The 57,671-nt window shown below is 59.2% G+C and carries 48 protein-coding genes (1 of these 48 running past the window's edge); 34 read left to right on the plus strand and 14 right to left on the minus strand.

The features are described from left to right. On the plus strand, positions 1 to 318 hold a 318-nt coding region (locus CFB10_RS24150; RefSeq protein ID WP_210190111.1), incomplete at its 5' end, for a hypothetical protein. A 152-nt stretch (positions 319 to 470) separates the two neighbouring features. Here CFB10_RS24150 and hutC read toward each other — a convergent pair. Together hutC and CFB10_RS21035 are read right to left on the minus strand one after the other, a co-directional pair. Next, entirely contained in the window at positions 471 to 1,196 is a 726-nt protein-coding gene (gene hutC, locus CFB10_RS21030; protein WP_020009240.1) for a histidine utilization repressor, read from the minus strand. Positions 1,197 to 1,247: 51 nt separating this feature from the next. Further along, positions 1,248 to 2,594: a formimidoylglutamate deiminase gene (locus CFB10_RS21035; RefSeq protein WP_026363411.1), complete on the minus strand. Its 1,347-nt coding sequence runs from the start codon at positions 2,592 to 2,594 to the stop codon at positions 1,248 to 1,250. Between the two features lie 114 nt (positions 2,595 to 2,708). Here CFB10_RS21035 and hutI point away from each other — a divergent pair, with 114 nt between their 5' ends. The 5 genes from hutI (at position 2,709) to CFB10_RS21060 (ending at position 8,628) form a co-directional block, all read left to right on the plus strand. Continuing rightward, the gene (hutI, locus tag CFB10_RS21040; protein WP_020009238.1) at positions 2,709 to 3,968 is read left to right on the plus strand and encodes an imidazolonepropionase; all 1,260 of its coding nucleotides are present in this window, start codon (positions 2,709 to 2,711) and stop codon (positions 3,966 to 3,968) included. Next, positions 3,965 to 5,509 carry a histidine ammonia-lyase gene (gene hutH, locus CFB10_RS21045; protein WP_020009237.1) on the plus strand — a complete coding sequence of 515 codons (1,545 nt, stop codon included), beginning with the start codon at positions 3,965 to 3,967 and terminating at the stop codon, positions 5,507 to 5,509. Before hutI ends, hutH begins: the two co-directional genes overlap by 4 nt. 1 nt (position 5,510) lies before the next feature. After that, positions 5,511 to 6,311: an N-formylglutamate deformylase gene (gene hutG / locus CFB10_RS21050; RefSeq protein WP_020009236.1), complete on the plus strand. Its 801-nt coding sequence runs from the start codon at positions 5,511 to 5,513 to the stop codon at positions 6,309 to 6,311. Between the two features lie 11 nt (positions 6,312 to 6,322). Then, positions 6,323 to 7,996: a urocanate hydratase gene (hutU, locus tag CFB10_RS21055; protein ID WP_020009235.1), complete on the plus strand. Its 1,674-nt coding sequence runs from the start codon at positions 6,323 to 6,325 to the stop codon at positions 7,994 to 7,996. A gap of 62 nt (positions 7,997 to 8,058) precedes the next feature. Beyond that, positions 8,059 to 8,628 (plus strand): HutD family protein, encoded by a 570-nt coding sequence (locus CFB10_RS21060; protein WP_020009234.1) that lies wholly within the window; start codon positions 8,059 to 8,061, stop codon positions 8,626 to 8,628. Positions 8,629 to 8,686: 58 nt separating this feature from the next. Here CFB10_RS21060 and CFB10_RS21065 read toward each other — a convergent pair whose 3' ends face one another. The 4 genes from CFB10_RS21065 to CFB10_RS21080 form a co-directional block, all read right to left on the minus strand. Further along, positions 8,687 to 10,165: a M81 family metallopeptidase gene (locus tag CFB10_RS21065; protein ID WP_020009233.1), complete on the minus strand. Its 1,479-nt coding sequence runs from the start codon at positions 10,163 to 10,165 to the stop codon at positions 8,687 to 8,689. Positions 10,166 to 10,236: 71 nt separating this feature from the next. Continuing rightward, positions 10,237 to 11,325 (minus strand): D-TA family PLP-dependent enzyme, encoded by a 1,089-nt coding sequence (locus CFB10_RS21070; protein ID WP_026363410.1) that lies wholly within the window; start codon positions 11,323 to 11,325, stop codon positions 10,237 to 10,239. Between the two features lie 31 nt (positions 11,326 to 11,356). Continuing rightward, positions 11,357 to 11,752: a RidA family protein gene (locus CFB10_RS21075; RefSeq protein ID WP_020009231.1), complete on the minus strand. Its 396-nt coding sequence runs from the start codon at positions 11,750 to 11,752 to the stop codon at positions 11,357 to 11,359. A 385-nt stretch (positions 11,753 to 12,137) separates the two neighbouring features. After that, positions 12,138 to 13,523, minus strand: coding sequence for an FAD/NAD(P)-binding protein (locus CFB10_RS21080; RefSeq protein WP_026363409.1), 1,386 nt, complete (start codon positions 13,521 to 13,523; stop codon positions 12,138 to 12,140). Between the two features lie 434 nt (positions 13,524 to 13,957). Here CFB10_RS21080 and repA point away from each other — a divergent pair, with 434 nt between their 5' ends. The 6 genes from repA to CFB10_RS21110 all read left to right on the plus strand — a co-directional run bounded on the left by repA (position 13,958) and on the right by CFB10_RS21110 (position 19,915). Further along, complete coding sequence (repA, locus tag CFB10_RS21085; protein WP_026363408.1) at positions 13,958 to 15,172, plus strand: plasmid partitioning protein RepA; 1,215 nt, start codon at positions 13,958 to 13,960, stop codon at positions 15,170 to 15,172. Further along, complete coding sequence (gene repB, locus CFB10_RS21090; RefSeq protein WP_020009228.1) at positions 15,169 to 16,179, plus strand: plasmid partitioning protein RepB; 1,011 nt, start codon at positions 15,169 to 15,171, stop codon at positions 16,177 to 16,179. The genes repA and repB overlap by 4 nt, the downstream gene beginning before the upstream one ends. A 188-nt stretch (positions 16,180 to 16,367) precedes the next feature. Next, positions 16,368 to 17,645, plus strand: a complete 1,278-nt coding sequence (gene repC / locus CFB10_RS21095) for a plasmid replication protein RepC (protein ID WP_081629436.1) — start codon at positions 16,368 to 16,370, stop codon at positions 17,643 to 17,645. A gap of 456 nt (positions 17,646 to 18,101) precedes the next feature. Beyond that, entirely contained in the window at positions 18,102 to 18,314 is a 213-nt protein-coding gene (locus CFB10_RS21100; protein ID WP_026363407.1) for a hypothetical protein, read from the plus strand. 65 nt (positions 18,315 to 18,379) lie between these two features. Continuing rightward, a complete protein-coding gene (locus CFB10_RS21105) occupies positions 18,380 to 18,664 on the plus strand; it encodes a hypothetical protein (RefSeq protein ID WP_026363406.1) in 285 nt (94 codons plus the stop codon). Between the two features lie 51 nt (positions 18,665 to 18,715). Then, a complete protein-coding gene (locus tag CFB10_RS21110) occupies positions 18,716 to 19,915 on the plus strand; it encodes a low temperature requirement protein A (RefSeq protein WP_020009224.1) in 1,200 nt (399 codons plus the stop codon). Between the two features lie 7 nt (positions 19,916 to 19,922). On the opposite strand, the gene CFB10_RS21115 is transcribed toward CFB10_RS21110, so the two are convergent. Further along, positions 19,923 to 21,392 (minus strand): glycosyl transferase family protein, encoded by a 1,470-nt coding sequence (locus tag CFB10_RS21115; protein ID WP_026363405.1) that lies wholly within the window; start codon positions 21,390 to 21,392, stop codon positions 19,923 to 19,925. Between the two features lie 147 nt (positions 21,393 to 21,539). Here CFB10_RS21115 and CFB10_RS21120 point away from each other — a divergent pair, with 147 nt between their 5' ends. Together CFB10_RS21120 and soxR are read left to right on the plus strand one after the other, a co-directional pair. Continuing rightward, positions 21,540 to 23,648, plus strand: coding sequence for a TonB-dependent siderophore receptor (locus CFB10_RS21120; protein WP_026363404.1), 2,109 nt, complete (start codon positions 21,540 to 21,542; stop codon positions 23,646 to 23,648). Between the two features lie 158 nt (positions 23,649 to 23,806). Continuing rightward, on the plus strand, positions 23,807 to 24,262 hold the full coding sequence (gene soxR / locus CFB10_RS21125; protein WP_020009221.1) for a redox-sensitive transcriptional activator SoxR: 456 nt from the start codon (positions 23,807 to 23,809) through the stop codon (positions 24,260 to 24,262). 30 nt (positions 24,263 to 24,292) lie between these two features. Here the strand turns inward: soxR and amyA are convergent, their stop codons facing one another. From amyA to CFB10_RS21155, 6 genes are all read right to left on the minus strand, one after another. Then, positions 24,293 to 25,780, minus strand: coding sequence for an alpha-amylase (gene amyA / locus CFB10_RS21130; protein ID WP_026363403.1), 1,488 nt, complete (start codon positions 25,778 to 25,780; stop codon positions 24,293 to 24,295). Positions 25,781 to 25,891: 111 nt separating this feature from the next. Then, positions 25,892 to 27,625 carry a biotin carboxylase N-terminal domain-containing protein gene (locus CFB10_RS21135; RefSeq protein ID WP_020009219.1) on the minus strand — a complete coding sequence of 578 codons (1,734 nt, stop codon included), beginning with the start codon at positions 27,623 to 27,625 and terminating at the stop codon, positions 25,892 to 25,894. 17 nt (positions 27,626 to 27,642) lie between these two features. Continuing rightward, positions 27,643 to 29,238: a 5-oxoprolinase/urea amidolyase family protein gene (locus tag CFB10_RS21140; protein ID WP_026363402.1), complete on the minus strand. Its 1,596-nt coding sequence runs from the start codon at positions 29,236 to 29,238 to the stop codon at positions 27,643 to 27,645. 7 nt (positions 29,239 to 29,245) lie between these two features. Next, positions 29,246 to 30,055 (minus strand): putative hydro-lyase, encoded by an 810-nt coding sequence (locus CFB10_RS21145; RefSeq protein WP_020009217.1) that lies wholly within the window; start codon positions 30,053 to 30,055, stop codon positions 29,246 to 29,248. 11 nt (positions 30,056 to 30,066) lie between these two features. Then, positions 30,067 to 30,834, minus strand: coding sequence for a LamB/YcsF family protein (locus CFB10_RS21150; RefSeq protein WP_020009216.1), 768 nt, complete (start codon positions 30,832 to 30,834; stop codon positions 30,067 to 30,069). A gap of 19 nt (positions 30,835 to 30,853) precedes the next feature. Beyond that, positions 30,854 to 32,095: an NRAMP family divalent metal transporter gene (locus CFB10_RS21155; protein WP_026363401.1), complete on the minus strand. Its 1,242-nt coding sequence runs from the start codon at positions 32,093 to 32,095 to the stop codon at positions 30,854 to 30,856. 266 nt (positions 32,096 to 32,361) lie between these two features. Here CFB10_RS21155 and CFB10_RS21160 point away from each other — a divergent pair, with 266 nt between their 5' ends. The 19 genes from CFB10_RS21160 (at position 32,362) to glpK (ending at position 55,819) form a co-directional block, all read left to right on the plus strand. Next, positions 32,362 to 33,027 carry a GntR family transcriptional regulator gene (locus CFB10_RS21160; RefSeq protein WP_020009214.1) on the plus strand — a complete coding sequence of 222 codons (666 nt, stop codon included), beginning with the start codon at positions 32,362 to 32,364 and terminating at the stop codon, positions 33,025 to 33,027. Between the two features lie 102 nt (positions 33,028 to 33,129). Then, complete coding sequence (locus CFB10_RS21165) at positions 33,130 to 33,717, plus strand: ANTAR domain-containing response regulator (protein WP_034500932.1); 588 nt, start codon at positions 33,130 to 33,132, stop codon at positions 33,715 to 33,717. Positions 33,718 to 33,752: 35 nt separating this feature from the next. Then, positions 33,753 to 35,048, plus strand: a complete 1,296-nt coding sequence (locus CFB10_RS21170; RefSeq protein ID WP_020009212.1) for a CmpA/NrtA family ABC transporter substrate-binding protein — start codon at positions 33,753 to 33,755, stop codon at positions 35,046 to 35,048. A gap of 379 nt (positions 35,049 to 35,427) precedes the next feature. Next, positions 35,428 to 36,720 carry a CmpA/NrtA family ABC transporter substrate-binding protein gene (locus CFB10_RS21175; RefSeq protein ID WP_020009211.1) on the plus strand — a complete coding sequence of 431 codons (1,293 nt, stop codon included), beginning with the start codon at positions 35,428 to 35,430 and terminating at the stop codon, positions 36,718 to 36,720. A gap of 113 nt (positions 36,721 to 36,833) precedes the next feature. Continuing rightward, positions 36,834 to 37,727: a nitrate ABC transporter permease gene (ntrB, locus tag CFB10_RS21180; RefSeq protein ID WP_020009210.1), complete on the plus strand. Its 894-nt coding sequence runs from the start codon at positions 36,834 to 36,836 to the stop codon at positions 37,725 to 37,727. Positions 37,728 to 37,741: 14 nt separating this feature from the next. After that, positions 37,742 to 38,539 (plus strand): ABC transporter ATP-binding protein, encoded by a 798-nt coding sequence (locus CFB10_RS21185; RefSeq protein ID WP_020009209.1) that lies wholly within the window; start codon positions 37,742 to 37,744, stop codon positions 38,537 to 38,539. Between the two features lie 5 nt (positions 38,540 to 38,544). Continuing rightward, on the plus strand, positions 38,545 to 40,992 hold the full coding sequence (nirB, locus tag CFB10_RS21190; protein WP_020009208.1) for a nitrite reductase large subunit NirB: 2,448 nt from the start codon (positions 38,545 to 38,547) through the stop codon (positions 40,990 to 40,992). 5 nt (positions 40,993 to 40,997) lie between these two features. Continuing rightward, the gene (nirD, locus tag CFB10_RS21195) at positions 40,998 to 41,333 is read left to right on the plus strand and encodes a nitrite reductase small subunit NirD (protein ID WP_003519747.1); all 336 of its coding nucleotides are present in this window, start codon (positions 40,998 to 41,000) and stop codon (positions 41,331 to 41,333) included. 214 nt (positions 41,334 to 41,547) lie between these two features. Next, positions 41,548 to 44,196 (plus strand): nitrate reductase, encoded by a 2,649-nt coding sequence (locus tag CFB10_RS21200; RefSeq protein WP_020009207.1) that lies wholly within the window; start codon positions 41,548 to 41,550, stop codon positions 44,194 to 44,196. Then, positions 44,168 to 45,646 (plus strand): siroheme synthase CysG, encoded by a 1,479-nt coding sequence (gene cysG, locus CFB10_RS21205; RefSeq protein ID WP_020009206.1) that lies wholly within the window; start codon positions 44,168 to 44,170, stop codon positions 45,644 to 45,646. The genes CFB10_RS21200 and cysG overlap by 29 nt, the downstream gene beginning before the upstream one ends. Before the next feature lie 119 nt (positions 45,647 to 45,765). Next, positions 45,766 to 46,539, plus strand: a complete 774-nt coding sequence (locus CFB10_RS21210; RefSeq protein WP_003505873.1) for a DeoR/GlpR family DNA-binding transcription regulator — start codon at positions 45,766 to 45,768, stop codon at positions 46,537 to 46,539. A 107-nt stretch (positions 46,540 to 46,646) separates the two neighbouring features. Then, the gene (locus tag CFB10_RS21215; protein WP_020009205.1) at positions 46,647 to 48,170 is read left to right on the plus strand and encodes a glycerol-3-phosphate dehydrogenase; all 1,524 of its coding nucleotides are present in this window, start codon (positions 46,647 to 46,649) and stop codon (positions 48,168 to 48,170) included. A gap of 37 nt (positions 48,171 to 48,207) precedes the next feature. After that, positions 48,208 to 49,278 carry an ABC transporter ATP-binding protein gene (locus CFB10_RS21220; protein WP_020009204.1) on the plus strand — a complete coding sequence of 357 codons (1,071 nt, stop codon included), beginning with the start codon at positions 48,208 to 48,210 and terminating at the stop codon, positions 49,276 to 49,278. Positions 49,279 to 49,291: 13 nt separating this feature from the next. Beyond that, a complete protein-coding gene (locus tag CFB10_RS21225) occupies positions 49,292 to 50,362 on the plus strand; it encodes an ABC transporter ATP-binding protein (RefSeq protein ID WP_020009203.1) in 1,071 nt (356 codons plus the stop codon). A 2-nt stretch (positions 50,363 to 50,364) separates the two neighbouring features. Further along, positions 50,365 to 51,231 carry a carbohydrate ABC transporter permease gene (locus CFB10_RS21230; protein WP_020009202.1) on the plus strand — a complete coding sequence of 289 codons (867 nt, stop codon included), beginning with the start codon at positions 50,365 to 50,367 and terminating at the stop codon, positions 51,229 to 51,231. A 3-nt stretch (positions 51,232 to 51,234) separates the two neighbouring features. Continuing rightward, positions 51,235 to 52,158, plus strand: a complete 924-nt coding sequence (locus tag CFB10_RS21235) for a carbohydrate ABC transporter permease (protein ID WP_003505890.1) — start codon at positions 51,235 to 51,237, stop codon at positions 52,156 to 52,158. A gap of 2 nt (positions 52,159 to 52,160) precedes the next feature. Beyond that, positions 52,161 to 52,454 carry a DUF2160 domain-containing protein gene (locus CFB10_RS21240; protein ID WP_020009200.1) on the plus strand — a complete coding sequence of 98 codons (294 nt, stop codon included), beginning with the start codon at positions 52,161 to 52,163 and terminating at the stop codon, positions 52,452 to 52,454. Between the two features lie 74 nt (positions 52,455 to 52,528). Next, positions 52,529 to 54,250, plus strand: coding sequence for an ABC transporter substrate-binding protein (locus CFB10_RS21245; protein WP_020009199.1), 1,722 nt, complete (start codon positions 52,529 to 52,531; stop codon positions 54,248 to 54,250). 69 nt (positions 54,251 to 54,319) lie between these two features. Beyond that, positions 54,320 to 55,819: a glycerol kinase GlpK gene (gene glpK, locus CFB10_RS21250; protein ID WP_020009198.1), complete on the plus strand. Its 1,500-nt coding sequence runs from the start codon at positions 54,320 to 54,322 to the stop codon at positions 55,817 to 55,819. 55 nt (positions 55,820 to 55,874) lie between these two features. Here the strand turns inward: glpK and CFB10_RS21255 are convergent, their stop codons facing one another. Continuing rightward, positions 55,875 to 56,735 carry a LysR family transcriptional regulator gene (locus tag CFB10_RS21255; protein WP_020009197.1) on the minus strand — a complete coding sequence of 287 codons (861 nt, stop codon included), beginning with the start codon at positions 56,733 to 56,735 and terminating at the stop codon, positions 55,875 to 55,877. Positions 56,736 to 56,833: 98 nt separating this feature from the next. Between CFB10_RS21255 and CFB10_RS21260 the strand changes: the two genes are divergently transcribed. Further along, positions 56,834 to 57,671, plus strand: partial view of a bile acid:sodium symporter family protein gene (locus CFB10_RS21260; protein ID WP_020009196.1) — the 5' portion only. It continues 182 nt past the right edge of the window; only the first 838 of its 1,020 coding nucleotides appear in the window; the start codon lies at positions 56,834 to 56,836; its stop codon lies beyond the right edge, outside the window.

The raw sequence follows: 57,671 nt of genomic DNA on the forward strand, positions 1-57,671 counted from the left end.
CTTGTTCAAAACGTGACCGTCAAAGTCTATTCACTAGGGTCCAAATCTCTCCAGACCCCGCAAGCTTCGCCGCCCACGTTTCTCTTTCTTCTCATATTCAATTGTCAAAAAACAGACCGCATCAAACAGTCACAAAATCAAACCCCAAAAGCATCAAGCCATTGGAAACAAACAAGCATTCAGCTCATCATCCTGATTTCTTTAGAACGAAAGTCGTCGTCGCCAGCAGCGCCGCCGCCCTCGTTCAGTGAGCGGACTTATAAATCCACACCCTCAAACAAGTCAACACAGCAATATCAAAAAAATCAAGAAATGTGACAGATTACTGATTCTAAAAGAGAATTTGAGATTTATCGTACAGATTAACGGATTTTAACGACTTTCGGCCATGCGAACGGAAAGCAGGACAAGTCTCTCCCTGTATAGGGTTTCCATTTCGCGATTAAAGGATGCGGGCGACCTTGCGGATATCAGTCGGAAGACGGGCTGAAACGGGCCACAAGGGCATGCGCATTGCCGGGATAGGTGAAGCGCACATAGGTCACGGCGCCGGAATTGCTCCAGGTACGACGTTCGACCACCAGGCAGGCCTGCCTGTCGGAGATGCCGAGCAGGCGTGCGATCTCTTTCGACGGCGCCTCGGCGCTGATCCGATGTTCGGCAGTGCTCCACGGGACATGGCCGAGCAGCCAGGGCCCCGGCGCAATTTCGGTAAAGTCGGTTTCAGCCGCTTCCGGCACCGCCGTCAGACTGATGAGACGCTGCTCGACACAGAATTCGCGCGCACCGGCGAAATGGATGCAGAGAATCTCGAGCAATGACGTGCCGACGGAAACGTCGAGGCGCTCACGATCCCCGCTTTTGGCGCTGCGCCCTTTGCGCTCCAGGATCTTGAAGCCATATTCGAGGCCAAGGGATTCGACTTCCGCCCCGATGTCATGAATTTGCAGGACTGCAGACTGGATCTGCGGCTGGCGAACGAAACTGCCGGATTTCTTGCGGCGCTCAATCAAGCCGGCCTTGGCGAGCTGGCCCATGACCTTGTTCACCGTCATGCGCGAACAGTGATACTGATCGGCGAGGTCTACCTCGAAAGGCAGCCGGTGGCCCGGCGGCCATTCTCCTGAAACGATCCGGCCCTCGATGTCGCTGAGGATGCGCTGGTGCAGGGTTTGCCCGGCCGATGCTTTCGTCACGTCCGCAATGCCTTTCCCTACTGGCTTTTTCCCGTTTCTACCGAGCCCATATCAGCTATCGAGAAGTTCGGCCATGACCTTGTTGAAGCGATCGGATATTTCACGGCGGTGGATATGCCGGCCGGCTTGCACGCGCTTTTTGCCGCGCATCCAAACGGAATCGACGCCAACACCACCGGCAAATATCCATTGATCGAGAATCTGGGATATCGGAAGATAAGAAACGGCGGAAACATCAAGAGCGACAAAATCCGCACTTTTCCCGCTTTCCAGACCATTTGGCGACGCCAGAGCCCTGCCGCCGCCTTCGAGCGCCTGCCGGAAGAGTTTTTCTCCCGTGGAATGGCCGGCATCGGCAATGACATTACGCGCCCGACGCGAGAGGCGCTGTGAATATTCGAGGGTTCGCAGTTCTTCCGGCACGGAAATCAGAATGTTGGAATCGGATCCGACGCCGTAATGGCCGTTTTCACCGAGAAAAGCCGGAGCCGGGAAGATGCCGTCGCCAAGATTGGCTTCGGTGATCGGGCAGAGACCGGCAACGGCGCCGCGTTTCGCCATATGCCGCGTTTCGTTTTCCGTCATATGTGTCGCATGGATAAGGCACCAGCGATCATCGACCGGCGCGTTTTCAAGCAGCCATTCCACCGGTCTCGCACCGGAAAAGGCAAGTGAATCGTCCACTTCCTTCGTTTGTTCCGCCACATGAATATGGATTGGCCCACCCTTTGCCAGCGGCTCGATGGCTGCCAGCTCGTCGCCGGTTACGGCACGCAGGCTGTGTGGCGCGATGCCGAGGGCCGCACCCGGCAATTTGTCCAGCACGGCCTGTGCGCCCTGCATCAGCTTTCCATAACTGTCGAGCGAATGGATGAAGCGTTTCTGTCCATCGATCGGAGCCTGGCCGCCAAAACCGGAATGGGCATAAAAGACCGGCAGCAAGGTGAGGCCGATGCCCGTCTGCGACGCGGCCGCGCCGATGCGTTCGGCCATTTCGGCGATATTGCCGTAATGCGAACCATCCCTGTCATTATGCAGATAGTGAAATTCGCCGACCCGGCCGAAACCGGCCTCCAGCATTTCCATATAGAGCTGGGCGGCAACGGCCTCGATATGGTCAGGCGTCATGGAGAGTGCGAATTTATACATGACAGTGCGCCAGCTCCAGAAACTGTCGTCACCCGGGCCGCGGATTTCGGCAAGCCCCGCCATGGCCCGCTGAAAGGCGTGGCTGTGGAGATTGGGCATGGCTGGAACGATGACGGCGTGACGCTCATCCTGCGGCTGCGGGGAAACACCGGTTTCGACGGATGAAATAATGCCGTCATCGCAGATGATGCGAACATCCTTCGCCCATCCGTCCCCCAGAAGCGCTGCGCCCGCGTGAATTGCCGTCATGCCACCCTCTCCTTTGGTTCTGTCCGGCAAGGCCATTTCAAACACGAAAATGCAGCTTGCCAAGCCAATTATTATGTATATACATTTAACTCACAAAGGAAAGGCGAAAAGCAAATGCCAGGGAACAAATCTGCAAACGGAACGGCGACGGGCAACGCCACGGCTTTGTGGCGCAACGCCCGGCTGGCAACCTTCAATGCCGACATGGATGGCATCGGCGCCGTCGAAAACGCCGCGATTGCCGTGCGTAACGGCCGCATCGCCTTTGCCGGTCCTGAAAACGACCTGCCCGCCGATATGGCGACAGCCGATGAGACCACCGATTGCGGCGGCCGCTGGATCACCCCTGCCCTGATCGACTGCCATACACATCTTGTCTTCGGCGGCAATCGGGCCATGGAATTCGAGATGCGTTTGAATGGTGCGACCTATGAGGAGATCGCCAAAGCGGGCGGCGGCATCGTTTCTTCGGTGCGCGATACGCGTGCGCTTTCGGAAGAGGTTCTGGTGGCGCAGGCGCTTCCGCGCCTCCACACCCTTCTTTCCGAAGGCGTTTCCACAGTCGAAATCAAATCCGGTTACGGTCTCGACATCGAAACCGAACTGAAGATGCTGCGCGTCGCGCGCAGGCTTGAAAAATTGCGGCCTGTGCGCATCGTCACCAGCTATCTCGCCGCCCATGCCACACCTGCAGACTATAAGGGCCGTAACGCCGATTATATTAGCGACGTTGTTCTGCCGGGGCTGGAAAAAGCCCATGCGGAAGGACTGGCGGATGCGGTTGACGGCTTCTGCGAAGGCATCGCCTTTTCCGTCGAGGAGATCGATCGGGTTTTCAAGGTTGCAAAACAGTATGGCCTTCCGGTCAAGCTGCATGCCGAGCAGCTTTCCAACCTTGGCGGTTCCGAGCTTGCGGCATCCTATAATGCGCTTTCGGCCGATCACCTCGAATATCTTGATGAGGCCGGCGCGAAGGCGCTGGCGGAAGCGGGAACCGTGGCCGTGCTTCTTCCCGGCGCCTTTTATGCGCTGCGCGAAAAGCAGCTGCCGCCGGTACAGGCGCTGCGCGATGCCGGAGCCGACATTGCGCTCGCAACAGACTGCAACCCCGGAACATCGCCGCTCACCTCCCTGCTGCTGACGATGAATATGGGCGCCACGCTTTTCCGCATGACCGTGGAAGAGTGCCTGACGGCGACGACACGCAATGCGGCAAAGGCGCTCGGCCTGCTTGCGGAAACCGGCACGCTGGAGGCCGGAAAATCGGCTGATTTCGCCATCTGGGACATCGAGCGCCCGGCCGAGCTTGTCTATCGCATCGGTTTTAATCCGCTCCACGCCCGTATTTTCAAGGGACAGAAGGTTTCCTCATGACCATAAAAGCCATCACCCTTCATCCAGGCGCCGTGACGCTTGCCGAGCTTTCCACCATCTACTGGGAAAACGGCACGGCAAAGCTCGATCGCAGCTTCGATGCCGGCATTGAAAAGGCAGCGGCTCGCATCGCGGAGATTGCTGCCGGCAATGCGCCGGTCTACGGCATCAATACCGGTTTCGGCAAACTTGCTTCCATCAAGATCGACGCGGCCGATGTGGCGACGCTGCAGCGCAATCTCATCCTGTCGCATTGCTGCGGGGTCGGCGCAGCGCTTCCTGAAAATATCGTGCGGCTGATCATGGCGCTGAAGCTGGTTTCGCTCGGCCGCGGCGCATCCGGCGTGCGGCTGGAACTGGTGCGGCTGATTGAAGCCATGCTTGAGAAGGGTGTCATTCCCGTCATTCCCGAAAAGGGTTCTGTCGGCGCTTCCGGCGATCTCGCGCCGCTTGCCCATATGGCAGCGGTGATGATGGGCGAAGGCGAGGCCTTTTATGAGGGAGCGCTTCTGCCCGCCGGCCAAGCGCTTGCGAAAGCCGGATTGACCCCTGTTGTGCTTGCCGCCAAGGAAGGGCTTGCACTTATCAACGGCACACAGACCTCGACGGCGCTGGCGCTCGCCGGTCTTTTCCGCGCCCATCGCGCGGCACAGGCGGCGCTTGTCACCGGCGCGCTTTCCACCGATGCCGCTATGGGGTCGTCTGCCCCTTTCCATCCCGATATTCACAGCCTGCGCGGCCATAAGGGCCAGATCGACGCGGGAGCGGCGCTTCGTAATCTGCTGGAAGGTTCGGAAATCCGGGTCAGCCATATCGAGGGTGACGAGCGGGTGCAGGACCCCTATTGCATTCGCTGCCAGCCGCAGGTGGATGGCGCCTGCCTCGATCTTCTGCGGCAGGTGGCCCGCACGCTGGAAATCGAAGCCAATGCCGTGACCGACAATCCGCTGGTGCTTTCAGACAATTCCGTCGTCTCCGGCGGCAATTTCCACGCCGAACCTGTGGCATTTGCCGCCGATCAGACGGCGCTCGCCATTTGCGAAATCGGCGCGATCGCCCAGCGTCGCGTGGCGCTTCTGGTCGATCCGGCCCTGTCTTATGGGCTGCCGGCCTTTCTTTCCAAGAAGCCTGGGCTGAATTCGGGCCTGATGATCGCCGAAGTCACCTCCGCCGCGCTGATGAGTGAGAACAAGCAGATGGCGCATCCGGCCTCTGTCGATTCGACGCCGACCTCCGCCAATCAGGAAGACCATGTGTCCATGGCCTGCCACGGCGCGCGACGCCTGCTGCCAATGACGGACAATCTTTTTGCCATCCTTGGCATTGAAGCGCTTTCGGCCATTCAGGGTGTGGAGTTGCGCGGTCCGCTGAAAACCAGCCCCGAATTGCAGAAGGTGATTGCCGCGCTGCGCGCCACGATCCCATCGCTGGAAGAAGACCGTTATATGGCGCCGGACCTGAAGGCGGCGGCGGAACTGATCGCTTCCGGCGCTCTGATCTCGACGATCTCGGGCGGCATTCTGCCGAAGCTGGAGGTTTGAGATGCGTGTCTTTGACATCAATGAAGGTTCATCGCCGATCATTCTCGGGCTACCCCACACCGGCACGAATGTGCCGGCGGATATATGGCAACGCCTGAACGACAATGGCAAATTGCTGGCCGATACCGACTGGCATATTCACGATCTCTATGCGGATCTGATCCCGGAAGCGACGACAGTGCGTGCCGCCTTTCATCGGTACGTGATCGACGCCAACCGCGACCCGGCCGGGGTGAGCCTTTATCCGGGCCAGAACACAACAGGGCTTGTTCCGGAGACCGATTTCGACGGGAAGCCGATCTGGAATGAAGGGCAGGAGCCCGCTCAGGACGATATCGCATACCGTCTGGAAACCTTTCATGCGCCCTATCACGCAGCTCTCGCGGCGGAAATCGAGCGGGTGAAGGCCATCCACGGCATCGCCATTCTCTATGATTGCCATTCGATCCGTTCGCATATTCCCTTCCTGTTTGAAGGCAAGCTGCCGGATTTCAATATCGGCACGGATATGGGCACAACTTGCGACCCGGCGATCGAAAAAATCGCTGTCGAAGCGACCGCCGCTGCAGAGGGTTACGACAGCATTCTGAACGGTCGTTTCAAGGGCGGCTGGACGACGCGCCATTACGGAAAACCGCAGAACCGCGTGCACGCCATCCAGATGGAGCTGGCGCAGTCCACCCATCTTCAAAGCGAGACGCCGCCTTTCGCCTATGACGCGGGCAAGGCCGACCGGCTTCGCTCCCATCTCAAAACCATTCTCACGCGCATGGAAAAATTTGCGCTCGACACGAAACGATAAGGGGAAAACACATGAACAATCCACGCCATAATATTCGTGAAGTCCGCGCACCACAGGGCAATGAACTCAATGCCAAAAGCTGGATGACGGAAGCGCCGCTGCGCATGCTGATGAACAATCTCGACCCCGATGTCGCCGAGCGCCCGCATGAGCTGGTGGTTTATGGCGGTATCGGGCGCGCTGCCCGTACCTGGGACGATTTCGACCGCATCGTTGCGACGCTGAAAGATCTGAACGAGGATGAAACCCTCATCGTGCAGTCGGGCAAGCCGGTCGGTGTATTCCGCACCCACAAGGATGCGCCGCGCGTCCTGATCGCCAATTCCAACCTCGTGCCGCACTGGGCGAACTGGGATCACTTCAACGAACTGGATAAGAAGGGCCTTGCCATGTACGGCCAGATGACGGCCGGTTCGTGGATCTATATCGGTACGCAGGGCATTGTGCAGGGCACCTATGAGACCTTCGTCGAGGCCGGTCGTCAGCACTATGACGGCAACCTGAAGGGCAAATGGATCCTGACCGGCGGTCTCGGCGGCATGGGAGGCGCACAGCCGCTCGCCGCCGTCATGGCGGGCGCCTGCTGCCTTGCCGTCGAATGCGATGAAACCCGCGTCGATTTCCGCCTGCGTACCCGTTATGTCGATGCGAAGGCGCATACGCTCGATGAGGCGCTGGCGCTGATCGACCAATGGACCAAGGCGGGCGAGGCGAAATCCGTCGGCCTGATCGGCAATGCGGCGGAAATCTTTCCGGAACTGGTCCGTCGCGGCGTCCGCCCCGATATTGTTACCGACCAGACCTCGGCGCATGATCCCGTCCATGGTTACCTTCCGGCCGGATGGACGGTTGCCGAATGGCGCGCCAAGCAGGAAAGCGACCCGAAGGCCGTTGCCGCCGCAGCGCGCGCCTCGATGAAGGTGCATGTTCAGGCCATGGTCGATTTCTGGAACGCTGGCGTTCCGACACTCGATTACGGCAACAATATCCGCCAGGTCGCCAAGGATGAGGGGCTGGAAAACGCTTTCGCCTTCCCGGGCTTCGTGCCGGCCTATATCCGCCCGCTGTTTTGCCGCGGCATCGGCCCGTTCCGCTGGGCGGCCCTGTCGGGTGATCCGGAAGACATCTACAAGACCGACGCCAAGGTGAAGGAACTGCTGCCTGACAACAAGCACCTGCACAATTGGCTGGACATGGCGCGCGAGCGCATCGCATTCCAGGGCCTGCCGGCGCGTATTTGCTGGGTCGGCCTTGGCGACCGCCATCGTCTTGGGCTTGCCTTCAATGAAATGGTGAAGAACGGCGAGCTGAAGGCGCCTGTTGTCATTGGCCGCGACCATCTGGATTCCGGCTCCGTCGCCTCGCCCAACCGCGAAACCGAAGCCATGAAGGACGGCTCGGACGCCGTTTCCGACTGGCCGCTCCTCAATGCGCTGCTCAACACCGCATCCGGCGCGACCTGGGTTTCGCTGCATCACGGCGGCGGTGTCGGCATGGGCTTCTCGCAGCATTCCGGCATGGTCATCTGCGCGGATGGCACCGACGATGCGGCCCGCCGACTGGAGCGCGTGCTCTGGAACGACCCGGCGACCGGCGTGATGCGCCATGCCGATGCCGGTTACGACATCGCCGTGGAATGCGCCAGAGAACAGGGCCTGCGCCTGCCCGGCATCCTCGGCAATTGATCCTGCCACGGCCGGAAATGGGGAACACCTTTTCCGGCCGCTTCTCTTAGAAGTGAACGACCATGACCCTGCTGCGCGCGAGCGACTACAAGCGAATGCCCTGGAAAAACGGCGGCGGCGAGACCGTGGAAATCGCCATCTTTCCGCCCGGCTCTTCCGTCGATGATTTCGACTGGCGTATCAGCATGGCGACGGTCGCAAGCGATGGGCCGTTTTCGATCTTTCCCGGTATAGACCGCACCCTCGCCATTCTTGAGGGAAACGGCATGGCTCTGGAAATTGCGGCCGCCGATCCGCTGCTGCTGACCATGGAGAGCGCGCCCCTGCCCTTTCCGGCCGATGTTCCCGTCAATGCGACCCTACCCGACGGCGCGATCACCGATCTGAACGTCATGACCCGTCGTTCGACCTTTCGCCATGTCGTCATGAGGCGCTCGGGTCTGTTTGCGGGGAAAGCAGACGGAAACACGACGCTTGTCCTGGCGCTCGATCCGCTGATGGTTTCGACCGGTGACAGCAAGGACCGGCTGGGGAAGCTGGATGGTCTGCTGATCGACGGCGGTTTACAGTTCACCATTGAATCAGATCAAAACGAAAGCGCGTTTTTCCTGATCACGCTTGAGCGTCTCTGAAGCCTTTCCAGAAAAAGGCGTCACAGTTCCGTCCCGATAATGCTCAAACCGCTGCCGCTCAATCCAGACCCAGCGGATCGGCCACCCGTGGCCAAAGCTCGAGGCTCGCCTTGCGATAGGGCGTTTTTGCCGGGTCGGTCGGATAGGACGTCGGGGCCGCGATATAAACGATCTCGGAGGCGACCGGCGCAAACCCCGCATGAAAATGGTTGGTCGACTTGACCAGCAGCACGTCTTTTTTCGCGAAATCGATGCCTAGATTGCAAAAGATATCCGGCTCATAAGTCTGCGTCCGGCTGGTGATGAGGATGATATCGATCTCCGTGCCCAGCGGCCGCACGACAGCGGCGCGGCCGAGCGTGACGCGGCTGTTGCGGAAACTCTGCCAGCCGGCCTCAGCCGTGCGCATTACCTTTATGCGGAAATCGAGCGGCTCGCCGCCCTCAGGGCTGGATTTGCCGCCGATGCGCAGATCGATCTCGGCACCCTCCCCCGCCGCGTGACAGAAAGACACAGCGATCGGGTCCCAGATCGTCGCGACAGCGAAATTGTCCATGCCGCGCCCCACCATGCGCCGCAGAATATGGGTTGCATCACCGGCGACACCGCCGCCCGGATTGTCCCAGATGTCCGATACGACGACCGGCTTCTCCTGATTGTCGCTGCGAATGGCGAGAACCCGGTCGAGACCCGTTTCCGTATCCAGCATCGGCATGGCAGTCAGCTTGCGCATGGCATAGAGTTCGCGGCCGAGCTTTTCGGCCAGCGCGTCACCCTTTGCCCTGTCATTATCGGTGACGACCACGATGCGCGTTCCCATATCCGGTACGTCACCGGCCATGAAACCATGGATGACCGAAATTGACAGGATCCCGTCCCTGCCCTCCATCGCCTTCAACCGGTCGACATAAGAACGCATCGGCTCACGGCTGGTGGGATAAATGGTGATCATGCGGCAATCGAAAGTCGAGATGACCGGTTTGATCTCTCCCCGAAGCGTGCGCAGCGCCATTTCCACCACATGTTCGCCGCGCTCTTCGAAATCCGTATGCGGAAACTCCAGAAACGTCGCCATGATGTCGAGATTTTTGACCCGGAGCGCCGTCAGGTGACTGTGGGGATCGAATTCCGCCGCGATCAGGACATCCGGTCCAACCATCGCGCGGATGCGGGAGAGGAAATCGCCTTCCGGATCGTCATAACCCTGCGCCACCATGGCTCCATGAAGGCCAAGGACCACGGCATTGACGGGCATGGCGGCGGCGAGTTCGGCAAGAATAGTATCCCGCAGCGCTTCATAGGTCTGGCGCTGGATAAGGCCCGCCGGTTCTGCCCAGCAGGAGGTTCCCTCGATCACCGTGAGCCCTTCCGCCTTGCCGCGACGACGCAGGATCGGTACGGGCGAGGAGCAGAGCGTCGGCGTTTCGGGATGCTCGCCCGGCCCGGCATAAAAAGCCGCGCGAAAAGCGTCCATATCCGTCGGCACGGGTGAAAACGTGTTGGTTTCAGTGGCGAGCGACGCCGTGAAGATGCGCATTTTTCCAGATTCTCGTTGCCGGTCTCTGCATTATCGCAGCTCCCGATTCCAATTTAATTAGCCGGGTAACCTTACCAGACGGTGCCGCGCGCTGCGACCTTCTCAACGCGCGTTACGACGCCGTTTCGATGAAAAACCATCCTGTCGAAAAGATTGCTGACGACGCACGTATGGTTAGGCACGACCTTGACCACATCACCTATTTCAGGCCGCCCGGAGGCGCAGCCGGACAGATCGACGACAGCGTGTTCTTCCGAAAGCGAGATGATTTTTGCGCCTTCATAACCTTCGATCAGCCCATAGTCGCTGAAACCCAGGAGATCTGAGGTCAAGGCCTTGGATCCGCTGTCCAGCACGGCCCGATCCGCCGTAGGTCTCGAAACCACGGTGGCGAGAACATGCATGGCGAGATCGCCGGCCGTGCAATGTCCCGCGCGCAGCATCGCCCGATCATTATAGACATAGGTGCCGGCCCGATGTTCGGTCGCGGAAGGAACGAGATGGGCGGAGTAAAAATCGGGCGAACCGCCACTGGAACGCACCGGGCAATCGATACCCCTTGGCGCAAGCGACGCCATGGTCTCGCGAAGGAATTTCTCTACCGTCTCGGCCCCGCCAGGCGCCGGATAGGTCAGAACGCCCTTGAATGTCAGACCGGGGGCCGCAACAATCTTTTCCGCAAGCGCCAATGCCGCTTGCGGCGTCTGCACGCCGCAGCGCTTGCCGCCCGTATCGCATTCGACAAGCACGGCAAGCGGCCTTGCCGCATCGAATGTATCGGCGAGACCGGCAATCGTGACCGCGCTGTCGGCAACCACGCTTAGCCCGTCGATGCGCGCATTCAGCGCTTTCAGCTGCGAAAGCTTTGCCGCGCCGAGAATATTGTAGGTGATAAGGATGTCGTCAAAACCAGCATCCGCGAAAACTTCCGCCTCGCTGACTTTCTGGCAATTAATACCGATCGCACCGGCCTGAAGCTGCTGTTTTGCGACGGCCGGTATCTTGTGCGTCTTGATATGCGGACGGAACGCCTTGCCGTGTTCATCCAGATAGGACTGCGCCCTGAGGATATTGGCACTGAGCCTGTCCTCGTCGATGACAGGCATTGGCGTCGAAATCGCATTGAGTGGTGTGCCCGCATCAGGCCAGGGATAGGTCATCATCTACTCTCAAAAATAGGCAAATTGGGCTTCAAGCCAGCGGCTTATAGGCGATAACGTCCATTTCCACCTTAGCATCGACCATTAGCGGTGATTGCACGGTCGAGCGCGCGGGCGGATGATCGATGAAATATTTCTGGAAAACGGCGTTGAAGCTCGAAAAATCCCGCGCATCATCCAGCCAGACATTGACCTTGACCACATCGGCAAGCGTACAATCCGCCAGCGCCAGAACATCCCTGATATTCGCAACAACCTGCTCGGTCTGCGCCACAATCCCGCCGGTCACGACCTCGCCATCAACAGTTGGCACCTGTCCCGAAACATAAACGAAATCACCGGCGCGAACGGCCTTGGCAAATGGCCGACGCTGCCCGCCAGCCTGACTGTCCGCCGTCTCATACCTTACCAGTTTCTGTTTTTGCATGGGCCCTCGCAAATTATTTTCATAATTTCGGAAATTTTCAGGATTTATAGCTTCTTTTATGATGAACTTCCATAAGCTATGTAAATTATTTAGCAATCCCGGATATTGCCCCGCAAAGACGGCTTTGGTCTTTTACCCCAGTTGACTGCGGGAATGCGCGCCTTGAAGGCAAAAAGCGGTACTTCACAAAAGAACTTTGCTTGCTATCGTACAGACAACCCACGCGGCATTCATCAGCCGTCTCGAATCCGCGAATTCGCGCTTCCAATAAATAGTCAGCATATTATTCAAAGAAAAAGTTTGCCGCGGCTAACATCAAAATAAAGAGACGTCGAGAATGTCTTTTCTAACGGCACCTCCTGCGACTGCCGATTCTTTGGCCGCATCAGCCCTGCGCAGTAACCCGATCGTTCGCGGTCACTCTGTGTGTGATCTCCTGCGCAATCTTCTGCGCCTGCACACGAATATCCGGAACAGCGGTTATCTCCCAGAACCGGCCCGCCGTCAGCGCACCCGCGGCAAAAAGACCGGGCCAGCTTCGTCCATCCGTCCGCAGCAAATGGGAGTGGTCGTCAACTTCGACCCCCAGCCCGAAGGGATCAAGCAAAACAACACCGTCGTCGCGCATGGTCTCAAGAAGGCGTGAATGACCGATGCCAGCTCGCTCCATGCCGGTGCAATTGATGACCCAATCGACCTGCAGCTCCTTCAAGATCTGCGTATGCCTGCGGCGATAGTGAACGGCAATCCCCTCCTGCCGTTCCTCTATGGACCGAAGGTAACCGGCATGAATTTCCAGAATGCCGTCCGAAAGCAAATTCTCGAAAGCACCGGAAACCTCAGGCGCGATACGGTGCCGATGGATATTCCACCAGGGTAAGGCATGCCGAAGAAACCGGCTGCGCTGCGCAGGTGTAAGGCGTTGCCAAAGCAATTGTGTTTTCGGCCGCAAACCATCCATGACGGTACGCCACGGTGCGCCATCGCTGACCTGTTTGCGTAAAGACTGCAGCAACCGGCTGATCTCCGTCGAGACATCGGGCAGATCTGGCTCGGTCGGGGGAGCAGCCGGGCTGACATGCGGATGCGGCGCCAGGCCGCGACGGGATAGAACATGGATCGGACCCTGATGCCCTTTTCCCCGCAGTGTCAGAACCTGGTCTATCATCGTCAGACCCGAACCCAGAATACAGATGCGATCCCCCGCCTTGACTTTGGACAACCATCCCGGCTGCCAGCAGTGACCGATGATACGTTGTGGCCCCTCTTCCTCCCCCGCGACAGTTTGCACCGGCAAACTCGCCGCGCCGACACCGAGACACAACACGACATTCTGCGCGCGCAACTGCTCGCCATTCTCCAGAGCAAAAGAAAATCCACCCTTGCCATCCGGGCGACAGGCCGAAGCCTTAGCCCGAACGAAATCCACCCGCGCCCGTTGCTCCCTGCTCCTCAGCAAGCCTGCCAGCCGGTCACGGAGATAAAGACCATAGTCTCCGCGCGAGGCGAACAGCAGAGGATTCTCCGCTATCCCATTTTCCGTCAACCAGTCGACAAAATCATTGGGTCGGTCAGGGAAGACGCTCATTCTCCCGGCTGGCACATTCAGCCGATGATAGGGAAGCTCGGTACGGTAAGCGGTGCCGCGCCCAAAATCCGATTCATCGCCCACGATAGCGATCGAGGCTTCCGCCGGTAGGGACGATAAAAGATGAGCGGCGGTACAGATGGCCGAGAACCCCGACCCAACGAGAGCGACATCATAGGACATTCATTCCTCCAACCTGCGACAGCTTGAACAGCCAGACGACGGGCGTCGAACCCAACGATACTCTAGTCAATGAGTAGAGATTAAACATCCGCGAATGTCCACCCTTCACTTTTTGCCGCGGGATGATCGGATGTACCGTGGGTCAAAACCAAAAAGTTAGCCGCGGCAAACTTCTGCGCGGGCATACATTCCTTGTGTGAAAAGACGCGATCCGCGCCCGTCTGTCTGATCGTCAGAGCGAAGTTAGCCGCGGCTAACCGTCAAAGCGTCACAAAAAGCAAATGTGATTCTTCCACAATGCCTTAGCGGCACTTTCGCACCTGAGAAAAAAGCCTATTGCACCAAAAAGAGAATCGGCGCTTATATCTCAGTTGCGGAAAAAACCGCCTTTTTCGAAAAAAACCGCTACTGCAATTTCGAGCGAAAGAAGACCGATGACACAGAGTGCCGATCTAAGACGTGCCGCAGGAGCACCCGACCTGACGAGTCTTATACAACAGCATTCGGCTGCGTTGTCAGCCCAATTGCAGGCTCATAATGCAAATACATTTTCTCCCCACACCGAAAAGAGCATGCGCCATTTCTCCCCGGCAGAAACTGCGCGGCTGATCGGTATTGGCGAAGCCTATCTTCGCCAGATCGCCGCCGAACGCCCGGAACTCGATGCAGCGCAGGCCTCCGGCCGCCGCTCCTATTCGGTTGAGGATATGGACGAGATCAGAAAATTCCTTGATCAGGGCGCACGCGGCACACGTCGTTATCTCCCACACCGCCGTGATGGTGAAGAATTGCAGGTCATCGCCGTCATGAACTTCAAGGGCGGTTCTGGAAAAACCACAACGTCTGCGCATCTGGCGCAATATCTGGCGCTGCGCGGTTACCGGGTGCTCGCCATCGATCTCGATCCGCAGGCCAGTCTGTCCGCGCTCTTCGGTCATCAGCCGGAGATCGATGTCGGTCCAAATGAAACCCTCTATGGCGCCATCCGTTATGATGACGAACGCCGGCCGATCGCTGAAATCGTTCGCGGCACCTACATTCCCAATCTCCATATCGTTCCGGGCAATCTGGAACTGATGGAATTCGAACACGACACGCCCCGCGCTCTGATGCGTCGCGCGCCCGGCGATACACTGTTCTTTGCCCGTATCGGCCAGGCGATCGCCCAGGCGCAGAACTTCTATGATGTCGTCGTCATCGATTGCCCGCCGCAGCTTGGCTATCTGACGCTTTCGGCGCTGACCGCCGCCACATCGGTTCTCGTCACCGTACATCCGCAAATGCTGGATGTGATGTCGATGAACCAGTTCCTTGCCATGACCGGCGATCTTCTCGCTGAAATCGGCAGGGCGGGCGCACGTTCTGACTATAACTGGATGCGTTATCTGATTACCCGCTTTGAACCGAGTGACGGTCCGCAGAACCAGATGGTCGCCTTCCTGCGCTCGATTTTCGGTGAAAACGTCCTCATCCACCCGATGCTGAAGAGCACGGCCGTCTCGGATGCCGGACTGACCAACCAGACACTTTTCGAAGTGGAAAGAACCCAGTTCACCCGGTCCACCTATGACCGTGCGCTGGAAGCCATGAACAACGTAAACGCTGAAATCGAAGGACTGATTAAAAAAGCGTGGGGTAGGGCAGCATGAGCAGAAAACAGATATTCGCCAATCTTGGTACTCCGGCCGCCGACAGCAATGAGACCGCATCCGAGCGGTCGCGTCCGCGTATCAGGCCCATCCTTGGCTCTCCGGAACTCGTGACCGATGTTCTGAATTCCCCGGTGGGAATGATCGGCCAGTCGCTCAGCGAGGTATCGGAACGCGCCAAGCGTGCGGAAGAGATCGAAAGGCAGCTCGCAGAAGGTCTCACGATCGTTTCGCTCAATCCTGCCGATATCGATCCTTCCTTCATACCCGATCGCATGCCAGCCTCCGAAGAGGCGGATGCAGGTCTGGTTGAAGCCATTCGTGAACAGGGCCAGCAGGTTCCCATTCTGGTGCGCCCGCATCCCGAATTCCCCGGCCGTTATCAGGTCGCCTTTGGTCACCGTCGCCTGCGCGCCGTCTCCAGCCTCGGTATTCCGGTCAAGGCCGTCGTACGTGATCTCAGCGATGAGCAGCTCGTCGTTGCCCAGGGACAGGAAAACAACGAGCGTCGGGATCTCACCTATATCGAAAAGGCGCGCTTTGCCCAGAAACTGCAGATACGGTTTCCGCGGGATACGATCATGGCCGCCATGTCGCTGCACAAGGGCGATCTCTCCAACATGCTGTCGGTTGTCGGCCGCATTCCGGAGGATCTTGTCGATCTTATTGGCCCCGCCCCAACTGTCGGCCGTCGTAATTGGATGGACCTCGCCGATCAGCTTTCCTCTTCTCAGGTCAAGGAAGCGGCCCGTGCCTATGTGAGGGATGCCTCGGTTGCTGCCCTGCCATCGGAAGACCGTTTCAAGTCGCTTCTGGATTTCCTGAAGCCCAAGGCGCAGGCAAAAAAAACCGGTGTCTGGTCGTCCGAAACCGGCGGCCGGCTGGCGAAGGTGGTCGAGAGCGACCGCAAGCTGGATATCTCCATCGACAAGAACGAAGCACCGGAATTTGCCGAGTTCGTTCTGGAACATCTTCAAACGCTGTTTGCCGAATACCGGTCCAAGTAGTGAGTTTTAACTCGAACGACTAACAGGAGACGCATCACAAAAGAAAAAAGCCCCCGAACGTTGCCGCGCGGAAGCCTTTCTTTGATTTAAGCACCCGAAGAATCTCATTTCCGCGAATCATAGTCAAGAGTCTTGGCATCGAATTTTTCGGTGAGCGATTTTCTTTTGCCTTGTGAAAGGTGAAAGACATGGACAACACATGTGTAACGACGCCCTTTGGGCGGCGAGCGATGTCGTTTGGCGTCCTCGCGACCCAGTTTGCCGCGCAGAAAAACAAGAAGATCGAAGCGGTCGATAAATGGAAACTCTATCGTTCGGTCTGTGAAGCCCGGCCATTGCTTGGCGTGACCGATCGCTCGCTTGCGGTCCTGAACGCGCTTTTGAGTTTTTATCCCAAGAACGAACTTTCCAGCGAAGCCGGTTTGGTCGTCTTCCCGTCGAATGCGCAATTGTCGCTCCGTGCCCATGGCATGGCCGAACAGACATTGCGCCGGCATCTTTCGGCTCTCGTCGAAGCCGGCCTCATCATTCGCAAGGACAGTCCGAACGGAAAACGATACGCCCGCAAGCACCGGGGAGGGGAAATCAGCGAGGCTTACGGTTTTTCGCTGGCACCGCTTCTTGCCCGCAAAGCGGAAATTGAGGAACTGGCCGCACGTATCGTCAGCGAGCGGCTCGATCTTCAACGGCTTCGTGAAAGCATCAGCCTTTGCCGCCGCGATATCCAGAAACTCTGCGACATGATTGCTGCAAGCGGTCGGATCGAAACCTTCGAAGGGTTTCAGACACGTTACAACGCCATTGCCCGCTCTCTCGGTCGCAATTCCAAACCCGCAGAACTCAAAGAAATCGCCGGTTTTTTGGCTTCTTTGCGTGCGGAAGTGACCAACTATCTGGAAAATATTGAAAAATCAGAAAATTTGGGCGGCAATGACTGCCAAAATGAGCGCCTCATAAAGAATTCAGAATCCGAATCCATATCTAAACGGCGGGATTTGCACGAGCCGGCAGCCGCTGCACCCGCCAGCACGGCAAGCGCCCAGCCAGCATATGCGGCGCCCGTCAGTGCAAAACCTTCGCCACCATCGCCAAAGCCTGTGCTTCATAAGCAATTTTTTGTTCCTGATATTGTTTTGGTTTTGAAGGCTTGCCCTGACATCTCGCTCTATGCCCCAGGCGGAGCGGTTACAAGCTGGCGCGATCTGGAAGTAGCGACATCGGTCATCAAGACCATGTTCAATATCAGCCAGTCCGCCTATCAGGATGCGCTTGCTACATTCGGCCGACAGGGAACGGCAGCCATCCTCGCCTGCCTTCTGCAGAAAGCCGACCAGATAAGTTCGCTGGGCGGGTATCTGCGCAATCTGACCCGTAAGGCGCAGGAAGGCGGCTTCGACATGCAGACAATGCTTCTGGCGCAGTTGAGAGGGCGTAAGGACGCTATGGAGGCGAGCATGCTCTGCTGAGTTAACAGAGCCTGGAAAACGGTCTCAGCTTGCGGAAAAAGCAGACCGAAGTTACATTGACGCCGTTTCCGCAAGAAAAAGAGATTCGCATGAGGTTGCTGACATAAACAGTGCAGCCAAGGGGTTTCTATGGTTAATGCAGGGTAATGAAAACTAACTTCGAATTAGCTTTCGTTTGCGTTTTTCCATGATTGGTTTCAATCGCTTGAGTCACGGATATTTTTCGTCGGAATTGCGCCGACAAGGGCAGAAAGTGCAATCTATATGCACCGATCACCCCCTCAAAGTGGGCATGTAGCACCGGATAAAAAGCATGTCCGGCTGCTGGAAAACCGGGGATGAAATCCACGGGAATGCACACACAGCGGCAATGGGACTTGGGTGGAGGCGGGCGACGTTGAACTTTCCGCAAGGTCCCGCGTTTGCGCTTCATTGCTTAAACGGATGGCTGAGCCGATGAATTTTCCGGACGATATGGAACTGGCCGTCGCTCTCTATATGGCGGACAACGCTTTGCCCCGGGACAGGGCCATTGAAAAGCTGCTAAGGGCGGAGCTCGAAAACGCTGGCCATCTTCCCGGCGGCCAAGGTCGACCGCCCGAAATCATCGACGGGCAACCGAGCGCGGACTATGTCCAATATAGCTCCTACCTTGATGAGGACACCTGAAAGGGGCGGAACCAAAGCGGGCGAGGGCTGTTTATGGCGCAAACAATTGTGCCAGGATGCGTCCCATGTTTCCAAGATCATTTTTTCTCGCAGCCGCGTTCGCCACCATGACCGGGCCGCCAGTAATTGCCCAACCCCTTGAGGTCAGTACGCTCGAGGTTTCCAGGGCGGATAGCACCACACTTCCGCCAAAGGTCTTGGCCCCGAACTACATCACCGATGTTTCGGGAAAAAAGGTTCGTCTGGTCGGGCCGCGTTTTTATCCCGACAGTGCGCGGTCGCTGGAGTTTCCCGGTCGAAAATTGAATCCGGTCGAAGCGGGCGGCGAAGAGATTTTCTCCCAACGGTGAGGCCATTGGTGAGCGGACGTATCGCGACGACCAACATTTGACGGGGATGGCATGAGAGCCAAGGGCGAGACTTATTCACGCAAGGCGGATGGGGAAAGCTGGATAAGGCAGGAGGGCCAGGATGCCGGAAAGGCCAGTTTCCCCGAACTGTTCTTCGATCTAGTCTTCGTTTTCGCGCTGATCCAGCTCTCCCACGCCCTCGCCGAGGATTTTGGGCCGACGGCCGCGCTTGAAGCGGGCATCCTGATATTATCGCTTTGGTGGTTATGGATACACACCACCTGGATTACAAACCTGCTGAACACAGAAAAGGAGCCGGTCAGGATTCTGCTGTTTATCCTGATGTTCGGTGGCGTTTTGCTCGCCATCGCGCTGCCGGAGGCTTTTGCGGAACAGGGCCTAGTCTTCGCCCTGATCTACAGCGTGATGCAGGTGGGGCGGAGCCTCTTTGCGCTATTTGCTTTCAAGGACGAAGACCGGCAGTCCTTTCTGGTCTTTGTGCGCGTGACAATCTGGCTCGCGGTATCAAGCCTGTTCTGGCTGGCCGGCGGGCTTGTCGATCTGGCGGATCGCATTCTCCTGTGGGGCATCGCGCTTGCAATCGAATATGCCGGCCCCGCCTGCCGTTATGTCGTACCGGGCTTGGCCTCAAGCGACGAGGACAGGCTACATCTTTCCGGCGAGCATCTGGCGGAGCGATGTGCGCTCTTCGTCATCATCTGTCTTGGGGAAACGATCCTCACCACCGGGCGCACGGCCACGGAATATATGAATTCGGGCCTGACATTCATCGTCTTCTGCTCGGCCTTCGTCAGCACCGTGGCGATGTGGTGGATCTATTTCCATCATGGGCAGGAAGAGGCTTCGCGAAAAGCCGAGAACGCCGAAGAAAAAGCGAAGATTGCCCATAATCTTTTTAACTACGGGCATTTGCCCATTGTAGCCGGCATTATCCTGACGGCAGTAGGTGAGGATTTTAGCCTTTCCCATGCGCGAGAGGGCGCAACGATGCGGGAGGCGATCGCCATTCTCGGCGGTCCCGTCCTGTTTCTGTCCGGCAATATCGGCGTCAAGATTGCCGCCGCCTATCAGCGGCCGGTTTCGCATTTTGCCGGCGTGGCGGCGCTCTGCCTGTTTTTGCCGGTGCCGGGTATTCCGCTTTTTGTGCTGCAGCTGGCAAGCACGGGAATTCTCCTGCTCGTCGCCCTCTGGGAATATCTGGCGCTGAAAAAAGCAGGCAGCAATGCCTGACGGCTAATCACCCATTGGCAAGATTACGCGCCCTGTCGTTCCAGAGCCGAAGGCTGCGCGCATAGGCTTCCTCAAAGGGCAGGGTCATATCATTGACCAGCATCAGCGCGATAGCGGCGGTGGAAATGATGATGGTTTCGGCTCTTTCGTCCCTCGCCGCCCCCGTCCAGACCGCCCGCCAATATTCAAAGGTGGTGAACATGGTCGGCATTTCGGCCGGCGGCGCCTCGCGGGCGGGAATGAGGAATTCCACATCCCTGCCCTTTGCAAGGCCAAAAATCCGGGTGGTGCGAAAAGGGGTAAATTGCGCAAAATCCCGCGTATTCCCGAGAATGGCGAGGTTTTCCACCGAAAGCAGCCGCGCCGTGTCCCGGTGAAGTTCCTGATAGGATGGCCGGGCGACGCCGATGATAGTGCTTCGGGCGCGAAGCGGGTTGAGAAGATGGACGACCGTGTTGAGCGGCAGGCGCATCTCCAGAATGCCATGCAGGCCGAGCAGGCTTTGAAACTGTAAAGACAGACCGCCGATCGGCAGATAGGCGATCCGTTCCGAGGATGTGGCTTTCGCCGCCTGCGAAAGCGAGTGGCAAAGGGGAATGCCGCAGGCCTGTGCGGCAAGTTCAAGCTTGCCGCCATTTTCGCCCTGGCCCACATGGCCGTGCAACAGAACGCTGTATCCCGCCATGGAAACCAGACGGGCGGAATGCAGGAACCACGGCGCATCGCGATGTTTGGGCGACATGTAGGCCGGCCAGTCGAGATCCGCCGCTGCCGGCCCCTGCCGATCTCTTTCGATATGTCGCCACATGGCCTCGATGAAACCGGCAAGTTCGGCCGCGGTCACACCTCGATAATGCATGGTGGCGAGCAGCGCGCCGATCTGTATGGGATCGGCATCGCCCTCGAGAATGATCGACAGCGCATCCCTCGCCTCGTCTTGGGCGAGTGGCCGGCTGTTGCCGATGCCCATTGCCGAGGTCGCGATATATTTGGCAAGCCGGTGCTGCGGATCGGAATTGTGTCCGATGCGGGCGAGACGGTCGGCAATATTTTCCGGTGTCGGCTGGCCTTCGAGAAGAACGCTGGGGCGAAGCGAAAGTGGCGGCGCCTTCATCAATACCGGCTGTTCCCAACCGCTTTTATCGAGGGCGGCCGGCGCCTCCGGTCTGTCCTGCGAATAGTCGATCAGATTTTCGGCCTCCGCCGCCAGCGATCGAATGCGCAGCCGCATATTCTCCGCAAAGGGGGTAGGGCGCAGGCCCTGGCCAGTACGCAAAAAAAGCTGGTCTCCGTATCTCTCCCGGAGCTGCTGCAGGATGCGACTCATCGAAGATGTCGGCAGTCCCATGCCCGCAGCAGCGCGGCTGACACTGCCTTCCCGCAACAACGCATCAAAAGCGACAAGTAATTTCAGCTGTCCAAGCCTGTCGGGTTTTGTCGTGGAGGCTGGTTCTTCTTTTCTCTTGCCGGTTGTCATTTTGCGATTTTTTTACTCCGCCGCTCATTCGGGGAGCCCTTTTTGCAATTTCTGGAATTTAGAACTGTTCGAAAACAAACGCGTTGCGCCCGCACCCCCTCCTAAATAAGTGGGGTTAAATTCTCAAGTTAAATGCGGGGGCGTAACATGGAATTGAAGTACCGCGGTCAGAACAGAGCTGCGACAATAATAAAGACCGGTGTTTCTGCAGCAATGGCTGGCACGGCTTTGAGCCTTGCTCTGCCGGCATTTGCGCAGCAGGCGTCCGAGGGAACCACGGTTCTTCAGCAGATTGTGGTCACCGCATCCGGCTTCGAGCAGAATGTGAAGGATGCTCCGGCCAGCATCACGGTTGTCACGCGGGAAGATCTGGAAAAGGGCTCCTACCGCGATCTGACCGATGCCCTGCGCGAAGTTCAGGGCGTGTCCGTCACCGGCATTGCCAATGAAAAGGATATTTTCATTCGCGGATTGCCCGGCGCCTACACGCTCGTTCTGGTTGACGGCAAGCGGCAGAGCACACGCGATGCCCGAACCAACGGTAATTCCGGCTTCGAACAGAGTTTCGTGCCGCCGGTATCGGCGATCGAACGCATCGAAGTGGTGCGTGGGCCGATGTCCTCGCTTTACGGTTCGGATGCCATGGGCGGCGTCATCAACATTATCACCCGTAAGGTTGGCGATGTCTGGTCCGGCTCGGTCACCACCGAAGGCACGGTTCAGCAACATTCCAAGTTCGGTAATAGCGGCCAGGTCTCCTGGTATGCAAACGGACCGATCCTGAAGGACCAGCTCGGCCTGCAGGTCTGGGGCAGGGGCTTCACGCGCGGCGAAGACGGTATTCTGAACGGCACCACGGGCGCCAAGGAATATGATTTTAACGGCCGCCTGACATTCACGCCGAATGAAGACCACGACATCTATCTCGAAGGCGGCAAGACGCGGCTGCGTCGCGACGCCGAACCCGGCGAGACGCTGGCGGCGACCGACGCCAACGGCACCTACAATACCAATACGCGTGACCACTGGTCCCTGTCGCATACCGGCCGCTGGGGGCCGACCACATCCGAATTCTCGTTCCAGCAGGAATGGGCGGAGCGCACCAACTTCACCAGAAATATCCGCACGGGCCGCGTGACCGAAAACCCGCGCTCGCCGCAGGTGCGCAACACCGTTCTCGACGGCAAGTTCACCACGCCCTTCGAATTGTTCGGCAACCACACGCTGGTCACAGGCGGACAATATTTCGAGGCGCGGCTGACGGACCAGAACCCGGGACGCCGCACCGGTCGCGACGAGACATTTTCGGCGACGCAATGGGCGCTCTTCCTCGAGGATGAATGGCGCATTGTCGATAATTTCGCGCTGACGGGCGGTCTTCGTCTCGATAATCACGAGAAGTATGGCAATCATTTCAGCCCGCGCCTTTATGGCGTCTGGAGTGCAACCGAAGATCTGACCATCAAGGGCGGCATTTCCACCGGTTTCCGCGCCCCGGAAATCCGCCAGATCGCGCCGGGTTATGCTTATACGACGGGCGGCGGCGGCTGCAGCTATGGTCCGAGCGGCACCTGCGGCGTGATCATCGGTGATCCCAACCTCGAAGCGGAAAAGAGCACGAGCTATGAAGTCGCTGCCCTTTGGGACAATGGCGACGTCGCTCTTGGGGCCACCTATTTCTACACCGATTTCAAGGACAAGATCTCCAACGCGCTGGTGCTCAATCCGGATGGGACGCCGGCCCGCTGGAGCGAAGACCGCAACTATCGTCTCTGGTATAACTACAACATCGACGATGCGGTCATTCAGGGTGTGGAGCTGACGGCGACCTGGTATGCGACGCCGGAACTGACGCTGCGCGGCAACTATACCTATACGCATTCCGAACAGAAGACCGGTGACTATGAAGGCTTCCCGCTGGCGCGGACACCTGAACATATGGCCAATCTGCGCGGCGACTGGGTGACCCCAATCGATGGTCTGGAAGCCTGGGCCTCGCTGAATTACCACGGATCGGAAATCAATGCCGGCCCGCGCATCGGCACGAACGGCACGCCGGTGACGATCAATGGCAAGGCCGGTCGCAAATATGACGCCTACACCACGCTGGACATCGGGGCGAAATATGCGGTCGCCGAAAATGTCGACCTCAATGCCGCCATCTACAATGTCTTCGACAAGGATGTCGGCACCGATGATTTCAACACCGTCATGGAAGGCCGCCGTTTCTGGATCAGCATGACAGCCAAGTTCTGATCTGGACACAGTCACAGAGATTCAGAGGCGCCCTTGGGCGCCTCTTTTTTTGAACGTTCGTCTATTGACCTCAACTATGGTTGAGGAATTATACCGGCTGCTCTTCACTGTGTTTCCGCGTTTTCCGAGCGGAAATCGTGCCGGAAGCAGGAGCCAGAATGGAAAATACCGTATTCAAACACAGTCTGACGGTCGGGGAGGTTGCCCGTCGCAGCGGCATCGCCGTCTCCACAATTCATTTTTATGAGACGAAAGGATTGATCGAGGGCTGGCGCACCGCCGGTAACCAGCGTCGTTATCATCGTGCTGTTCTGAGACGCATCGCCATCATCCGCATCGCGCAGCGCGCCGGGATACAGCTCAGCATTATCAGGGACGCGATGGCCGATCTGCCGCAGGATCGGGTGGCGACGACGGCCGATTGGCGCAGGTTCTCCCAATCCTGGCGGGAAATGCTTCAGCTTCGCATCAATAACCTGATCATGCTGCGCGATCAGCTGACCGGCTGTATCGGTTGCGGATGCCTTTCGCTGGATGATTGTCCGTTACGCAATCCGAATGATGTTCTGGCCGATGACGGCGCGGGTCCGCGCCGTCTCGTGTCCGCCGAGTGAGCAGAAGTTTCGGGATGGGACGATTGTCCCTCACTCGGATTCGGCTGGAACCCAAACGCTGACGCTGCCGCCATTGGTGGGAAAGACGCCCTTGCCGCTCTCATCAAGGGTAATATGTTCTTCCCGGTGCCCCAGAAAGTCGCGCCAGACCGCCCCGGCTTGATCGGGACCGAGATCGATCTGCTTTTCCGCCGGCTCGCCATTCGACATCACCACCACGCAGCCCGGCGCATCGGCGGTGCCGTGGCGAATAAAGGCAATGCAGCTTGGGTCGTCGAAAATATCCGTCTGGGCTCCGTTGGCGAAACGGCTGCGGGCCTCGATGAGTTTCGGCAGGCATTCGATGGCGGGAATGATGATCTCGTGTTCGTTGCCGTCATTGCCGGTGTCGGTATAACCAGTGCCGAACAGATCCGGATAAAAGACGCAGGGCACGCCCTCTTCGCGCAGCAGAATGATTGCATAGGCCAGCGGCTTGAACCAGGGTTCCACTGGCGCTTCCAGCGATTGCAGCGGCTGCGTGTCGTGATTATCGACGAGCGTGACGGCATGGTCGGGAACGGCGGAGACAAGCGAGCCGTCGAAGATGCTGCGCATGTCGAAATCACCACCTTGTTTTGAAGCGTCGTGAAAGCGGTGGTGAAGGGCGACGTCGAAAAGCATGAGCTGCTTGTCGACCAGCTCAAGATAGCTTTTCAGCGCCTCGAGATCGGGGTGCCAATATTCCGCCACGACGAACAGATCCGGATCGACCGTTTCGCGCATATGGCCGACCCAGTCGCGGAAGAACCAGGCCGGGATGTGTTTTGCGGCGTCCAGACGAAAGCCATCAACCTGTACCTGCTCGGAGAGCCAGCGGCCCCAATATTTGAGTTCCTCGTAAACCGCCCGGTTTCTGAACTCGACATCCGCGCCCATCAGATAGTCGAAATTGCCGTTTTCCTGATCGACTTCCTCATTCCATTCCCCATCGCCATATTCGTTGACGAGGCGGAAAATGCCGTCTTCGGTCGGCTCCTCGATATGGTCGACACCGCTGAAGCACTTCAGGTCCCAGATGAATTTGGAATGTTTGCCGTTGCGGCCGGGAAAGGTGAAGCGTGTATAGGCAAGCGCCTGAAAGTCTTCATCGTCTATTTCGGTGCGGTCTTCGGGATTGACGCGGCGAACCCGTACCTTTTCCTTCTCGTCGGCACCCATCTTGTGATTGAGAACGACATCGTGAATGACACGGATGCCATTCTCCTTCAGCGTCTTGCCCGCATGTTCAAGGGCGGCGCGATCACCATATTTGGTGGCGACGGTGCCCTTCTGGTCAAATTCGCCGAGATCAAAGAGATCGTAGGTGTCATAACCCACCGAATAACCGCCGGCGGCGCCCTTGTAGGCGGGCGGCAGCCAAACGTCGGTGATACCCATTTTCGCAAGGCTTTCGGCCTTTTCCGCCACCTCGCTCCATAATTTCCCTCCGTCCGGATAATACCAATGGAAGAACTGAAGCAAGGTGCGTCCGGCCATATTTCCCTCACGATGGTTAGCAGGTCGCGCCATAAACGGCCCGGCGGCGAAAGGGTTCCGCCGCCGGGGATGCGCGATCTGCAATTGTGAGGCCGATGGCCCGGCCGTATATTAGCCGGCTATGTCGATAAGGGCGGCACCCGCCTGCAGATAGTCGCCTTCCTTGACGATCAGACGGACTTTACCGGCCTTGGGGGCGATAATCTGCGTCTCCATCTTCATGGCTTCCATCACGGCCAGAAGATCGCCTTGCGAAACCGTGTCCCCGTCTTTCACCTTGAAAGACTGCAAGGTGCCGGAAACCGGGGCGATGATTTCACCTTCCTTTTCCTTGGTGGCGGCGCTGCCGGGAACAGCCGCGCTGCTGCCGCTAACCGCTCCGAGGCTGGAGAGCAGCAGGCTGGGCAGACCAACCGATACGCGCTTGCCGTCGATTTCCAGAAAAGTGCGGGTGACGGAAGGATCGTCGGCTGGTGCCGGTCGTTCCATGGCATCCGGCATGGCGGCGAAATCGGTCTCGATCCAGCGGGTGTGAACCTTGAATCCGTCCGTGCCGATGAAGTCTTCGGTTTCTATCGCGCCGCGATGGAACGGGAGCACCGTGGCGATGCCTTCGATGCGGAACTCCTTCAACGCGCGACGGGCGCGACGCAGAACCTGATCGCGGTCGGCGCCGGTGACGATGAGCTTCGCCATCAGCGAGTCGAACACGCCTGGCACGCTGGAACCGCTGAGGACTCCGCTATCCACGCGAATGCCGGGACCTGAAGGTGCGTCGAAAACCGAGATCGAGCCGGGTGTGGGCAGGAAGCCCCGGCCGGGGTCTTCGGCATTGATGCGGAACTCCATGGAGTGGCCACGCGGCTCAGGCGTTTCGAGCACGCGCAGCTTCTGGCCTTCGGCAATGCGGAACTGTTCGATGACGAGATCGATACCTGTGGTTTCCTCGGTAACGGGATGTTCCACCTGCAGGCGCGTATTGACCTCGAGGAAAGAAATCGTGTCGTCGACGCCGAGAAGGAATTCGACGGTGCCGGCGCCGGAATAACCGGCGGCAGCGCAGATCGCCTTGGCGGCCGCGTGGATTTTCTGACGCTGATCGTCGGACAGGAAGGGGGCAGGGGCTTCTTCGATCAGTTTCTGGTTCCGGCGCTGCAGCGAGCAGTCGCGGGTGCCGAGCACCAGCACATTGCCGTGCTTGTCGGCGAGAACCTGCGCCTCGATATGGCGTGGCCGGTCAAGGAAACGTTCGAGGAAGCACTCACCGCGGCCGAACGCGGCCGTCGCCTCGCGCACGGCGGATTCGTAGAGATCGGCGATCTCTTCCATCTTCCATGCAACCTTCAGGCCGCGCCCGCCGCCGCCATGGGCCGCCTTGATGGCGACGGGCAGGCCGTGTTCTTCGGCAAAGGCTGTGACTTCGGCCGCGGAAGAGACCGGGCCGTCACTGCCCGCAACCAGCGGTGCGCCTACGCCAGTGGCGATGCGCCTCGCCTCGACCTTGTCGCCCAATGCTTCGATAACCTGCGGGTCCGGGCCGATCCAGATCAAGCCGGCATCAAGCACGGCCTGCGCGAATTCAGCACGTTCGGACAGGAAGCCGTAACCGGGATGCACGGCATCCGCGCCGGCGCGTTTGGCAATCGCGATCAGCTTGGCGATATCGAGATAGGTCTCGGCCGGGCGCACGCCCTCCAGCGCATAGGCTTCATCCGCCAGCCGGACGAAAAGCGCGTCCTGATCGGGATCGGCATAAACGGCGACCGATTGCAGGCCATAATCGCGACATGCGCGGATGATGCGCACCGCGATCTCGCCGCGATTGGCAATCAGCACTTTTTTCATAGCTCTTCTCCTCGGAATTATGTGTTCTTGGCCGCGATTTCGGCGAATGGGCCGATCGGGCGGAATTTGATTTTGGCGTTGACGGGGATCTGCCCGGCAAGATCGAGATGATATTCCGCCACCGCGCCGATGACGGGATAACCGCCGGTCAGCGGGTGATCGGCAAGGAAGAGAACCGGCTGGCCGCTATGCGGTATCTGGATCGCCCCCGTCGCCGTGCCTTCGCTCGGCAGTTCGGCGCTGTCCTTGCGTTCCACCGGCACTTCGCCGGCGAGGCGGATGCCGACGCGGTTCGACTGCGGTGTGACCTGCCAGAGCTGGCCGGTCAGCGTCTCGATACCCTTCTGCGTGAACCAGTCGGTGCGGGGGCCGAGAACGACGTCCAGTGTCACGACTTCACCGGTTGCCGGCGGTTCGAAGGCCGGAACCTCGTTGATCGATACACTGGAGAGGGCGGACTTCTCACCCTTGAGCGAAAGGACGGCGCCAGCGCCCACCGGCTCGGGACCGACGACAGCCAGCGTGTCCGTCGCGAAACTGCCAAGTACCGGCTCAACATCAAAGCCGCCGCGTACCGCAAGATAACAGCGCATACCCTTCGGCGGCTGGCCGAAAGTCACGACATCGCCGGGTTCGAGGGATACCGGGCCATCGGTCTTTGCCGCGAAGCTGCCATCCGCCGTGGTAATGGTGACGGGGCAGGGCGCACCGGCAATGCCGATGACAGTGCGGCTCGAACTCCTGAAGGAAAAACCGCCGAGCGTCAGTTCAAGGCACGGCGTATTAACCGGATTGCCGACGATGCGGTTTGCGGCGTTGAACGCTCCGCGATCCAGCGCGCCGGAAGCCGATACACCCTGCCCGGTCTGGCCGAAGCGGCCGAGATCCTGGAAAATGGCTGGCATGGGTGCGGCGAGTACCTCGAAATGTGGGTCGTCCCTTGTCGGTTCTTTTTGTGAACTACGCGGTGCCGATACGGGAATATTGACCGTCTTGCCGGCCTTGTTCATGTCGAAGAAACGCACCCGATAACCCGGCTGGAAAAGTGCGCCGGGATCGCGGTCAATATCCCACATTTTCACCGGCGTCGTGCCGATGATCTGCCAGCCGCCGGGGCTGTTTTGCGGATAGACGCCGCTGAAGGCTCCAGCAAGTGCTACCGAACCCGCCGGAATGCGGGTACGCGGGCTTTGCCGGCGCGGCACATGCAGGGCCGGATCGCCGCCGACCAGATAACCGAAGCCGGGAGCGAAGCCGCAGAAGGCCACGGTGAATTCGCTTTCGGTATGGCGGCGGATGACCTCCTCGACGTTCATGCCGGTCAGTTCGGCAACATCGGCGAGGTCTTCGCCATTATAATGGACGGGGATTTCGACGAGATTGTCCGAAGGTGCAATTTTCGCTGAGAGATCGCGGCTCGCGAGCTGCGCGGCCAGCATCTCCGCACCGATCTTTTCGGGGCGGAAACGGATCATCAACGTGCGGGCCGCAGGCACCGTCTCTTCGATGCCCTCGACCGGATCACTCTGAAACGAGGCGAAAAGCGCCAGCGTTTCATCGAGATCGGCAAGTTCGACAAGAATGGTGGTGAGGCTGACGGGGAGAAAACGCATCATATCCTCACGCGTGATAGGCGGTGTCGGGAATATCGGTGATGAACATGTGCCCCGGCGCATGGGTAATCGCAAAAGGTACACCGGACGCCATGACCGCGGCCTGAGGGGTCACACCACATGCCCAGAAGACCGGGACCTCGCCCGGCTCGATCCGCACCGCATCACCGAAGTCGGGTTTGGCAAGATCGATGATGCCGATCTCTTCCGGCGCGCCAACATGCACGGGCGCGCCATGCACCGCCGGAAAACGTCCCGAAATGGTTGCCGCATCGGCGACACGCGACGCCGGGATCGGCCTCATGGAAACGACCATATTGCCCTTCAGCCGACCGGCCGGACGGCAGGGCCGGTTGGTGAGATACATCGGAACGTTGCTCTTGTCGGTCATGTGGCGGATTTCGATACCCGCTTCGACCATCGGCGTTTCGAAGGTGAAGCTGCAGCCGATCAGGAAGGCGACGAGATCATCGCGCTCCGCCCAGGCGGCAGTGGCATCAGCCGTTTCCTCGGCAAGCTTGCCGTCCCGCCAGATGCGGTAGAGCGGCAGGTCTGTCCTGAGATCGGCGCCGGGAGCCAGAAGCGTGGTGGGCGAGCCGGGATCGGAGACATCAAGCACCGGGCAGGGTTTGGGATTGCGCTGCGCATAAAGCAGGAAATCGAAGGCCCAGTCGCGCGGCAGCACGATCATGTTGGCCTGCGTGAAGCCGGGTGCGATGCCGGAGGTTGGGGCGACGAGGCCGTCGCGATAGGTGGCGCGAGCCTTTCGCGCGGTCTCCGCGTCCGTGTGGTTGAGATAGGATGTCGGTATCGTCATCGGCTACCCTTTCAGCGATTGGATGCGAAGGAGCGGATGTCGATGCCATCAGCCTCGAAACGGCGGCGGATTTCCTGGGCGATGGCGACTGCGCCGGGGCTGTCGCCATGCACGCAGATGGATTGCGCCTCGATTTTTATGATGCTGCCATCGATGGCCTCCAGCGTGCCCTCACGGGCGAGCTGCACCATACGGTCGGCGATCTTTGCCGCGTCATGCAATACGGCACCGTCTTGCCGGCGGGAGACGAGCTGGCCTTCAGGCGTATAAGCGCGGTCGGCGAAGGCTTCGGCAACGGTGGCAAGGCCGGCTTTGCGCGCGAGATCAAGGATGGGCGCGTTGGCAAGGCCCATCAGCACCAGCGAGGCATCGACCGCCTTGATGCCGTCGATAACCGCCTGCCCCTGTTTCGCGTCGTTGGCGATGCGGTTGTAAAGCGCGCCATGTGGCTTGACGTATCGCACCGTGGTTCCGGCAGCGGCGGCAATGCCCTTCAGCGCGCCGATCTGGTAGATGACATCGGCAATAAGCTCTTCCGAGGTCACGTCAAGATCGCGGCGGCCGAAGCCGACGCGATCAGGATAGGAGACATGGGCGCCGACGATCACGCCCTTTTCGGCGGCGGCCTTGACGGTGCGGTAAATGCCGGCCGGGTCGCCGGCGTGAAATCCGCAGGCGATGTTGGCGCTGGAAACGATGGCGAGCATCGCCTCATCGTCCCCCATGCTCCACGCACCGTAACTTTCGCCAAGATCGCTGTTGAGATCGATAGCGGCCATGTTTGCCTCCCTTTGTTTATTACAGGCCAAGCAGGCCGAAGATGGTACCAGCGGACTTGTAGCCCATGTACCAGGTCAATGCGCAAGTCAGAACGCCGAGCAACAGCAGGACGCGCGGATAGCGGTAGCCACCCATCAGGTCTTCGCGTTTCCATGCCGCAAACAGGAAGATGCTGAGGCCGATCGGCAGGATGAGGCCGTTGAGGCCGCCGACGAAGACCAGCATGGCGGCGGGCGGCGTGGTGATCAGCAGGTAGCAGACGAGCGAGACTGCGATGAAAATGACCGTCGCCATATTGCGGGCACGCTCGCTCATATCCTGCTTGAAGACGGGCAGGAATGAAACGGAAGTATAGGCTGCGCCGATGACGCTGGTGATGGCCGCTGCCCAGAAGATGATGCCGAAGAGGCGGAAGCCGAGATCGCCGGCGGCCGAACGGAAGGCCTGCGCGGCGGGGTTGGCGGCCTGGCCCGACGTGTCGATGATGACGCCGCTGGCGACAACGCCGAGAATGGCGAGAAACAGCACGTAACGCATGATGCCGGTGACGGCGATGCCGGTCAAAGCGGCGCGGTTGACGGCAGGCAGGTTTTCAATGCCGACCATGCCCCGGTCCAGCAGGCGGTGTGCGCCGGAATAGGTGATGTAGCCGCCAACGGTGCCGCCGACGATGGTGGTGATGGTTGCGAAATTGATCGTATCCGGCAGGAAGGTCTGGCGGAAGGCGTCGCCCACCGGCGGAGCGGAGACGAAGGCCACATACAGCGTCAGCACTATCATCAGAATGCCGGCGAAAATGATGAACCGGTCAACAGCGAGACCTGCCCGCTTGGAAACGAAGATGGCGATGGAAAATATCGCGCTGATGGCGCCGCCGATTTTCGGGTCCAGCCCGAAAATGGCATTCAGGCCAAGGCCGGTGCCGCCGATATTACCGATATTGAAGAACAGGCCGCCGATGATGACGAGAATGGCGAGCAGATAGCCGGCGCCGGGAATGGCGGCATTCGCAATATCGGATGCGCGCATGCGCGTCAGCGTCACGATACGCCAGATGTTAAGCTGGACGACGAAGTCGATGACGATGGAGGCAAGAATGCCGAAGGCGAAGGCTGCACCGAGTTGAGTGGTGAATGTCGCCGTCTGGGTGATGAAGCCGGGACCGATGGCGGATGTCGCCATCAGGAAGATCGCTCCCATCAGGGACGCGCGTTTAGACATTTTCATATCGGCAGTCGGGGTGAGCTTTTTTTGCTCCATGGATTTTCTCCGCTCCTGTCGCAATCCGCCCCTCGCGGATGCTTTATGCGGCCGATCTTGTCCTGTTCCGCGAAATTGTCAATATTGTTCAACAATAAATAATAATCGTTCTCTTATTCTGTCTATTTGTTGGACGTTATGCGCATGAATTCATCACGTTTTTTTCGTGCTTTGCTAATGCTTTGTGCTATGGGCAATCATGCCGTGTCCGAAGATGCCTGTCACGGAATTCCCGATGCTGCATTGCTCTTAAGGAAAGGAGCGTCATGACGGAAACGATAGAGGGTCTGCCGCTTGCGGATCGATTGGCCAAGGGTATCCGCACCCTGCTGATCTCTGGCGAGTTGATGCCGGGGCAGCGCCTTTCAGAGGCAGCTTTCAGTGAACGTTTCGACGTCTCTCGCAATTCGCTGCGCGAAGCCTTCCGGCTTCTGACCAAGGACGGGCTTCTGCGCCATGAGGCAAATCGCGGCGTGTTCGTCGCCGTTCCCACCATGTCCTCGGTGATCGATATTTATCGGGTGCGACGCATGGTGGAATGCGGCGCGCTGCGTCAGGCCTGGCACAAGCATCCGGCTATCCGGACCATGCGCGCGGCGGTCGAGGATGCCAAGGTCAAGCGTGACGATGCCGACTGGCTGGGCGTGGGCAGCGCCAACATGAAGTTTCATGCCGCCGTCGTCGATCTCCTCGACAGCGCCCGTCTCAGCGATTTTTACGAGCGCATCGCCGCTGAACTCAGGCTTTGTTTCGGGCTTTTGAAAGATCCCGAACAGCTTCATTCCCCCTTTGTGGACATGAACAGCAAGATACTGTCGCTGATGGAAGAGGGAAAAGCTGGAGAGGCTGGCGACGAGATGGAAATTTATCTCAATCTTTCCGAGCGAACGGTTTTGAAGGCGCTTGAACGCGCCGTAGAGCACGCATCGTGACATGATGGGCGGCAGGGGGAAAAAACGGCCCTTGCCGCTCCATCCATTTTTTGCATCCGCAGCCGATTGCCAAGTTTGCTGCGCTGCGTCATCAATGCTGACATGACGCTTCGCGACCTGACTATTCTCGTTATAGACGAAAACGCGATCCGCGCCTCCATCATCGAGGAGGGGCTGCGGGAGGCCGGATATCACCGCGTCACGGTCATCCACGAGGTGAACGGGGTGGCGCGCACCATCGAGACGCTGCAGCCCGATGTCATCTTCATCGATCTGGAAAATCCCAATCGTGACATGATGGAGCATCTGTTCCAGCTCACCCGCACGGTCGGCCGCCCCATCGCCATGTTTGTCGATCGTTCGGACACCGCCTCCATTGAGGCCGCCGTCGAGGCGGGTGTTTCCGCCTATGTCGTCGACGGGCTGAAGAAAGAGCGGGTCAAGCCCATTCTCGATATGGCGGTCAGCCGCTTTAATGCTTTCAGCCGCCTGCAACGGGAACTTGCCGACGCCAAGTCGGCGCTTGAGGAACGCAAGGTCATCGAGCGCGCCAAGGGTATCCTGATGAAGATGCGTGGTCTTTCCGAAGAGGAGGCCTTTGCGCTTTTGCGCCAGACGGCGATGAACGAGAAAAAGAAGATTTCCGAGATCGCGCAAAGCGTGGTCACCGCGGCCGGTTTGTTGATGTGACGAACCGCCGGTCGGACAGTCAAGGAGTGCATGATATGGCGGCACCGGAAAAAACGGCCGGATCAGACAGCGGAGTAACGAAAGCCCCAGGCGCGCCGGCAATCGTCGGCAGCGACCGGCAAAAAATCCTGCGTGCCGGCTTTATCCCGCTTGTCGATGCATCAGTGCTGATCGCCGCTGCCGAATTCGGTTTTGCCGAACGCGAAGGACTTTCGCTCGATCTCGTCAAAGATGTCTCTTGGGCGAATGTGCGCGACCGGCTGGCGTTCCGGCAATTCGATATCGCCCATATGCTGTCGCCAATGCCTGTCGCCTCCATGCTCGGGCTCGGCTCCAACCCATCGCCGACGATCACGCCTTTTTCGCTCGGACGCGGCGGCAATGCGATCACGCTTTCGACCCGCCTGTTTGCCCGGATGAAGGCTTTGACAGGGCTTTCCGAAATGGCGGGAGCACTTGAAAATGCCGAGGCGTTGAAGCGGGTGCTCGATGATATGCGGGTGCGTGGCGAACCGCCGCCGACACTCGGCATGACCTATCCGTTTTCATCGCATAATTACGAATTTCGCTATTGGCTCGCCGCCGGCGGCATTCACCCTGATCACGACGTCAAGCTTGTGGTGGTGCCGCCGCCATTGACGTCGGACGCGTTGGCCGCAGGGGCTATCGACGGTTTCTGCGTCGGCGCGCCTTGGAACATCGTCGCCGCCGAGCGCGGTGTTGGCCGGATCGTTGCCGCCAAACAGGACCTGTGGCCTTCTGCGCCGGAAAAGGTCATCGGCATGCGGCCGGAATGGGCGGAAAACCAGCAGGAAACGGTCGGCCGGCTGCTGACGGCGCTCGATGTGGCCGCGCGCTGGTGTGATGTTGCGGGAAATCACGATGATCTGAGCCGGGTGCTTGCCGATCCCCGCTATATCGGCGCGCCGGAAAGCATCATCCGTCACGTTCTTGCCGGTGAATTCAATATTGACAGCCAGGGCAACCGCCGGGTTATCGACAAATATTTCCTGTTCCACGGTGGTCATGCCAATTATCCGCGCCGGAGCCAGGCATTGTGGATTTACAGCCAGATGATCCGCTGGGGGCAGGCGGAGTTTTCGCAAGGTGGCGTAAAAGCTGCCCTGTCCGCTTATCGGCCGGATATTTATCGGGCGGCGCTGGGCGATGCCAATGCGCCTGATGATGCCGATATTCGTATCGAAGGACAGGAGGCTGGCGACCGTTTTGTGGACGGCTTCGTCTTCGATCCCACTGACATTACAGGGTATGTGAATGGTTTTGCCGTGCGCAGTTCTGCCCCTGTTTCTACCTCCCAAGGCGAAGCCTGAGAGCAGTTCAGCCGGGCTAGCTGCGCAAATTTCAAGCGCGGAATTTTTCCAGTTGCGTAAACGATAGACAAAATTACGGCTGGTTAAAATTTAATCGCCTGACAGAATTTCTGAAATTCTGTTTTATTTACAATAAAATAGCTTCAATATAAAAAACTGGCACGCCTCTTGCATCTTCTCGTTTGCACCGGTCAACGGCGATCGGGGCGAGCAGGGCGCGGCATAGGCGCTTTCAAAGACATAGACGTCGCAAGGTTTTGCTGCCTGGAACACCTCCCGTTCCGCAGGCGCAAACACCGAGCGGCGTTTTTTTATTTTCAGGTTTTTTCGCAAGCGAAAGCGTCACCCGCAGAGGTGGCCCAATAAGGGGAACATGCGAATGAAAAAGATATTCTCGGGCGATATCAGCCGCCGCACGATACTGAAGACGACAGCCACCGCAGCCCTCGTCACCGCCGTGCGCACTGCCTTTCCGTCAGGTGCTTTCGCAGCCACCACCGAACCGGAGGTGAAAGGCGCGAAAATCGGCTTTATCGCGCTGACCGATGCCGCCCCGCTCATCATCGCGGCGGAAAAGGGGCTGTTCGCCAAGCATGGCATGCCTGATGTCGAGGTTCTGAAGCAGGCCTCCTGGGGCGCGACGCGCGACAATCTCGTGCTTGGTGGCGCATCCAACGGCATTGATGGCGCGCATATTCTGACGCCGATGCCCTATCTCATGCACACCGGCAAGGTGACCCAGAATAATGTGCCGGTGCCGATGACCATCCTCGCCCGCCTCAACCTCGACAGCCAGGGCATTTCCGTCGCCAAGGAATATGCCGAAACCGGCGTTCAGCTCGATGCTTCCAAATTGAAGGCTGCTTTCGAGAAGAAGAAGGCCGAAGGCAAGGAAATCAAGGCCGCGATGACCTTCCCCGGCGGCACCCATGATCTCTGGATTCGCTACTGGCTCGCCGCTGGCGGCATCGATCCGGACAAGGACGTCTCCACCATCGTCGTTCCGCCGCCGCAGATGGTTGCCAATATGAAGGTCGGCAATATGGACGTCTTCTGTGTGGGCGAGCCGTGGAATGAACAGCTCGTCAATCAGGGCATCGGCTTTACTGCCTGTACCACCGGAGAGCTCTGGAAGGGCCATCCGGAAAAGGCGCTCGGCATGCGCGCCGACTGGGTGGAAAAGAACCCGAACGCCACCAAGGCGCTGCTGATGGCCGTGATGGAGGCGCAGCAATGGTGCGATGAGATGGCGAACAAGGAGGAAATGTCCGCCATCCTCGGTAAACGCCAATGGTTTAACGTGCCGCCGAAGGATGTTCTCGGTCGCCTCAAGGGCAATATCAATTACGGCAACGGCCGCGTGCTCGAAAATACCGGCCTGCAGATGAAGTTCTGGCAGGACCATGCCTCCTATCCCTTCCGCAGCCATGACAGCTGGTTCATCGCGGAAAACATCCGTTGGGGCAAATTCGCGCCCGATACGGATGTGAAGGCGCTGGTTGCGAAGGTCAATCGCGAAGATATCTGGCGCGCGGCGGCCAAGGATCTCGGCGTTGCCGATCTTCCCGCCTCCACCTCGCGTGGCAAGGAAACCTTCTTCGACGGCAAGGTCTTCGATCCTGAAAATCCATCCGCCTATCTCGAAAGTCTGTCCATCAAGGCGGCCTCCTGAGGAGGAGACCCGGGCGTCGCTCCTCATCCGCCAGCAGCTCTGCCCAACCGGCGCTGCTGAAGACCGGATGAGGGGCGAGCCCAGACCGCAACCGAAATCAAGAGGAAATGCCCATGTCCGCATTGGCCCGAAAATTCAATGAAGAGCCGCAGCAGCCGGCGGCGCAGAAGGCAAACGTCGTGGCGCTTGCACCGAAACAGTCGCCGCGGATCGATCTGCGCAAATGGGGTGTTGCGGCGGCCCGCAACATCATACCGCCGTTTGTCGTTCTCGCCATTTTGCTCGGCGTCTGGCAGCTGCTCTGTTCCGCCCCCGGCGCATCGCTGCCACCGCCGAGCCAGGTTTTCGAGGAGAGTTACGATCTCATCGTCTCGCCGTTCTTCCACAATGGCTCGCAGGATATCGGCCTCGGCTTGCGCGTGCTGGTCTCGCTGGAGCGCGTGGCTTACGGTTTCGGCCTCGCCGCCATTGCCGGCATTATTCTGGGCGCAGTGATCGGTCAGTCGATCTGGGCGATGCGCGGCCTCGATCCGATCTTTCAGGTGCTGCGCACCGTGCCGCCGCTCGCCTGGCTGCCGCTTTCGCTGGCCGCCTTTCAGGATAGCAACCCTTCCGCCATTTTCGTGATCTTCATCACCTCCATCTGGCCCGTCATCATCAATACGGCGGTGGGCGTGCGCAACATTCCGCAGGACTATCGCAACGTCGCGCAGGTGCTGCGGCTCAACCAGATAGAATTCTTCTTCAAGATCATGCTGCCGTCGGCAGCACCTTACATCTTCACCGGCCTGCGCATCGGCATCGGCCTTTCCTGGCTCGCCATTGTCGCGGCTGAAATGCTGACCGGCGGTGTCGGCATCGGCTTCTTCATCTGGGATGCGTGGAATTCCTCGCGCCTGCCCGACATCATCGTGGCGCTCGCTTACATCGGCGTTGTCGGCTTCATGCTCGACAAGCTCGTGGCGGCGCTCGGCAAGGTCATCACCCGCGGCGCTGCGGCGAACTGAAAGGGCGAACAATTATGAACGCTTATCTGAAGCTCGATCACATCGACAAATATTTCGACAAGGGCGGCTCGCGCGCCGAGGTGCTGAAAGGCATCAACCTCACCATCGAAAAAGGCGAATTCGTCTCCGTCATCGGCCATTCCGGTTGCGGCAAATCCACCATGCTGAACCTCATCGCCGGGCTGACGAAAGTCTCCGCCGGTGCGGTGCTTCTCGAAAACCGGGAGGTCAACGAACCGGGTCCGGAACGCGCTGTCGTGTTCCAGAACCACAGCCTGCTGCCCTGGCTTTCGGTTTATGAAAACGTCAATCTCGCCGTGGAAAAAGTGTTCCGCAACACCAAGACGCGGGCCGAGCGGCACGACTGGGTCATGCGCAATCTCGATCTCGTGCAGATGGCCCATGCAAAAGACAAGAAACCGTCTGAAATTTCCGGCGGCATGAAGCAGCGCGTCGGCATTGCCCGTGCGCTCGCCATGGAGCCGAAAATCCTGTTGCTGGACGAGCCTTTCGGCGCGCTGGACGCACTGACCCGCGCCCATCTTCAGGACGCGGTGATGGAAATCCATGCCCGTCTCGAAAACACCATGGTCATGATCACCCATGATGTGGACGAGGCGGTGCTGCTTTCTGACCGTATCGTGATGATGACCAACGGCCCCGCCGCCCATATCGGCGAAGTGCTTGACGTGCCGCTGCCGCGCCCGCGCAACCGCATCGAGCTTGCATCCGACAAGACCTACCTCAAATGCCGCGAAGCCGTGCTGAAGTTCCTTTACGAACGTCACCGCTTCGTCGAAGCCGCGGAGTAACGACCATGACGCAAAAACTCGTCATCATCGGCAATGGCATGGCGCCGGGGCGCATGCTGGAAAACCTGTTCGAAACCGCCCCCGGCCTTTACGACGTCACCATTTTCAACGCCGAGCCGCGCGTCAATTACGACCGCATCATGCTCTCGCCGGTGCTTTCAGGCGAAAAGAGCTATGAAGACATCGTCATCCACAATGACGAATGGTATGCGGCTAACAATGTGACGCTGCACAAGGGCGCAAAGGTCACCGGCATCGACCGCGACAGGAAAACCGTGACCAGCGAAAACGGCATCACGGCCTCTTACGACCGGCTGGTGATCGCCACCGGCTCCCTGCCCTTCATCATCCCCGTTCCCGGCCATCAGTTGCCTGGTGTGCTTGCCTATCGCGATCTCGACGATGTGACGAAGATGCTGGAAATCGCCGAGGGCAAAGGCCGCGCCATCGTCATTGGCGCGGGTCTTCTCGGACTGGAAGCGGCTTACGGCCTGAAGCGTCAGGGCATGGATGTCACCGTCATCCATCTGATGCCGACGATCATGGAGCGCCAGCTCGATCCGGCAGCGGCCTATCTTCTGGAAAAGGCGCTGAACGAGCGCGGCATCGACATCATTACCAAGGCCAACACCAAGAGCATTCTCGGCGAGGAGAAGGTCGAAGGAATCGAGCTGGAAGACGGCCGCGTCATAAAAGGCGACATGGTGGTGATGGCGGTGGGCATCCGCCCCGCCTCCGGCCTTGCCAAGGAAGCCGGCATCGCCGTCAATCGCGGTATCGTGGTGGATGACGGCATGATGACGTCGGACGCTTCCATCTACGCACTCGGCGAATGCGCCGAGCATCGCGGCATGTGCTATGGCCTCGTTGCACCGCTTTATGAATCGGCCCGCGTGCTGGCCGATCGGCTTTGCGGCGGTTCGGCCGAATATCACGGCTCCGTCACCAATACGAAGCTGAAGGTCACCGGCATCAACCTGTTTTCCGCCGGCGATTTCGCGGAGGGCGACGACCGCGAGGAAATCGTGCTGCGTGACGCCACCGCCGGTGTCTACAAGCGCCTCATTCTCAAGGAAAACCGCATTATCGGTGCGGTTCTCTACGGCGAGACGGCGGATGGTTCGTGGTTCTTCGATCTGATGAAGAAATCGACCGATATTTCCGCCATGCGCGAAACCCTGATCTTCGGCCAGGCCTATCAGGGAGGGTCGCCGCTGGACCCTATGGCGGCCGTTGCAGCCTTGCCGGATGATGCGGAAATCTGCGGCTGCAACGGCGTCTGCAAGGGCAAGATCACCTCAGCCATCACCTCCAAGGGGCTGGCTTCTCTGGATGATGTGCGCGCTCACACAAAAGCCTCCGCCTCCTGCGGCAATTGCACCGGCCTCGTCGAACAATTGATGACGCTGACGCTCGGCGACAGCTACAATCCCGCTGCCGTGCAGCCCATGTGCAAATGCACCGATCTCGGCCATGACGATGTCCGTCGTCTGATCAAGGCCAAGGGCCTGAAGACCATTCCCGCCGTGATGCAGGAGCTGGAATGGAAAACCTCCTGCGGCTGCGCCAAGTGCCGCCCGGCACTCAATTATTACCTCGTCTGTGATTTTCCGGATGAATATGCCGACGATTATCAGTCGCGTTACATCAATGAGCGCGTTCACGCCAATATCCAGAAGGACGGCACCTATTCCGTCGTGCCGCGCATGTGGGGCGGCGTCACCTCTTCCTCCGAACTCCGGGCAATTGCGGATGTGGTCGACAAGTTCGATATCCCGATGGTGAAAGTCACCGGCGGCCAGCGTATCGATCTTCTCGGCATCGAGAAGGAGGATTTGCCGGCAGTCTGGGCCGATCTCGGCAAGGCCGGTTTCATTTCCGGTCAGGCCTATGCCAAGGGACTTCGCACGGTGAAGACCTGTGTAGGCGAACAATGGTGCCGTTTCGGCACGCAGGATTCCACCGGGCTTGGCATCCGCATCGAGAAATTCATGTGGGGTTCGTGGACGCCGGCCAAGCTTAAGCTCGCCGTTTCGGGCTGTCCGCGCAACTGCGCGGAGGCGACCTGCAAGGATATCGGCGTTATCTGCGTCGATTCCGGTTTCGAGATCCATTTCGCCGGCGCCGCCGGTCTCGATATCAAGGGCACGGAAGTCTTGGGCCTCGTCAAAACCGAGGACGAAGCGCTGGAGTATATCGTGGCGCTGACCCAGATGTACCGCGAACAGGCGCGTTACCTTGAGCGCATCTACAAATGGGCCAAGCGTATCGGCTACGACGAAGTCCGCCGCCAGATCATGGACGATGCTGACAAGCGCAAGGGCTATTTTGACCGCTTCGTCTTCAGCCAGAAATTCGCGCAGGTCGATCCCTGGTCCGAACGTGTGTCCGGCCATGACAAGCATGAATTCAAACCGATGGCGGCAATCGGTTTCAGTGAGGCGGCGGAGTAAGAACGATGGACAGCAACTGGATCGATATTGGCGACATCTCCGACATCCCGCTGCGCGGCGCACGTTGCGTGAAAACGCCGATGGGCAAGATCGCCGTGTTCCGCACGGCGGAAAATCAGGTCTTCGCGATTGAGGATCATTGCCCGCATAAGGGCGGGCCGTTGTCTCAGGGCATCGTACATGGGGCTTCGGTGACGTGTCCTTTGCATAATTGGGTGATTTCGCTGGAGACTGGCAAGGCGTTGGGGGCGGATGAGGGCGAGGTGCGGACCATTCCAGTGCGGAATCTGGATGGGAGGCTTTCGATAGCGCTTGAAACTCTGATGATTGCGGCGGAGTGAATTGCGATGGCGGTGAAGATACCCCCCTCTGTCCTGCCGGACATCTCCCCCTCAAGGGGGGAGATCAATCGCGGCACAAACCCCCATTCACAACTGGCGTCATCGCCGGTGGAGAGGAAACGGGGAGCCATCCGCTTGTCGATCTCCCCCCTTGAGGGGGAGATGTCCGGCAGGACAGAGGAGGGTAACCGCCGCGCCCCGAGAGGGCAAACCCATGCCCGTTGAAACCAAGACCACCTGTCCCTATTGCGGCGTCGGCTGCGGCGTCATCGCCACCGTCAACGACGATGGCGCCGTTTCCGTCAAAGGCGATCAGGACCATCCCGCCAATTTCGGCCGGTTGTGCTCCAAAGGTTCGGCTCTCGCTGAAACCATCGACCTCGAAGGTCGTCTGCTCCATCCCGAAATCAACGGCAGGCGGGCAGCGTGGGACGAAGCCCTTGATCTCGTCGCTTCCCGCTTCTCTCAAGCAATTGCCGAGCATGGCCCGGATTCGGTTGCCTTTTACGTCTCCGGCCAATTGCTGACGGAGGATTATTACCTCGCCAACAAGCTGATGAAAGGTTTCATCGGCTCGGCCAATATCGACACCAATTCAAGGCTTTGCATGTCGTCTTCCGTCGCCGGCCATCGCCGCGCTTTCGGTGCTGACACGGTGCCGGGCACCTATGAGGATATGGAGCTTGCCGATTTGGTGATCCTCACCGGCTCCAATCTCGCCTGGTGCCACCCGGTTCTCTATCAACGGCTTGCCGCCGCAAAGGCGGCGCGGCCCGAGATGAAGGTCGTCGTCATCGATCCGCGTCGGACGATGAGCGCCGATATTGCCGATATGCATCTCGCCATTCGCCCGGACGGAGATGTGGCGCTATTTACCGGTCTCCTGGCGCATCTCTCCGACAGTTCCGTGATCGATAATGCTTACGTCCAGAACCATGCCGCCGGATTCGACGCCGCCATGCAGGCAGCGACCGGGCACAGCCTGCCTGATATCGCCGAGGCCACCGGCCTGACAATCGCGGAACTGATTTCCTTTTACGAATTGTTCGAACGCACGGAAAAAACCGTCACCTGTTACAGCCAGGGCGTCAACCAGTCGCAGAGCGGCACGGACAAGGTCAACGCCATCATCAATTGCCATCTTGCCACCGGCCGCATCGGCAGGCCGGGCATGGGCCCGTTTTCGCTGACCGGGCAGCCGAACGCCATGGGCGGACGCGAGGTCGGCGGACTGGCCAATATGCTGGCCGCCCATATGGCTATCGAAAATGCTGACGACCGTGATCGCGTGCAGCGCTTCTGGGCCTCACCCGCCATTGCGCAAAAGCCCGGCCTGAAAGCGGTGGATATGTTCAGGGCGGTGGCCGATGGCCGCATCAAGGCGCTGTGGATCATGGCGACCAATCCGGTGGTTTCCATGCCGGATGCCGGTGCCGTCGAGGCGGCCATCAAGGCTTGTCCTTTCGTTGTGGTCTCCGAGGTCATAGCCAGTACCGACACGGCCCGCCACGCCGATATCCTTCTGCCCTCGCTCGGCTGGGGGGAAAAGGACGGCACGGTAACCAACTCAGAGCGGCGCATTTCCCGCCAGCGCGGTTTCCTCGATGCGCCCGGCGAAGCAAGGGCCGACTGGTGGCAAATGGCGGAGGTGGGCAGGCGCATGGGTTTCGACGCCGCCTTCGCTTATGGCCAGCCATCGGAGATTTTTGCCGAACATGCCGCTCTGTCCGGCTTCGAGAATGCGGGAAGCCGCGATTTCGATATCAGCGGGATCGACCAGTTCTCCTACGAAACGATGCCGCCCTTTCAATGGCCGAAAGCCCGGCCCGGCGAGGTCGCCGTTACCCGATTTTTCGCGGATGGTCGTTTTTACCATGCGGATGGAAAGGCGCGGTTCATCGCCACCGCCTTGCCGGAGACCCGCAGGACATCGCCCGATTATCCGCTGACACTGAATACCGGCCGCATTCGCGATCAATGGCACACCATGACCCGCACCGGCAAAAGTGCACGGCTCACCGCCCATATTGCCGAGCCTTTCGCCGAACTTCACCCGCGCGATGCGCAGGCGCTGGGAATTGAAAGCGCCGATCTGGTGGAGCTGGAAAGCCCGTATGGCAAGGTTCTGCTGCGGGCGCTGCTCAGCGAAAGGCAGGCGCGCGGATCGGTCTTTGCGCCGATGCACTGGAACGACCAGTTCGCCTCGCGGGCGCGCATCGATGTGGTTGTGGCACCTGTCACGGATCCGCATTCCGGCCAGCCCGCCTCAAAAAACATGGGCGTGAAGGCAAGGCGTTTTGCGGCGAAGGCCTATGGTTTCGCCATCTCCCGCACCCGGCCGGATGCGCCGGATTGCGCCTACTGGGCCATCGCCAAAGCCGATGGCGGCTATCGCATGGAGCTTGCCTTCGAAGATGAGCCGCAGGACTGGACGCTCTGGGCGCGGCAGGTTTTCGGCATCGATATCAGGATCGAGCCGCTGGGTTACAGCGACCGGCAGACGGGCGATCTGCGCCTCGCCTTCTTCGACGGCGATATTCTGCTGGCGGCGCTGTTCATCGCCAAGGAGCCGGTGGCAGTCGCCCGCAACTGGGCGATATCGCAGCTTTCCGAACGCCATGAAGATTTGCGCATGCGTTTCGCGCTGGTCGCCGGGCGTCCCGGTGCCGGTCGGGCCGACCCGGGCGCGACTGTCTGCTCCTGCTTCAACGTCGGGGTGAACCAGATCACGACCGCCATCCGTGATGGCTGCCACAGTGTCGAAGCCATCGGCAAGGCGTTGAATGCCGGAACCAATTGCGGCTCCTGCCGCGCTGAAATCAGGGGGATCATCGATGGATGCCTTAAATCCGCAGCGGAATGAACCGGCCCGCATGGAAAAACTCGCCAAGCTGCCGGTCTTCTGGGGGCTTGAGGGCAAGCGCGTGGTGCTAGCGGGCGGATCGGATGGGGCGGCCTGGAAGGCGGAACTGCTGCTGGCCTGCGGGGCGGAACTTCGTCTTTATTGCGAGGAAAGCGAGCTTTCGGAAAGCTTCGCGGCGCTCGTCGCAAAAAGCCCGGCGCTGACATGGCATGACCGTTCATGGGGTGCGGATATTTTCAAGGGCGCGGAACTGGCGCTGGCGGATTGCGAGACGGATGAAGAGGCGGAAAGATTTTACCATGCCGCACGAGCGGCCGGTATTCCCGTCAATGTCATCGACAAGCCGGAGTTCTGCCAGTTCCAGTTCGGCTCCATCGTCAATCGCTCGCCGGTGGTGGTGTCGATTTCCACCGATGGCGCCGCACCCATTCTGGCGCAGGCCATTCGCCGGCGCATCGAAACCTTGCTGCCGCTGGCCCTCAAGGACTGGGGCGCGCTTGCTCAGCTAATCCGCGAGCGCGTCAATCTGCGGCTCGCTCCGGGTCCGGCGCGACGCTCTTTCTGGGAAAAATTCGTCGATCGGGCGTTTACCGAAAGGCTGGATGAAGGCAGCGAAGAACGGCTGCTTGCGGATATCGGAACGCAGGCCAGGCGAGGGGGATCGGGTCGCGGCCTTGTGACGCTTGTGGGTGCCGGACCGGGCGATGCCGAACTGCTGACCCTGAAAGCGGTGCGCGCTTTGCAGGCGGCCGATGTCATCCTGTTCGACGATCTTGTTTCAGCCGAGGTGCTGGAACTGGCGCGGCGGGAAGCGAAGCGCCTGCTGGTCGGCAAACGTGGCGGCCGGGAAAGCTGCAGGCAGGAAGACATCAACGAGATGATGATCCGCCTCGCCAAGGCAGGCAAGCGGGTGGTGCGGCTGAAGTCCGGTGATCCGATGATTTTCGGGCGTGCTGGTGAGGAGATCGCGGCGCTGGAGGCCGAAAATATCCCGGTCGAAGTCGTGCCCGGCATCACTGCCGCAAGCGCCATGGCCTCGCGCCTGGGTGTGTCCTTGACCCATCGCGACCATGCCCAGTCGGTGCGCTTCATCACCGGTCATTCCCGGCAGGGCAAGCTGCCGGAGAATATCGACTGGCAGTCTCTCTCGAACCCCTCCGTTACCACTGTCTTTTATATGGGCGGACGAACCGCCGGTGATATTCAGTCCTGCCTGCTTGCCCAGGGAATGCCCGCGTCAACACCCGTGGTGGTGATGATTTCCGTCAGCCGCGCCAATGAGCAACGATGGTGCGGTTCGCTTGCGCAACTGGCTGCGGCAGTCGAGAGACTGGGCGTGAACGAACCTGTGCTGATTGGCATCGGTGATACGTTCCATACCGCTTCCGCGGCATTTTCCGTTACCCGCAGCGAGGGAGCGGATGCTGTGCCTGCCCAAAAAGCCGGCTAATAAGATTTTTGATGGTTTCCGCTAACCGGCGATCCTTCCGCCCGCAAACCCTCCCTTGACATTGGTTTTTCGTTCGCTCTTCAATAAAACGAAAAAATTGAAAGAGGAGGGAGGGTGAAATGCTGCTCACACCGCGTCAGGATGAAATCGTTGCGCTGGCGAAAGCGAACGGCCGGGTGCTGGTCGATGAACTGGCGGCGCGGTTTTCGGTGACACCCCAGACGATCCGCAAGGATCTGAACGATCTCTGCGATACGCGGGTGCTGACCCGCATCCATGGCGGCGCGCTCTTTCCAAGCGGCAATGAAAACGTCAAATACGAGGCGCGCCGCGCCATCGCATCGTCCGAAAAACAGGCGATCGGCGCCGCTGCCGCGGCCCTCATCCCCAATAACTCGTCGCTTTTCATCAATATAGGCACCACGACCGAGGCAGTTGGTGAAGCGCTCGCGGATCATCACGAGTTGATGGTTATTACCAACAACATCAATGTTGCCAACAGGTTGAGGGTTTTCCCCGGCATCGAAGTGGTGATTGCCGGGGGTGTCGTGCGCGGTTCCGATGGCGGTATCGTCGGCGAGGCGGCGGTGGATTTCATCCGCCAGTTCAAGGTCGATTTTGCCGTCATCGGCGTGTCGGCCATCGATGAGGATGGCGCTTTGCTCGACTTTGACTTCCGTGAGGTCAAGGTGGCGCAGGCGATCATCTCCAACGCGCGCCATGTCATTCTGGTATCGGATTCGCTTAAATTCGAGCGCACGGCCCCCGTGCGTATCGGTCATCTTTCGCAGGTTCATACCTTCATTACCGATCATTGTCCTGTTGATTCCATCCGTACCATCTGTGCTGATCACGATGTCCGGCTGATCGAAACCGAGGGCCGCGACGCCTGATTAAAGGGCTCTTGGATTTCGTTTGACATTCGTTTTGTCTTCGAATTAGATGGCTGTGCTTTCAATATATCGATGAGGAGAGCGTCGATGAAAGCGCGGGAGGGTCCATGTCTGACGAGGCAATCCACGATGTTTTCGTGATCGGCGGCGGCATCAATGGCTGCGGCATTGCGCGTGACGCCGTCGGCAGGGGCTATTCCGTCGCACTTGCGGAAATGAACGATTTTGCCTCCGGCACCTCGTCCGCCGCCACCAAGCTCATCCATGGCGGTTTGCGTTACCTCGAACATTACGAGTTTCGTCTGGTGCGCGAAGCGCTGATGGAACGGGAAGTGCTCTGGGCCATGGCGCCGCACATCATCTGGCCGATGCGCTTCGTGCTGCCGTTCCAGAAGGGCGGCGTGCGCCCGGCCTGGCTCGTGCGTCTCGGGCTTTTTCTTTACGACCATCTCGGCGGCCGCAAGCTTCTGCCTGCCACCCGCTCACTCGATCTGCGCCGTGATCCAGCCGGAAAACCGCTAAAACCGGTTTTTGCCAAGGCTTTCGAATATTCCGATGGCTGGGTGGACGATGCCCGGCTGGTGGTGCTGAACGCCCGGGATGCGGCCGATCGCGGCGCCCTGATCCTCAACCGCACGCAGGTCGTTTCGGCGCGGCGTGAAGGCGCCTTCTGGCGGGTCGAAACAAAAAGTGCGGCCGGAGAAACCGCGACCTATCGGGCGCGCATGCTGGTGAATGCCGCCGGCCCTTGGGTGGACAAGGTTCTGGCGTCGACATTCGGCAAGAACAATGTCCACAATGTTCGCCTCGTGCAGGGCAGCCACATCATCGTGCGCAGGAAGTTTTCCGATCCGCGCGCCTATTTTTTCCAGAATCCGGACGGCCGCATCATCTTCGCCATCCCTTACGAACAGGACTTTACGCTGATCGGTACGACGGATCGCGACTATACCGCCGACCCCCGTGCTGTTAAGATCAGCGATGAGGAGATCAGCTATCTTTGCAGCGCGGCGAGCGAATATTTCGCTGAGCCGGTGACGCCGGCCGATATCGTCTGGACCTATTCCGGCGTGCGGCCGCTGTTTGACGACGGCGCATCGAAAGCGCAGGAAGCCACCCGCGATTATGTGCTGAAAACCGAGGGTGCGGAAGGCGAAGCGCCGCTTCTCAATATATTCGGCGGGAAGCTCACGACCTATCGGCGGCTTGCCGAACATGCTCTTGAAAAAATTGGCGATGCGCTGGGTGAAAAGGGCTCGCCATGGACGGCGGGTTCGCATTTGCCGGGTGGAAATTTTGGTGCCGAGGCCTATGCGGGGGAGGTTGCGGCCTTGCGGTCGCGTTATCCTTTCCTTGATGAGCGTCATGCCAAGCGGCTCGTCCGCTGTTATGGAACGGATACAATGTCGATAATCGGCAATGCGGGGGAGATCGCAGCGCTGGGACGGCATTTCGGCGGTACGCTTTATGAGGCCGAGGTGCGCTGGCTGATGACGCGGGAATGGGCGCTGACGGCGGAAGATATTCTGTGGCGCCGCACCAAGCAGGGACTGTTTTTAACCCCCGAAGAGGTGCGTGGGCTGGAGGATTATATCGAAGACATTGCAGGTGAACGCTTGAAGGCAATCTGACGATCCGATCGAAAAGCGGAGGAGGCTTTGGATCACCATGCTTGAATTGCGAAACGTCTCGAAGATGGTTGGCGGTGAATATCATATTCACCCGATCGATCTGACGTTGCAGCGCGGAAGCCTGAACGTCCTGCTTGGACCGACACTTTCGGGCAAGACGACGCTCATGCGGCTGATGGCCGGGCTGGACAAGCCGAGCGCCGGCTCGATCTTTTTTAATGGCGAGGACGTGACGGGCTGGCCGGTGCAGAAGCGCAACGTCGCCATGGTCTATCAGCAGTTCATCAACTATCCGGCGCTCTCCGTTTATGAAAATATCGCTTCGCCGATGCGGGTTGCCGGCAAGGATCAGGCGACCATCGACAGGGAAGTCAGGAAGGCGGCCGAGCTTCTGAAGCTGACGCCCTATCTCGACCGCACGCCGCTCAATCTTTCCGGCGGCCAGCAGCAGCGCACAGCACTTGCCCGCGCCATCGTCAAGAACGCCAATCTGGTGCTGCTAGACGAACCGCTGGCCAATCTCGATTACAAGCTGCGCGAAGAATTGCGCGAGGAACTGCCGCGCATTTTCGCGGAATCCGGCGCGATCTTCGTTTATGCCACGACCGAACCGTCCGAGGCGCTGCTGCTTGGTGGCAACACCGCAACGCTTAACGAAGGGCGGGTGACGCAGTTTAGCCGCACCATCGAGGTCTACCGGCGTCCGGTGGATATCGTGACCGCGGAAATATTCGCCGACCCGCCGCTCAACACCATCGAGGTCATCAAGACGGGTGGGGCTTTCACCCGTGCCGACCATGCCGTTGTCGCGGTGCCGGCGCATCTTGCGGCCGTACCGGATGGACCTGTGACCATTGCTTTCCAGCCGCATCATCTTTTCCCGCATGCAAAGGGTGAGGCGCGGCAATCCATTCGGGCGCGGACGCTGATTTCGGAAATCGCCGGATCGGAGAGCTTCGTGCATGTGGAATTTTCCGGCAGGCGATGGGTCATGCTGGCGCATGGCATCCACGACATCGAACCGGACAGAGATATCGAGCTCTTTCTCGATACAAGACACCTGATGGCCTTTGACGCGAATGGCCGCGCCATCGGCGAAGTGGCGTAAGGGGAGATCGGTCATGGCACGCATCACGCTCGATCATATCCGCCACGCCTATAATGCCAAGGCGCAGGCTGCCGGCGAATATGCCCTGAAGGAAGTCCATCACGAATGGGAGGACGGCGGCGCCTATGCGCTGCTCGGCCCTTCCGGCTGCGGCAAGACCACGTTGCTCAATATCATTTCCGGGCTGCTGCGTCCGTCGGAAGGCCGTATCGCCTTTGACGGAACTGACGTGACCGATTTTGCCACCGAAGACCGCAATATTGCGCAGGTGTTCCAGTTCCCGGTCGTCTACGACACGATGACGGTCTACGACAATCTGGCCTTTCCGCTGAGGAACCGGCATGTGCCGGAGGCCGAGGTTGACCGCCGGGTGCGGGAAATTCTCGAAATGACCGATCTTTCCGGCATGGCCAAACGCCATGCGCGGGGGCTGACGGCAGACCAGAAGCAGAAGATTTCGCTGGCGCGGGGCCTGGTACGTTCCGACGTCAATGCCATCCTTTTCGACGAACCGCTGACGGTGATCGATCCGCATATGAAGTGGGTGCTGCGCTCGCAGCTGAAGCGTCTGCATCGCCAGTCCGGTTTCACCATGGTTTATGTGACCCATGACCAGACCGAGGCTTTGACCTTCGCGGACAAGGTGGTCGTCATGTATGACGGGCAGATCGTCCAGATCGGTACGCCCGCCGAACTCTTCGAACGGCCGGGACACACTTTCGTCGGTTATTTCATCGGCTCACCGGGCATGAACGTTTTGCCCGCCAGCATCGAAGGCGCGACAGCTGTTGTCGGTGGCCTCGGCGTGCCGCTGGCAGGTGCGCCAAAGGTTGACGGGGCGCAACGCATCGAGATCGGTATCCGCCCGGAATTTGTCCGGCTGGAACGGGGCGGTATGCCCATCACCGTCGACAAGGTGGAGGATATCGGCCGGCAGAAGATCGTGCGCGCCCGGTTCGCCGGCCAGAAGCTCGCGATTGTCGTTGCGGAAGACGAGGAAATTCCGGCGGAAGCGGGTGTTCGCTTCGATCCGGCCGCGATCGGCGTCTTTGCCGATTCCTGGCGCGTGAAGATGGGAGCCTGACCATGGAAAAGAGCTGGAACAACAAAGCGTGGTTCTTGGTGCTGCCGGTGCTGGTGCTGGTCGCCTTTTCCGCCGTCATTCCGCTGATGACGGTGGTGAACTATTCGGTACAGGACACCTTCGGCAACAACCAGTTCTTCTGGGCGGGAACGCAATGGTTCGAGGAAATCCTCAGTTCCGATCGCTTCTGGAACGCTCTCGGACGAAACCTGGTGTTTTCCGGCATCATATTGGCGATCGAAATTCCGCTCGGCATATTCATCGCGCTCAAGATGCCCAAATCCGGCATCGGCGTGCCGGTCTGCCTCGTGACGATGGCGCTGCCGCTGCTGGTGCCTTGGAATGTTGTCGGCACGATCTGGCAGGTGTTCGGCCGCAGCGATATCGGACTGCTCGGTTATTACGCCAATCAGCTTGGGCTTGACTATAACTACGTCAACGATCCCGTCGACGCGTGGATTACGGTCATCATCATGGATGTGTGGCACTGGACAAGCCTTGTCGTGCTGTTGTGCTACGCCAGCCTCGTCTCCATTCCGGACGCCTATTATCAGGCGGCAAGGATCGATGGCGCGTCACGTTTTGCCGTGTTCCGGTACATCCAGCTGCCGAAGATGAAGCGGGTGCTGCTGATCGCCTTCCTGCTGCGCTTCATGGACAGCTTCATGATCTATACCGAGCCTTTCGTCGTCACCGGCGGCGGCCCCGGCAATTCCACGACCTTCCTGTCCATCGATCTCGTGAAGGTCGCGCTCGGCCAGTTTGACCTCGGGCCTGCGGCGGCCATGTCGCTGATCTACTTCCTCATCATCCTGCTGCTGTCCTGGGTGTTCTACACCGTCATGACCAGCCACGACGCGGAGACTTGAGACATGAGTGCTTCGAACGTCACGACTGGTGTGGAACGTAATGGCATGGGCACGGGTTCTGCGGCAGTTGCTGCCTCGGTACGGCCTGGTTTTGCCGCAACGGCAAGGTCACGCCGCCACCATGGGCCGTCCAGGTTTTCCTGGCTGGTGCCGACGATCTATATCGTACTGTTGCTCGTGCCGATCTACTGGCTCATCAATATGAGCTTCAAGACGAATTCGGAAATCGTCTCATCCATGACGCTTTATCCGCACCAGCCAACGTTGCAGAACTACAGGACGATCTTCACGGATTCATCCTGGTATTCGGGTTACATCAATTCGATTACTTACGTCGTGATGAATATGGTGATTTCAGTCGCGGCGGCGCTTCCAGCGGCTTACGCCTTCTCCCGTTACCGTTTTCTGGGCGACAAGCACCTGTTCTTCTGGCTGCTGACAAACCGCATGGCGCCGCCCGCCGTCTTCGCGCTTCCCTTCTTCCAGCTCTATTCGGCCTTCGGCCTGATCGACACACACATTGCCGTGGCACTGGCGCATTGCCTGTTCAACGTGCCGCTGGCGGTGTGGATCCTCGAAGGCTTCATGTCGGGCGTGCCGAAGGAGATCGACGAGACAGCCTATATTGACGGTTACTCCTTCCCGAAATTCTTCGTGAAGATCTTCATGCCGCTTATCGCCTCCGGCATCGGTGTCGCCTGCTTCTTCAGTTTCATGTTCTCGTGGGTCGAGCTTCTGATCGCCCGCACGCTGACGACGACCGACGCCAAGCCGATCGCCGCGACGATGACGCGCACCGTTTCCGCCGCCGGCATGGACTGGGGCCTGCTTGCCGCCGCCGGGGTGCTGACGCTCATTCCGGGTGCGCTGGTGATCTGGTTCGTTCGTAATTACATCGCCAAGGGCTTTGCGCTGGGGAGGGTTTGACCATGATGAAGATGCCCGATTTTACCTGGATGGCCTGGACCTGGCAGACGGCCGCGTTTTTCGGCGCCATCGCCGTGCTGCTCGTCGGCATGTGGTTCTGGGAATATTTCTCGCCCGGCGGCAATCCCCGCTTCGGCCTCTTGCGCTTCGAGACAACGCGCGGCGACCGGTTGTTCATCTCGCTGCTCGGCAGCGCCTTCATTCATCTCGCATGGCTCGGGCTGGTCGGCCCGAACCTGTGGTGGGCTCTCGCTCTATCCTTGGTCTACGCCGTCGGCGTTTTCCGTTTTGTCTAGAGCAGGAAAACGGTGCGGCGGAGGAAACCGCACCCGCAGACTTCATGCAATCGCAAACCCTTGGGAGGACTGACATGCGACGGCATCTGATGACGACGACGGCGGCCATGCTGCTGGCAATGACGGGTTCCGCTTTCGCCGGAATGGAGGAAGCAAAGCAGTTTCTGGACAAGGAAATCGGCGATATGTCGTCGCTTTCGCGTGCAGATCAGGAAAAGGAACTGCAATGGTTTATCGATGCCGCGAAACCTTTCGCAGGCATGGACATCAAGGTCGTTTCCGAATCCCTGACCACGCATGAATATGAATCCAAGGTTCTGGCACCGGCCTTTACCGCCATCACCGGCATCAAGGTCACGCATGACATCATCCAGGAAGGTGACGTCGTCGAAAAAATCCAGACCCAGATGCAGACCGGCCAGAACCTTTATGACGGCTGGGTGAATGACAGCGACCTTATCGGCACGCATTGGCGCTACCAGCAGGTTCGTAACCTGACCGACTTCATGGCCAATGAGGGCAAGGACGTTACCAATCCCGGCCTCGACCTCAAGGATTTCATCGGCAGCGCCTTTACGACGGCGCCGGACAAGAAGCTCTACCAGCTTCCCGACCAGCAGTTCGCGAACCTTTATTGGTTCCGTTACGACTGGTTTAATGACGACAAGAACAAGGCCGATTTCAAGGCCAAGTACGGTTATGACCTCGGTGTTCCCGTCAACTGGTCGGCCTATGAGGATATCGCCGAATTCTTCACCGGCCGCGATGTTGGCGGCAAGAAGGTCTTCGGCCATATGGACTACGGCAAGAAGGACCCGTCACTCGGCTGGCGCTTCACCGATGCCTGGCTTTCCATGGCCGGCAACGGCGACAAGGGCCTGCCGAACGGTCTGCCGGTCGATGAGTGGGGTATCAAGGTCAATGACAAGTCGCAGCCGGTCGGCTCCTGCGTGGCGCGCGGCGGCGATACCAATGGTCCGGCTTCCGTCTATTCCATCGAGAAATATCTCGAATGGCTGAAGAAATATGCGCCGCCGGAAGCGCAGGGCATGACCTTCTCCGAATCCGGTCCGGTGCCGGCGCAGGGCAACATCGCCCAGCAGATTTTCTGGTACACGGCCTTCACCGCCGACATGGCCAAGCCCGGCCTGCCTGTGGTGAACGAGGACGGTTCGCCGAAATGGCGCGTCGCACCTTCGCCGCATGGCGTCTACTGGAAAGACGGCATGAAGCTCGGTTATCAGGACGTGGGCTCCTGGACGCTGATGAAATCCACCCCCGACGACCGTGCCAAGGCCGCCTGGCTTTATGCGCAGTTCGTGACTTCGAAGACCGTTGACGTGAAGAAGAGCCATGTGGGTCTCACCTTCATCCGTGACTCTACCATTCATCACCAGAGCTTCACGGATCGGGCTTCCAAACTGGGTGGTCTCATTGAGTTCTATCGCTCGCCGGCCCGCGTGCAATGGTCGCCGACCGGCACCAACGTTCCTGATTATCCGAAACTGGCGCAGCTCTGGTGGCAGGCAATCGGCGATGCGTCGTCGGGTGCGAAAACCGCTCAGGCTGCGATGGACTCGCTCTGCGCCGAGCAGGAAAAGGTCATGGCCCGTATCGAGCGCGCCGGTGTGCAGGGTGATATCGGCCCGAAACTGGCGGAGGAGCACGATATCGACTACTGGAACAAGGATGCCGTTTCGAAGGGCAATCTGGCGCCGCAGCTGAAGATCGCCAACGAAAAGGAAAAGCCGGTCACCGTCAATTACGACGAACTGGTCAAAAGCTGGCAGAAGTAATGTCTGCATGAAATCTTAAACCGGGGCGGCTTTGCCGCCCCGTCATTGCGTCTGAAAGGGAGTGACATCATGGGCGGTTATATTCTGGCGATCGATCAGGGAACGACATCGACAAGGTCGATGGTCTTTGATCGCGACATGCGGGTTATCGGTGTCGGGCAGCGAGAATTTCCGCAGCATTTCCCGGCCTCCGGCTGGGTCGAACACGATGCCGAGGATATCTGGAAAAGTGTGCTGGAAACCATCCGGCTCGCGCTTGCCGATGCCGGCCTCGCCGCATCCGATATCGCGGCGATCGGCATCACCAACCAGCGCGAAACGACTGTGCTTTGGGACCGCAACACCGGCGAGGCCGTGCATCGCGCCGTCGTCTGGCAGGATCGGCGCGCCGCGCCTGTCTGCGAGGATCTGAAACGCCGGGGACTGGAGCCGCTTTTTTCGAAAAAGACCGGGCTGCTGCTCGATCCCTATTTTTCCGGCACGAAGCTGAAATGGATCCTCGACAGCGTCAGCGGCCTTCGCGAAAAAGCCGTGAAGGGAGACATCTGCTTCGGTACGGTGGACAGTTTCCTGATCTACCGTCTTACCGGCGGCCGCCGCCATGTGACCGACGCCACCAATGCCTCGCGAACGCTGATCTACAATATCGAAGACAACGCCTGGGATGATGAACTCCTCTCGATCCTCGATATTCCGCGCGCCATGCTGCCGGAAGTGCTGGATTGCGCTGCCGATTTCGGCGTGACGGACAAGTCGCTGCTGGGTGCGGAAATTCCGATCCTTGGCGTCGCCGGCGACCAGCAGGCGGCTGTGATCGGCAACGCCTGCTTCGAGCCCGGCATGATGAAATCAACCTATGGCACCGGCTGCTTTGCGCTTCTCAACACCGGCACTGATCGCGTCGCCTCCACCAACCGCCTGTTGACGACGATCGCTTACCGCCTTGATGGCGTCACCACCTATGCGCTCGAAGGCTCGATCTTTATCGCCGGCGCCGCCGTGCAATGGCTGCGTGACGAGCTTGGTTTCATCTCGGTTGCATCAGAAGTCAGCGCGCTTGCTGAAAAGGCCGATCCCAGGCAGCGTGTTTATCTCGTGCCGGCCTTTACCGGTCTCGGCGCGCCTTATTGGGACGCCGAGGCGCGGGGTGCGATCTTTGGCCTGACACGCGGCACCGGCCCGGCGGAATTTGCGCGCGCGGCGCTGGAAAGCGTGGCCTACCAGACCTTCGATCTGCTGGACGCCATGCGCAAGGACTGGGAGGGTGACAATGGCAAGACGGTGCTGAGGGTCGATGGCGGCATGGTCGCTTCCGATTGGACCATGCAGCGACTGGCGGACATTCTCGCAGCACCCGTCGATCGTCCTGTCTTCCTCGAAACGACCATTCTTGGCGCTGCATGGCTCGCAGCATCGCGCGCTGGCATCTGGCCGGACCGCAAGGCCTTTGCCGACCATTGGCGGCGTGACCGCCGTTTCAGCCCGGATATGGAGGAGGGTGAGCGGAAGAACGCCATTGCCGGCTGGCGCGACAGCGTCGGCCGTTGCCTCTCGAAACGGGAAAACTAGAGGATTTCCAGCAAAATTGCGAAGCGGTTTTGCGTTCGGAAATGCGCCAGGAAGTCTATACGAAGCTGCCGGGTGCGATGCTCTTGCTCGACACCAGATCGGAAAGGGCGCGCACCAGCTTCGTATCCGCGCCCTTGCGGGGCTGAAGCACGAATTCCACATCCTCCAGCACTGGCAGCACACCCGCCGCAATCTCCTTGAGACCGGCCGGCGCCATGCTGCGTGGCTGCACCAGAATGCCCATGCCCGCTCTTGCAGCAGCGGTCAGTCCACTAAGGCTGCCACAGGTGCAGACGATCCGCCAGGAGAGGCCGGCTCGGTCCAATGCTTCCTGCGCCGCCTTTCGGGTGATGCTGGGCGGCGGGAAGGCGATCAGCGGCAGGGCGTCCGGCTGGTTCAGCATGCGTTCCGGGTCGCGCGCCAGCCAGACGAGCGGTTCGCGGTAAAGGAAGTGACCCAGCTTGTCGCCGAGGCGGCGTTTGGCGAGCACCACATCCAGCTCGCCATTATCCTGCATCTGGTAAAGCACGCCGCTCAGCGAGACCGTCAGCTCGAGATCCACCAATGGATAAAGGCGGATGAATTCCTCCAGAATGGCCGTCAGCCGGCTGGCGACGAAATCCTCCGAGACGCCGAGCCGCAGCCGCCCGCGCAGACGGTTTTCGCTGAAGAGCGATGAGACCTTGCTGTCGATCTCCAGCATGTTGCGGGCATAACCAAGCAGCGCCTCGCCCTCGCCAGTCAGTTTCACCTGATGGGTGCTGCGGGCGATCAGCCGGCGGCCAAGGGCTGCCTCAAGCCTTTGAATATGCTGGCTGACGGTGGATTGGCCGATACCCAGCCGCTCGGCAGCAAGCGTGAAGCTGCCGGTTTGCTGAAGCATGACGAAGCTGGCAAGATGTTGAAGGTTCAGCATTATCTCAAATCGTGATAACTGTTAATCTTTGCATCCGAAATCATGATGAGCGATAGTGGCGACCGTTTCAAGCAAAACCGATGCCGGAAAGACCTCCCATGACCCGCTTCCTGCCCGATCGTTTCACCATGATGCTGGTGGCCACCGTGATTTTGGCTTCCATCTTGCCAATCAGCGGCGAGCCGGCGGAATATTTCGGGCTTGCGACGAAACTGGCGATCGCGCTTCTTTTCTTTTTGCATGGCGCGCGGCTTTCGCGGGATGTGGTGATTGCGGGCATCCTGCACTGGCGCCTGCATCTGGCGATCCTGCTCGTCACCTTCGGCCTTTTCCCGCTTCTTGGCGTGGCGATCGGTTTCATTCCCGAAAGCATCCTGCCGGCACCTCTTTATATGGGTGTGCTGTTTCTCTGCGTGCTGCCATCCACCGTGCAGTCTTCCATCGCCTTCACCTCCATGGCGGGCGGAAACGTGCCAGCGGCAATCTGTTCGGCCTCGGCCTCGAATATCTTCGGCATGTTCCTGACACCATTGCTGGTTGGCCTGCTGTTTACGGTGGGCGGCCATGGCGGCGGCTTTTCGCTGGACGCGTTCCTGCAAATCTTCCTGCAGCTTCTGTTGCCGTTCATCGTCGGGCAGGCTCTGCAGCCTTGGATCGGCGACTGGATCCGGGCGCGCAAGAAGCTGCTGTCCCCGGTCGACCGCGGCTCGATCCTGATGGTGGTCTATCTCGCATTCTCCGACGCAGTCATCGAAGGCATCTGGCACACGTTCTCGATCAGGGATATCGGCGTTGTCATCCTCATCAACATCGTGCTTCTGGCGCCTGTTCTGTGCGTAACCATGTTCGGCAGCCGTCTGCTCGGTTTCGAGAAGGCCGATGAAATCACCATTACCTTCTGCGGATCCAAGAAGAGCCTCGCAAGCGGTGTTCCCA

The organism is Agrobacterium sp. 719_389, assembly GCF_900188475.1.
GTDB lineage: Bacteria > Pseudomonadota > Alphaproteobacteria > Rhizobiales > Rhizobiaceae > Agrobacterium > Agrobacterium radiobacter.

Excerpts from the sequence above, each read along its gene's own strand:
- hutI (WP_020009238.1), top strand. The coding sequence starts at position 2,709 with ATGCCAGGGAACAAATCTGCAAACGGAACGGCGACGGGCAACGCCACG.
- CFB10_RS21110 (WP_020009224.1), top strand. The coding sequence starts at position 18,716 with ATGAGAGCCAAGGGCGAGACTTATTCACGCAAGGCGGATGGGGAAAGC.
- CFB10_RS21155 (WP_026363401.1), bottom strand. The coding sequence starts at position 32,095 with ATGGAGCAAAAAAAGCTCACCCCGACTGCCGATATGAAAATGTCTAAA.
- ntrB (WP_020009210.1), top strand. The coding sequence starts at position 36,834 with ATGTCCGCATTGGCCCGAAAATTCAATGAAGAGCCGCAGCAGCCGGCG.
- hutU (WP_020009235.1), top strand. The coding sequence starts at position 6,323 with ATGAACAATCCACGCCATAATATTCGTGAAGTCCGCGCACCACAGGGC.
- repB (WP_020009228.1), top strand. The coding sequence starts at position 15,169 with ATGAGCAGAAAACAGATATTCGCCAATCTTGGTACTCCGGCCGCCGAC.
- repC (WP_081629436.1), top strand. The coding sequence starts at position 16,368 with ATGGACAACACATGTGTAACGACGCCCTTTGGGCGGCGAGCGATGTCG.
- CFB10_RS21170 (WP_020009212.1), top strand. The coding sequence starts at position 33,753 with ATGGCGGCACCGGAAAAAACGGCCGGATCAGACAGCGGAGTAACGAAA.
- CFB10_RS21070 (WP_026363410.1), bottom strand. The coding sequence starts at position 11,325 with ATGACCTATCCCTGGCCTGATGCGGGCACACCACTCAATGCGATTTCG.
- CFB10_RS21245 (WP_020009199.1), top strand. The coding sequence starts at position 52,529 with ATGCGACGGCATCTGATGACGACGACGGCGGCCATGCTGCTGGCAATG.
- CFB10_RS21075 (WP_020009231.1), bottom strand. The coding sequence starts at position 11,752 with ATGCAAAAACAGAAACTGGTAAGGTATGAGACGGCGGACAGTCAGGCT.
- repA (WP_026363408.1), top strand. The coding sequence starts at position 13,958 with ATGACACAGAGTGCCGATCTAAGACGTGCCGCAGGAGCACCCGACCTG.
- CFB10_RS21080 (WP_026363409.1), bottom strand. The coding sequence starts at position 13,523 with ATGTCCTATGATGTCGCTCTCGTTGGGTCGGGGTTCTCGGCCATCTGT.
- CFB10_RS21150 (WP_020009216.1), bottom strand. The coding sequence starts at position 30,834 with ATGGCCGCTATCGATCTCAACAGCGATCTTGGCGAAAGTTACGGTGCG.
- CFB10_RS21235 (WP_003505890.1), top strand. The coding sequence starts at position 51,235 with ATGAGTGCTTCGAACGTCACGACTGGTGTGGAACGTAATGGCATGGGC.
- CFB10_RS21035 (WP_026363411.1), bottom strand. The coding sequence starts at position 2,594 with ATGACGGCAATTCACGCGGGCGCAGCGCTTCTGGGGGACGGATGGGCG.
- CFB10_RS21255 (WP_020009197.1), bottom strand. The coding sequence starts at position 56,735 with ATGCTGAACCTTCAACATCTTGCCAGCTTCGTCATGCTTCAGCAAACC.
- CFB10_RS21060 (WP_020009234.1), top strand. The coding sequence starts at position 8,059 with ATGACCCTGCTGCGCGCGAGCGACTACAAGCGAATGCCCTGGAAAAAC.
- CFB10_RS21185 (WP_020009209.1), top strand. The coding sequence starts at position 37,742 with ATGAACGCTTATCTGAAGCTCGATCACATCGACAAATATTTCGACAAG.
- CFB10_RS21105 (WP_026363406.1), top strand. The coding sequence starts at position 18,380 with ATGTTTCCAAGATCATTTTTTCTCGCAGCCGCGTTCGCCACCATGACC.
- CFB10_RS21165 (WP_034500932.1), top strand. The coding sequence starts at position 33,130 with ATGACGCTTCGCGACCTGACTATTCTCGTTATAGACGAAAACGCGATC.
- hutH (WP_020009237.1), top strand. The coding sequence starts at position 3,965 with ATGACCATAAAAGCCATCACCCTTCATCCAGGCGCCGTGACGCTTGCC.
- CFB10_RS21210 (WP_003505873.1), top strand. The coding sequence starts at position 45,766 with ATGCTGCTCACACCGCGTCAGGATGAAATCGTTGCGCTGGCGAAAGCG.
- CFB10_RS21065 (WP_020009233.1), bottom strand. The coding sequence starts at position 10,165 with ATGCGCATCTTCACGGCGTCGCTCGCCACTGAAACCAACACGTTTTCA.
- CFB10_RS21120 (WP_026363404.1), top strand. The coding sequence starts at position 21,540 with ATGGAATTGAAGTACCGCGGTCAGAACAGAGCTGCGACAATAATAAAG.
- amyA (WP_026363403.1), bottom strand. The coding sequence starts at position 25,780 with ATGGCCGGACGCACCTTGCTTCAGTTCTTCCATTGGTATTATCCGGAC.
- cysG (WP_020009206.1), top strand. The coding sequence starts at position 44,168 with ATGGATGCCTTAAATCCGCAGCGGAATGAACCGGCCCGCATGGAAAAA.
- CFB10_RS21100 (WP_026363407.1), top strand. The coding sequence starts at position 18,102 with ATGAATTTTCCGGACGATATGGAACTGGCCGTCGCTCTCTATATGGCG.
- CFB10_RS21115 (WP_026363405.1), bottom strand. The coding sequence starts at position 21,392 with ATGACAACCGGCAAGAGAAAAGAAGAACCAGCCTCCACGACAAAACCC.
- nirD (WP_003519747.1), top strand. The coding sequence starts at position 40,998 with ATGGACAGCAACTGGATCGATATTGGCGACATCTCCGACATCCCGCTG.
- CFB10_RS21200 (WP_020009207.1), top strand. The coding sequence starts at position 41,548 with ATGCCCGTTGAAACCAAGACCACCTGTCCCTATTGCGGCGTCGGCTGC.
- CFB10_RS21220 (WP_020009204.1), top strand. The coding sequence starts at position 48,208 with ATGCTTGAATTGCGAAACGTCTCGAAGATGGTTGGCGGTGAATATCAT.
- CFB10_RS21140 (WP_026363402.1), bottom strand. The coding sequence starts at position 29,238 with ATGCGTTTTCTCCCCGTCAGCCTCACCACCATTCTTGTCGAACTTGCC.
- CFB10_RS21230 (WP_020009202.1), top strand. The coding sequence starts at position 50,365 with ATGGAAAAGAGCTGGAACAACAAAGCGTGGTTCTTGGTGCTGCCGGTG.
- CFB10_RS21240 (WP_020009200.1), top strand. The coding sequence starts at position 52,161 with ATGATGAAGATGCCCGATTTTACCTGGATGGCCTGGACCTGGCAGACG.
- CFB10_RS21160 (WP_020009214.1), top strand. The coding sequence starts at position 32,362 with ATGACGGAAACGATAGAGGGTCTGCCGCTTGCGGATCGATTGGCCAAG.
- hutG (WP_020009236.1), top strand. The coding sequence starts at position 5,511 with ATGCGTGTCTTTGACATCAATGAAGGTTCATCGCCGATCATTCTCGGG.
- CFB10_RS21215 (WP_020009205.1), top strand. The coding sequence starts at position 46,647 with ATGTCTGACGAGGCAATCCACGATGTTTTCGTGATCGGCGGCGGCATC.
- nirB (WP_020009208.1), top strand. The coding sequence starts at position 38,545 with ATGACGCAAAAACTCGTCATCATCGGCAATGGCATGGCGCCGGGGCGC.
- glpK (WP_020009198.1), top strand. The coding sequence starts at position 54,320 with ATGGGCGGTTATATTCTGGCGATCGATCAGGGAACGACATCGACAAGG.
- CFB10_RS21145 (WP_020009217.1), bottom strand. The coding sequence starts at position 30,055 with ATGACGATACCGACATCCTATCTCAACCACACGGACGCGGAGACCGCG.
- CFB10_RS21225 (WP_020009203.1), top strand. The coding sequence starts at position 49,292 with ATGGCACGCATCACGCTCGATCATATCCGCCACGCCTATAATGCCAAG.
- CFB10_RS21175 (WP_020009211.1), top strand. The coding sequence starts at position 35,428 with ATGAAAAAGATATTCTCGGGCGATATCAGCCGCCGCACGATACTGAAG.
- soxR (WP_020009221.1), top strand. The coding sequence starts at position 23,807 with ATGGAAAATACCGTATTCAAACACAGTCTGACGGTCGGGGAGGTTGCC.
- CFB10_RS21135 (WP_020009219.1), bottom strand. The coding sequence starts at position 27,625 with ATGAAAAAAGTGCTGATTGCCAATCGCGGCGAGATCGCGGTGCGCATC.